Source organism: Amycolatopsis sp. NPDC114505 (assembly GCF_055633615.1).
The window spans coordinates 2,341,292-2,396,250 of the sequence record NZ_JBVKDV010000001.1; the positions used below are offsets into that span (position 1 = coordinate 2,341,292).

The 54,959-nt window shown below is 71.8% G+C and carries 56 protein-coding genes, 1 tRNA gene and 2 pseudogenes (2 of these 59 running past the window's edge); 37 read left to right on the plus strand and 22 right to left on the minus strand.

Annotated features, from left to right (window positions below; all coding sequences use genetic code 11):
• Positions 1-88: the beginning of an FAD-binding oxidoreductase gene (locus tag ACZ7OU_RS11725; protein ID WP_470255035.1), read on the minus strand. Its footprint begins 1,184 nt before the window's first position; 88 of the gene's 1,272 nt are visible here — the first part of the coding sequence; the start codon lies at positions 86-88; its stop codon lies off the left edge, out of view.
• Positions 89-158: 70 nt separating this feature from the next.
• Here ACZ7OU_RS11725 and ACZ7OU_RS11730 point away from each other — a divergent pair, with 70 nt between their 5' ends.
• The 3 genes from ACZ7OU_RS11730 (at position 159) to ACZ7OU_RS11740 (ending at position 3,252) form a co-directional block, all read left to right on the plus strand.
• Positions 159-1,037 carry a LysR family transcriptional regulator gene (locus ACZ7OU_RS11730; protein ID WP_470241989.1) on the plus strand — a complete coding sequence of 293 codons (879 nt, stop codon included), beginning with the start codon at positions 159-161 and terminating at the stop codon, positions 1,035-1,037.
• A 409-nt stretch (positions 1,038-1,446) separates the two neighbouring features.
• Positions 1,447-2,244: an oxygenase MpaB family protein gene (locus ACZ7OU_RS11735; protein ID WP_470255036.1), complete on the plus strand. Its 798-nt coding sequence runs from the start codon at positions 1,447-1,449 to the stop codon at positions 2,242-2,244.
• A gap of 48 nt (positions 2,245-2,292) precedes the next feature.
• A complete protein-coding gene (locus ACZ7OU_RS11740) occupies positions 2,293-3,252 on the plus strand; it encodes a DNA polymerase domain-containing protein (protein ID WP_470255037.1) in 960 nt (319 codons plus the stop codon).
• Between the two features lie 6 nt (positions 3,253-3,258).
• Here ACZ7OU_RS11740 and ACZ7OU_RS11745 read toward each other — a convergent pair whose 3' ends face one another.
• On the minus strand, positions 3,259-4,017 hold the full coding sequence (locus ACZ7OU_RS11745; protein WP_470255038.1) for a CDP-alcohol phosphatidyltransferase family protein: 759 nt from the start codon (positions 4,015-4,017) through the stop codon (positions 3,259-3,261).
• Between the two features lie 78 nt (positions 4,018-4,095).
• Between ACZ7OU_RS11745 and ACZ7OU_RS11750 the strand changes: the two genes are divergently transcribed.
• From ACZ7OU_RS11750 to ribA, 6 genes are read left to right on the plus strand one after another with little or no spacing between them, the layout of a single operon-like run.
• Positions 4,096-5,058 carry a zinc-dependent alcohol dehydrogenase gene (locus ACZ7OU_RS11750; protein ID WP_470255039.1) on the plus strand — a complete coding sequence of 321 codons (963 nt, stop codon included), beginning with the start codon at positions 4,096-4,098 and terminating at the stop codon, positions 5,056-5,058.
• 31 nt (positions 5,059-5,089) lie between these two features.
• Complete coding sequence (locus ACZ7OU_RS11755; RefSeq protein ID WP_470241984.1) at positions 5,090-5,488, plus strand: 6-pyruvoyl trahydropterin synthase family protein; 399 nt, start codon at positions 5,090-5,092, stop codon at positions 5,486-5,488.
• Positions 5,485-6,552, plus strand: coding sequence for a glycosyltransferase family 4 protein (locus tag ACZ7OU_RS11760; protein ID WP_470241983.1), 1,068 nt, complete (start codon positions 5,485-5,487; stop codon positions 6,550-6,552). Before ACZ7OU_RS11755 ends, ACZ7OU_RS11760 begins: the two co-directional genes overlap by 4 nt.
• Positions 6,549-7,424, plus strand: coding sequence for a methyltransferase domain-containing protein (locus ACZ7OU_RS11765; RefSeq protein WP_470255040.1), 876 nt, complete (start codon positions 6,549-6,551; stop codon positions 7,422-7,424). Before ACZ7OU_RS11760 ends, ACZ7OU_RS11765 begins: the two co-directional genes overlap by 4 nt.
• Complete coding sequence (locus ACZ7OU_RS11770) at positions 7,421-8,440, plus strand: lysylphosphatidylglycerol synthase transmembrane domain-containing protein (RefSeq protein ID WP_470241981.1); 1,020 nt, start codon at positions 7,421-7,423, stop codon at positions 8,438-8,440. The genes ACZ7OU_RS11765 and ACZ7OU_RS11770 overlap by 4 nt, the downstream gene beginning before the upstream one ends.
• A complete protein-coding gene (gene ribA, locus ACZ7OU_RS11775; RefSeq protein ID WP_470255041.1) occupies positions 8,437-9,090 on the plus strand; it encodes a GTP cyclohydrolase II in 654 nt (217 codons plus the stop codon). The genes ACZ7OU_RS11770 and ribA overlap by 4 nt, the downstream gene beginning before the upstream one ends.
• On the opposite strand, the gene ACZ7OU_RS11780 is transcribed toward ribA, so the two are convergent.
• Positions 9,076-9,774: a creatininase family protein gene (locus ACZ7OU_RS11780; protein ID WP_470255042.1), complete on the minus strand. Its 699-nt coding sequence runs from the start codon at positions 9,772-9,774 to the stop codon at positions 9,076-9,078. The two genes, ribA and ACZ7OU_RS11780, sit on opposite strands and share 15 nt — an antisense overlap.
• Positions 9,775-9,803: 29 nt before the next feature.
• Here ACZ7OU_RS11780 and ACZ7OU_RS11785 point away from each other — a divergent pair, with 29 nt between their 5' ends.
• From ACZ7OU_RS11785 to ACZ7OU_RS11795, 3 genes and pseudogenes are all read left to right on the plus strand, one after another.
• The gene (locus ACZ7OU_RS11785; protein WP_470255043.1) at positions 9,804-10,604 is read left to right on the plus strand and encodes an inositol monophosphatase family protein; all 801 of its coding nucleotides are present in this window, start codon (positions 9,804-9,806) and stop codon (positions 10,602-10,604) included.
• A gap of 139 nt (positions 10,605-10,743) precedes the next feature.
• Complete coding sequence (locus ACZ7OU_RS11790) at positions 10,744-12,228, plus strand: serine/threonine-protein kinase (RefSeq protein ID WP_470255044.1); 1,485 nt, start codon at positions 10,744-10,746, stop codon at positions 12,226-12,228.
• Positions 12,229-12,297: 69 nt separating this feature from the next.
• Positions 12,298-13,407: pseudogene (locus ACZ7OU_RS11795) on the plus strand (glycosyltransferase); the annotation flags it as partial.
• A gap of 69 nt (positions 13,408-13,476) precedes the next feature.
• On the opposite strand, the gene ACZ7OU_RS11800 reads toward ACZ7OU_RS11795, so the two are convergent.
• Positions 13,477-16,722: a GH92 family glycosyl hydrolase gene (locus tag ACZ7OU_RS11800; protein ID WP_470255045.1), complete on the minus strand. Its 3,246-nt coding sequence runs from the start codon at positions 16,720-16,722 to the stop codon at positions 13,477-13,479.
• 103 nt (positions 16,723-16,825) lie between these two features.
• A complete protein-coding gene (gene pdxR / locus ACZ7OU_RS11805) occupies positions 16,826-18,142 on the minus strand; it encodes a MocR-like pyridoxine biosynthesis transcription factor PdxR (protein ID WP_470255046.1) in 1,317 nt (438 codons plus the stop codon).
• 47 nt (positions 18,143-18,189) lie between these two features.
• On the opposite strand from pdxR, the gene ACZ7OU_RS11810 reads away from it, so the two are divergent.
• Positions 18,190-19,185, plus strand: a complete 996-nt coding sequence (locus ACZ7OU_RS11810; protein ID WP_470255047.1) for an aldo/keto reductase — start codon at positions 18,190-18,192, stop codon at positions 19,183-19,185.
• Here the strand turns inward: ACZ7OU_RS11810 and ACZ7OU_RS11815 are convergent, their stop codons facing one another.
• Positions 19,186-19,809, minus strand: a complete 624-nt coding sequence (locus ACZ7OU_RS11815; RefSeq protein ID WP_470241973.1) for a response regulator — start codon at positions 19,807-19,809, stop codon at positions 19,186-19,188.
• A complete protein-coding gene (locus ACZ7OU_RS11820; RefSeq protein WP_470255048.1) occupies positions 19,806-20,957 on the minus strand; it encodes a sensor histidine kinase in 1,152 nt (383 codons plus the stop codon). Before ACZ7OU_RS11820 ends, ACZ7OU_RS11815 begins: the two co-directional genes overlap by 4 nt.
• Before the next feature lie 103 nt (positions 20,958-21,060).
• On the opposite strand from ACZ7OU_RS11820, the gene ACZ7OU_RS11825 reads away from it, so the two are divergent.
• Positions 21,061-21,576: a GlcG/HbpS family heme-binding protein gene (locus tag ACZ7OU_RS11825; protein ID WP_470255049.1), complete on the plus strand. Its 516-nt coding sequence runs from the start codon at positions 21,061-21,063 to the stop codon at positions 21,574-21,576.
• A gap of 10 nt (positions 21,577-21,586) precedes the next feature.
• Positions 21,587-22,789: an amidohydrolase family protein gene (locus ACZ7OU_RS11830; RefSeq protein ID WP_470255050.1), complete on the plus strand. Its 1,203-nt coding sequence runs from the start codon at positions 21,587-21,589 to the stop codon at positions 22,787-22,789.
• Here the strand turns inward: ACZ7OU_RS11830 and ACZ7OU_RS11835 are convergent.
• Positions 22,779-23,609 (minus strand): LysR family transcriptional regulator, encoded by an 831-nt coding sequence (locus ACZ7OU_RS11835; protein WP_470255051.1) that lies wholly within the window; start codon positions 23,607-23,609, stop codon positions 22,779-22,781. The genes ACZ7OU_RS11830 and ACZ7OU_RS11835 overlap by 11 nt on opposite strands.
• Positions 23,610-23,692: 83 nt before the next feature.
• Here ACZ7OU_RS11835 and ACZ7OU_RS11840 point away from each other — a divergent pair, with 83 nt between their 5' ends.
• Positions 23,693-24,937 (plus strand): MFS transporter, encoded by a 1,245-nt coding sequence (locus ACZ7OU_RS11840; protein WP_470255052.1) that lies wholly within the window; start codon positions 23,693-23,695, stop codon positions 24,935-24,937.
• Positions 24,938-25,023: 86 nt separating this feature from the next.
• Positions 25,024-25,209, plus strand: a complete 186-nt coding sequence (locus ACZ7OU_RS11845) for a hypothetical protein (RefSeq protein ID WP_470241967.1) — start codon at positions 25,024-25,026, stop codon at positions 25,207-25,209.
• Between the two features lie 41 nt (positions 25,210-25,250).
• Here the strand turns inward: ACZ7OU_RS11845 and ACZ7OU_RS11850 are convergent, their stop codons facing one another.
• On the minus strand, positions 25,251-28,154 hold the full coding sequence (locus tag ACZ7OU_RS11850; protein WP_470255053.1) for an AfsR/SARP family transcriptional regulator: 2,904 nt from the start codon (positions 28,152-28,154) through the stop codon (positions 25,251-25,253).
• 160 nt (positions 28,155-28,314) lie between these two features.
• On the opposite strand from ACZ7OU_RS11850, the gene ACZ7OU_RS11855 reads away from it, so the two are divergent.
• From ACZ7OU_RS11855 to ACZ7OU_RS11870, 4 genes are all read left to right on the plus strand, one after another.
• Positions 28,315-28,914 carry a vWA domain-containing protein gene (locus ACZ7OU_RS11855; protein ID WP_470241965.1) on the plus strand — a complete coding sequence of 200 codons (600 nt, stop codon included), beginning with the start codon at positions 28,315-28,317 and terminating at the stop codon, positions 28,912-28,914.
• 41 nt (positions 28,915-28,955) lie between these two features.
• Positions 28,956-29,879, plus strand: a complete 924-nt coding sequence (locus ACZ7OU_RS11860) for a hypothetical protein (RefSeq protein ID WP_470255054.1) — start codon at positions 28,956-28,958, stop codon at positions 29,877-29,879.
• 24 nt (positions 29,880-29,903) lie between these two features.
• Complete coding sequence (locus ACZ7OU_RS11865) at positions 29,904-30,317, plus strand: hypothetical protein (protein WP_470255055.1); 414 nt, start codon at positions 29,904-29,906, stop codon at positions 30,315-30,317.
• 609 nt (positions 30,318-30,926) lie between these two features.
• On the plus strand, positions 30,927-31,229 hold the full coding sequence (locus tag ACZ7OU_RS11870) for a hypothetical protein (RefSeq protein WP_470255056.1): 303 nt from the start codon (positions 30,927-30,929) through the stop codon (positions 31,227-31,229).
• A 13-nt stretch (positions 31,230-31,242) separates the two neighbouring features.
• On the opposite strand, the gene ACZ7OU_RS11875 is transcribed toward ACZ7OU_RS11870, so the two are convergent.
• Positions 31,243-31,315 (minus strand) — tRNA-Arg (locus tag ACZ7OU_RS11875).
• Positions 31,316-31,578: 263 nt separating this feature from the next.
• On the opposite strand from ACZ7OU_RS11875, the gene ACZ7OU_RS11880 reads away from it, so the two are divergent.
• The 7 genes from ACZ7OU_RS11880 to ACZ7OU_RS11910 all read left to right on the plus strand — a co-directional run bounded on the left by ACZ7OU_RS11880 (position 31,579) and on the right by ACZ7OU_RS11910 (position 38,525).
• Positions 31,579-32,232, plus strand: a complete 654-nt coding sequence (locus tag ACZ7OU_RS11880) for a response regulator (RefSeq protein ID WP_013230063.1) — start codon at positions 31,579-31,581, stop codon at positions 32,230-32,232.
• Positions 32,233-32,841: a trimeric intracellular cation channel family protein gene (locus tag ACZ7OU_RS11885; RefSeq protein WP_470241957.1), complete on the plus strand. Its 609-nt coding sequence runs from the start codon at positions 32,233-32,235 to the stop codon at positions 32,839-32,841.
• 67 nt (positions 32,842-32,908) lie between these two features.
• A complete protein-coding gene (locus ACZ7OU_RS11890) occupies positions 32,909-33,601 on the plus strand; it encodes a response regulator transcription factor (protein WP_155540830.1) in 693 nt (230 codons plus the stop codon).
• Positions 33,598-35,007, plus strand: a complete 1,410-nt coding sequence (locus tag ACZ7OU_RS11895) for a sensor histidine kinase (RefSeq protein WP_470255057.1) — start codon at positions 33,598-33,600, stop codon at positions 35,005-35,007. Before ACZ7OU_RS11890 ends, ACZ7OU_RS11895 begins: the two co-directional genes overlap by 4 nt.
• A 144-nt stretch (positions 35,008-35,151) precedes the next feature.
• Positions 35,152-35,952 (plus strand): DeoR/GlpR family DNA-binding transcription regulator, encoded by an 801-nt coding sequence (locus ACZ7OU_RS11900; protein WP_364622263.1) that lies wholly within the window; start codon positions 35,152-35,154, stop codon positions 35,950-35,952.
• On the plus strand, positions 35,949-37,031 hold the full coding sequence (gene galT / locus ACZ7OU_RS11905; protein ID WP_470241955.1) for a galactose-1-phosphate uridylyltransferase: 1,083 nt from the start codon (positions 35,949-35,951) through the stop codon (positions 37,029-37,031). The genes ACZ7OU_RS11900 and galT overlap by 4 nt, the downstream gene beginning before the upstream one ends.
• A gap of 72 nt (positions 37,032-37,103) precedes the next feature.
• Positions 37,104-38,525, plus strand: a complete 1,422-nt coding sequence (locus tag ACZ7OU_RS11910; RefSeq protein WP_470255058.1) for a S1C family serine protease — start codon at positions 37,104-37,106, stop codon at positions 38,523-38,525.
• A gap of 140 nt (positions 38,526-38,665) precedes the next feature.
• On the opposite strand, the gene ACZ7OU_RS11915 is transcribed toward ACZ7OU_RS11910, so the two are convergent.
• From ACZ7OU_RS11915 to ACZ7OU_RS11935, 5 genes are read right to left on the minus strand one after another with little or no spacing between them, the layout of a single operon-like run.
• The gene (locus tag ACZ7OU_RS11915; RefSeq protein ID WP_470255059.1) at positions 38,666-39,187 is read right to left on the minus strand and encodes a hypothetical protein; all 522 of its coding nucleotides are present in this window, start codon (positions 39,185-39,187) and stop codon (positions 38,666-38,668) included.
• Entirely contained in the window at positions 39,184-40,302 is a 1,119-nt protein-coding gene (locus ACZ7OU_RS11920) for a molybdopterin-dependent oxidoreductase (protein ID WP_470255060.1), read from the minus strand. The genes ACZ7OU_RS11915 and ACZ7OU_RS11920 overlap by 4 nt, the downstream gene beginning before the upstream one ends.
• Positions 40,299-40,928, minus strand: coding sequence for a class I SAM-dependent methyltransferase (locus ACZ7OU_RS11925; RefSeq protein ID WP_470255061.1), 630 nt, complete (start codon positions 40,926-40,928; stop codon positions 40,299-40,301). Before ACZ7OU_RS11925 ends, ACZ7OU_RS11920 begins: the two co-directional genes overlap by 4 nt.
• Positions 40,925-41,608 (minus strand): TIGR04282 family arsenosugar biosynthesis glycosyltransferase, encoded by a 684-nt coding sequence (locus ACZ7OU_RS11930; RefSeq protein WP_470255062.1) that lies wholly within the window; start codon positions 41,606-41,608, stop codon positions 40,925-40,927. The genes ACZ7OU_RS11925 and ACZ7OU_RS11930 overlap by 4 nt, the downstream gene beginning before the upstream one ends.
• Complete coding sequence (locus ACZ7OU_RS11935) at positions 41,605-42,249, minus strand: glycosyltransferase family 2 protein (RefSeq protein WP_470255917.1); 645 nt, start codon at positions 42,247-42,249, stop codon at positions 41,605-41,607. Before ACZ7OU_RS11935 ends, ACZ7OU_RS11930 begins: the two co-directional genes overlap by 4 nt.
• A 160-nt stretch (positions 42,250-42,409) precedes the next feature.
• Between ACZ7OU_RS11935 and ACZ7OU_RS11940 the strand changes: the two genes are divergently transcribed.
• Genes ACZ7OU_RS11940 through ACZ7OU_RS11950 form a run of 3 tightly spaced genes read left to right on the plus strand, consistent with a single transcriptional unit; the run spans position 42,410 to position 45,580 of the window.
• Positions 42,410-43,822 (plus strand): hypothetical protein, encoded by a 1,413-nt coding sequence (locus tag ACZ7OU_RS11940; protein WP_470241949.1) that lies wholly within the window; start codon positions 42,410-42,412, stop codon positions 43,820-43,822.
• A gap of 10 nt (positions 43,823-43,832) precedes the next feature.
• Positions 43,833-44,534, plus strand: coding sequence for a response regulator transcription factor (locus tag ACZ7OU_RS11945; RefSeq protein ID WP_470255063.1), 702 nt, complete (start codon positions 43,833-43,835; stop codon positions 44,532-44,534).
• The gene (locus tag ACZ7OU_RS11950; RefSeq protein WP_470241947.1) at positions 44,531-45,580 is read left to right on the plus strand and encodes a sensor histidine kinase; all 1,050 of its coding nucleotides are present in this window, start codon (positions 44,531-44,533) and stop codon (positions 45,578-45,580) included. Before ACZ7OU_RS11945 ends, ACZ7OU_RS11950 begins: the two co-directional genes overlap by 4 nt.
• Before the next feature lie 144 nt (positions 45,581-45,724).
• Here ACZ7OU_RS11950 and ACZ7OU_RS11955 read toward each other — a convergent pair whose 3' ends face one another.
• From ACZ7OU_RS11955 to ACZ7OU_RS11965, 3 genes are all read right to left on the minus strand, one after another.
• Complete coding sequence (locus tag ACZ7OU_RS11955) at positions 45,725-46,003, minus strand: WYL domain-containing protein (RefSeq protein ID WP_470255918.1); 279 nt, start codon at positions 46,001-46,003, stop codon at positions 45,725-45,727.
• Between the two features lie 29 nt (positions 46,004-46,032).
• A complete protein-coding gene (locus tag ACZ7OU_RS11960; RefSeq protein WP_470255064.1) occupies positions 46,033-46,239 on the minus strand; it encodes a hypothetical protein in 207 nt (68 codons plus the stop codon).
• A 421-nt stretch (positions 46,240-46,660) separates the two neighbouring features.
• Positions 46,661-47,716 (minus strand): NAD-dependent epimerase/dehydratase family protein, encoded by a 1,056-nt coding sequence (locus ACZ7OU_RS11965; RefSeq protein WP_470255065.1) that lies wholly within the window; start codon positions 47,714-47,716, stop codon positions 46,661-46,663.
• A gap of 122 nt (positions 47,717-47,838) precedes the next feature.
• Here ACZ7OU_RS11965 and ACZ7OU_RS11970 point away from each other — a divergent pair, with 122 nt between their 5' ends.
• Both ACZ7OU_RS11970 and ACZ7OU_RS11975 read left to right on the plus strand, forming a co-directional pair.
• On the plus strand, positions 47,839-48,339 hold the full coding sequence (locus ACZ7OU_RS11970; protein ID WP_410610225.1) for a MogA/MoaB family molybdenum cofactor biosynthesis protein: 501 nt from the start codon (positions 47,839-47,841) through the stop codon (positions 48,337-48,339).
• A gap of 99 nt (positions 48,340-48,438) precedes the next feature.
• Positions 48,439-48,645, plus strand: a pseudogene (locus tag ACZ7OU_RS11975) (aldo/keto reductase); the annotation flags it as partial.
• A 503-nt stretch (positions 48,646-49,148) separates the two neighbouring features.
• Here ACZ7OU_RS11975 and mscL read toward each other — a convergent pair.
• The 4 genes from mscL to ACZ7OU_RS11995 all read right to left on the minus strand — a co-directional run bounded on the left by mscL (position 49,149) and on the right by ACZ7OU_RS11995 (position 51,346).
• Positions 49,149-49,562 carry a large-conductance mechanosensitive channel protein MscL gene (gene mscL, locus ACZ7OU_RS11980; protein WP_470241942.1) on the minus strand — a complete coding sequence of 138 codons (414 nt, stop codon included), beginning with the start codon at positions 49,560-49,562 and terminating at the stop codon, positions 49,149-49,151.
• Between the two features lie 35 nt (positions 49,563-49,597).
• Positions 49,598-50,227, minus strand: a complete 630-nt coding sequence (locus ACZ7OU_RS11985) for an SAF domain-containing protein (protein ID WP_470255066.1) — start codon at positions 50,225-50,227, stop codon at positions 49,598-49,600.
• A gap of 130 nt (positions 50,228-50,357) precedes the next feature.
• Entirely contained in the window at positions 50,358-50,669 is a 312-nt protein-coding gene (locus tag ACZ7OU_RS11990; RefSeq protein WP_470241940.1) for an FmdB family zinc ribbon protein, read from the minus strand.
• Positions 50,670-50,755: 86 nt separating this feature from the next.
• On the minus strand, positions 50,756-51,346 hold the full coding sequence (locus tag ACZ7OU_RS11995; protein ID WP_470255067.1) for a 5-formyltetrahydrofolate cyclo-ligase: 591 nt from the start codon (positions 51,344-51,346) through the stop codon (positions 50,756-50,758).
• 24 nt (positions 51,347-51,370) lie between these two features.
• On the opposite strand from ACZ7OU_RS11995, the gene ACZ7OU_RS12000 reads away from it, so the two are divergent.
• The 4 genes from ACZ7OU_RS12000 to sepX all read left to right on the plus strand — a co-directional run.
• A complete protein-coding gene (locus ACZ7OU_RS12000; RefSeq protein WP_470241938.1) occupies positions 51,371-52,276 on the plus strand; it encodes a UTP--glucose-1-phosphate uridylyltransferase in 906 nt (301 codons plus the stop codon).
• Complete coding sequence (gene glp, locus ACZ7OU_RS12005; protein ID WP_470241937.1) at positions 52,273-53,550, plus strand: molybdotransferase-like divisome protein Glp; 1,278 nt, start codon at positions 52,273-52,275, stop codon at positions 53,548-53,550. Before ACZ7OU_RS12000 ends, glp begins: the two co-directional genes overlap by 4 nt.
• Positions 53,550-54,218, plus strand: a complete 669-nt coding sequence (locus ACZ7OU_RS12010) for a GNAT family N-acetyltransferase (protein WP_470241936.1) — start codon at positions 53,550-53,552, stop codon at positions 54,216-54,218. The genes glp and ACZ7OU_RS12010 overlap by 1 nt, the downstream gene beginning before the upstream one ends.
• Positions 54,219-54,380: 162 nt before the next feature.
• On the plus strand, positions 54,381-54,959 hold the 5' portion of the coding sequence (gene sepX / locus ACZ7OU_RS12015) for a divisome protein SepX/GlpR (RefSeq protein ID WP_470241935.1). It continues 264 nt past the right edge of the window; the window shows 579 of its 843 coding nt (coding positions 1-579); its start codon is at positions 54,381-54,383; its stop codon lies beyond the right edge, outside the window.

Sequence of the window (54,959 nt, forward strand, 5' to 3'; positions counted from 1 at the left end):
CGACCACCGCGGGTCGGGTGGCCACGGACGTCTGGAAACCGGCGATCTCTTCGGCGTAACCGTCCTGGCCGGGTCGGAATGTCTGCATGTCTTCAGCTTCGAGCCGCGGTCGCCAGAAGTCCAAGATCTAAATTATCTCGTAGCTAGAATCAGTGCTTATGGAACTGCACCAGCTCGCGTACTTCGTCGCAGTCGCCGAGGAGGGCAACTTCACGCGGGCGGCGGAACGGCTGCACGTCGCCCAGCCTGGGGTGAGCGCGCAGGTCAAACGACTCGAGCGCGAGCTGGGGCAGGAGCTCCTCGACCGGTCGGGCCGCACGGTCCGGCTCACCGACGTCGGCGCCGCGGCGCTGCCCCACGCGCGTGCGGCTCTCGCCGCGGTGAAGGGCGTCCGCGAAGCCGTCGACGAGCTGGCCGGGCTGGTCCGCGGCCAGGTCGCGATCGGCGCGGTGACGTCGGCGGGCCCGGTGAAGCTGCCCGACCTGCTCGCCCGCTTCCACGAGCGCTACCCGGCGGTCGAGATCACGCTGTCCGAGGCGAACTCGGACACGATGCTGGCGGCCCTGCGCGAAGGCCGGCTCGACCTGGCGGTGGTCGGCCTGTCGACCGAGCCGCCGCCCGGCATCGCGACGCAGGTGCTGATCGACGAGCCGTTCGTGGCGGTGACTTCGGGGTTGCTGGCCGAGCACGCCGAGGTCGCGATCGCCGACCTGGCCGGGCCGCCGCTGATGGCGTTGCCGAAGGGGACGGGGCTGCGCACGGCGCTGGACGCCGCGTTCGCGCGCGAAGGGCTGACGCCGCGGATCGCGTTCGAGGCGGCCGACCCGAACGTCCTGGTGCAGCTCGCGAAGCGGGGGCTGGGGGTGGCGGTGGTGCCGGAGTCGCTGGCCCGCTACCACGAGGCGGAGCTGCGGGTCGTCACGATCGCGGGGCCGGGACTGCGCGGCGTGCTGGCGCTGGCGTGGCGCACCGACGGCCCGTTGAGCCCGGCCGCGCGGGCCCTGATCGCGTTCGCCCGGGCGAGCTACCGCTCTTGAGGTCGGGCGGCGGCACGCGGTGCTGGTGGTTGCGCGCGATTGCCGGGGCGGCAGGCCCGGCGCCGGCGGCGTCCGAGCGGGTGGGCTACCGCGCTCAAGGGTGGGCGGCGCACGCGATGCTGGTGGTTGCGTGCGATTGCCGGGGCAGCTGCCCCGGCGCCGGCGGCGTTCGCCCGGGCGAGCTACCGCTCTTGAGGTCGGGCGGCGGCACGCGGTGTTGGTGGTGGCGCGCGATCGCCGGGGCGGCAGGCCGACGCCCGCGGGTGAGCTACCGCGCTCGAGAGCGGTCGATCGGCGCTGCCTTGCGTGGTCGCCCGTTAGGGGCGGTGGGCGGCCCAGCGCTGACGATGTTCGCCCGGGCGAGCTACCGTTCTTGACACGTCGTCAACAGTGTCGTTCCCTGGAGGGCGTGACGGACACCGCGCTCCAGGACGCTGTCGTCGGTGCCGGGCTGCTCGCCGGCAGCGCGAACGTGATCATGCAGCTCTCCCGCGCCCCCGTCGGGTACGGCGTGCTCGAGAGCAAGGTCGACAGCGGGAACCTCTTCCGCCACCCGGCGAAGCGGACGCGGACCACGTTGACCTACCTCGCCGTCGCCACCATGGGGACCGAGGCCGAGCGCGCCGCCTACCGGCGTGGCGTGAACCGGGCCCACGCCCAGGTGCACTCGAACGCCGAAAGCCCCGTCGCCTACGACGCCTTCGACACCGATCTCCAGCTGTGGGTCGCCGCCTGCCTCTACAAGGGCTTCGAGGACGTCTACCTCGCGTTCGTCGGCGGCGAGCCGGCGGACTTCTACGGCGAGGCCGCGGCGCTCGGCACGACGTTGCAGGTCCACCCGGAGATGTGGCCCGCCGACCGCGCGGCCTTCGAGGAGTACTGGGCGGCCGGGCTCGCCGAGGTCAGCGTCGACGACACCGTCCGCCGCTACCTCACCGACATCGTCGACCTGCGGTTCCTGCACCCGGCGGTCGCCGCTCCGGGCCGGCGGTTCCACCGCTTCGTCACGACGGGCTTCCTCCCACAGCGCTTCCGCGACGAGATGCGCCTGCCGTGGACGGCCGCCGACCAGCGCCGGTTCGACGCGTTCCTCGCCGCGCTCGGCCGGGTGACCCGCGTGCTGCCGGCGGCGGTGCGGCGGTTCCCGTTCAACCTCTGCCTCTGGGACCTGCGCCGCCGCTTGCGCACCGGACGTCCGCTGGTCTGAGGCTCGCAGAGAGTTGACCGCTTCGCGCGCGGGCGCGAAGGTGGGCCGATGAGCAGCGACGAGGTCCGCCACGGCGTCAAGCTGAGCAGTCTCGACCAGGAGGTCTTCCCCGACGCGGGGGTGACCAAGCGGGAGTGGCTCGACTACCTCGAAGCCGTCGCCGACCGGATGCTCCCGGAGCTGCGCGACCGGCTGCTGACCGTGCTGCGGGTGCTGCGCGGGCAGGGCCCGTTCATGCAGAAGAACCTGCCGAAGTACACCCCGGACTGGGTCGAGCGGGTCTCGGTGTGGGCCGAGACGTCCAAGCGGGACGTCTCGTACGCGCTCTGCAACGACCTCCGCACGCTGATCTGGTTCGGCAACCAGCGGGCGATCGAGTTCCACACGTCGCTCCACCGCGGCGACCCGTCGCACGGGCCGACCCACCTGATCCTCGACCTGGACCCGCCCGCCGACGGGCCGTTCTCCCTCGCCATCGGGGCCGCTTCGCTGGTGCGCGAAGCGCTGCACAAGGACGGGCTCGACGGCGCGCTCAAGACGAGCGGCTCCAAGGGCGTCCACATCTTCGTGCCGCTGGCGCCGGGTCAGTCGATGGAGGACATCGCGGCGGCGACGCGGGCGATCGCGGCCCGCGCCGAGCGCATCGACCCCTCGCTGGGGACGACGGAGTTCGTGAAGGACCGCCGCGAGGGCAAGGTGTTCCTGGATTCGACCCGGGCGGGCGGCGCGACGGTGGTGTCGGTCTACAGCCCCCGCCACCGGCCGGGCGCGCCGGTGTCGTTCCCGGTCCGCTGGGCCGACCTGGACGGCGTCAAGCCGGGGGACTTCACAGTGCACACGGCGCCGGAGTTGCTGGGTGATGGCGAGGACGCTTGGACGGCGGAGATGCCCGAGCCGTTCGTGCTGCCCGAGGACCTGGTGGCGGAGGGGCACACCATCCCGATCGCCCGGGTGCTGGCGATGCACGAGGGCAAACGCCGGGCCAAGGCCGCCCGCGAGTCCGGCTGAGGGCCGTCAAGCCGCCTGGTTGTGGCCCCGCCAAGCCGGGCCGTGCGGGCGGCGCAGCGTCGCGCGGGTGATCTCCACGATCCGGCCCGGCTCCGCCGCCACGCGGTGGCGGGCCAGCCACACCGTGTCCCGGCCGAACGACCACACCAGCGCCACCAGCGCCGCCACGACCAGGCCGAACGTCACCGCGAACGGGAAGATCCCGGAAACCGCCACGACCAGCACCACGCCCTGCACCGCGGCCACCGTCTTGCGGGCCATGCTCGGGTACAGCGGCGCCGTCAGCCACGGCAGTGCCCACGACGCGGCCACGAACGCGTACCGCATCAGGCCGATCGCCAGCACCCACAGCCCCAGCGTGCGGGACACCTGGATGCAGAGCAGCAGGATCAGGAACGCGTCGACCTCCATGTCGAACCGCGCGCCGAACTCCGACGCCGTGCCCGTGCGGCGGGCGACCTGGCCGTCGAAACCGTCCATCGCCAGTGCCACCGCGACCAGCCCGACCAGCACCCAGAGCGGGTGACCGCCGTCGGCGATCAGCTCGGCCGCGCCGCCCACGAGGACCGCACGGGCGAACGTGATCCAGTCCGCGGGCCCGAACTTGCCGCGGCCGCTCTGCCGCAGGCCCCAGCCCGTCAGCAGTACCAGCGCGAGGCCGTACACGGTCCCGGTCGCCCAGGCGATCGGGGAGAGGAAGCCGGCCCCGGCGACGAGCGCCCACACCGGGACCGCCGAGCGTAGGAGAAGTCCGTTCTTGATCATCTTTTACTCCGCGAATCGGCACGGGTGCTCATAGGGTGGCGGCGACACCAGCCTCCGGTCGCCTGCAAGGGAGAACACGTGGAACAGGCTTTCTGGGTTCAAAGCCCCGGCGAAGGTGCCCTCCGTTCCGTGACCTTGCGCGAGCCGCGAGATGGCGAAGTGCGCGTCCGCACGCTCTTCTCCGGCGTCTCCCGCGGCACCGAAACCCTCGTCTTCCGCGGCGGCGTCCCGGCGAACCAGCACGACGTCATGCGGGCGCCGTTCCAGGAGGGCGAGTTCCCCGGGCCGGTGAAGTACGGCTACCTCAACGTCGGCGTCGTCGAGCACGGCCCGGCCGAGCTCAAGGGCAAGACCGTCTTCTGCCTCTACCCGCACCAGACCGCGTACGTCGTCCCCGCGAGCGCCGTCACGCCGGTGCCGGACGCCGTCCCGCCCGGCCGCGCGATCCTCGCCGGCACCGTCGAGACCGCGGTCAACGCCGTCTGGGACGCGAAGCCGAAGCTCGGCGACCGGATCGCGGTGATCGGCGCCGGCATGGTCGGCTGCAGCGTCGCGAAGCTGCTCCAGGGCTTCCCCGCCACCCGCGTGCAGCTGATCGACGTCGACCCTTCGCGGGCCGGGATCGCCGACGCCCTCGGGGTCGACTTCTCGACGCCGGAAGCCGCGAAAGACGGCTGCGACCTCGTCGTGCACGCGAGCGCGTCCGAGGCGGGCCTGGCCAAAGCGCTGGAGCTCCTCGCGCCGGAGGGCGAGGTCGTCGAGCTGTCCTGGTACGGCGACCGCCGGGTCAGCGTGCCGCTCGGCGAGAACTTCCACTCGCGCCGGCTGACCATCCGCAGCAGCCAGGTCGGGACGGTCGCGCGGCCCGACCGCGACTACGCCCAGCGGCTCGGCCTCGCCCTCGAGCTGCTCGCCGATCCGGCCTTCGAAGCGCTGGTCAGCGGCGAGTGCGTGTTTGAAGATCTTCCGTCCGTGCTACCCCGGCTGTCCGCGAATGAACTTTCCGCCCTCTGCCTCCGTGTCATGTATCAGCCGCAGTGACCACGTCCACCCGAACGCATCGGAGGTCTTGGTGTTCAGCATCACCGTCCGTGACCACGTGATGGTCGCCCACAGCTTCCGCGGAGAAGTCTTCGGACCCGCGCAACGCCTGCACGGCGCGACCTTCGTGGTGGATGCGACATTCCGCCGCGTCGAGCTCGACGAGGACAACATCGTCGTCGACATCGGCAAGGCCACGGAAGAGCTCGGGGCGGTGCTGAGCGACCTGAACTACCGCAACCTCGACGACGAGCCGGAGTTCAAGGGCATCAACACCTCGACCGAGTTCCTCGCGAAGGTCATCGCCGACCGCCTCGCCGACGCCGTCCACGCCGGACGCCTCGGCGAAGGCGCGCGCGGCCTCGAAGGCATCGCCGTCTCGTTGAAGGAATCGCACGTCGCCTGGGCGAGTTACGAGCGTGCGCTGTGAACACTCTTTACGTCGTTTTGCCCGGGGACGTCGACGACACGTCCGTCCCGAGCGGGGGCAACACCTACGACCGGCGGATGTGCGACCGGCTCACCGCGGCCGGCCTCGACGTCCACGAGATCGCCGTCGCCGGCTCCTGGCCGCGCCCCGACACCGAGGCCCGCGCGGTCCTCGGCCACCTGCTGTCCGCGCTGCCCACCGGGTCCGCGGTGCTGCTCGACGGCCTGGTCGCCTGCGGCGTGCCCGAGGTCGTCGTCCCGCAGGCGCGCCGGCTGTCGCTCTCGGTGCTGGTGCACCTGCCGCTGGCCGACGAGACCGGCCTGCCGCCCGCGCTGGCCGCCGAGCTCGACGCGCTCGAGCGCGAGACGCTGCGGGCCGCGAGCTCGGTCGTCGCGACCAGCGAGTGGGCCGCGCGCCGGCTGGTGAGCCACCACGGGCTCGCCCCGCACCGCGTGCACGCCGTGCCGCCGGGCGTCGACCCGGCGCCGCCGGCCATCGGCACCGACGGCATGTCGCGCCTGGTCTGCGTGGCCAACGTGACCCCGCGCAAGGGCCAGGGCGTGCTCGCCCAGGCCCTGGAAACCGTCGCCGACCTGCGCTGGACCTGCGAATGCGTCGGCGGGATCCGGCGCGAGACCAAGTACGTCGAGCGGCTGCGCGAGCACCGGCTCGGCGCCCGCTTCACCCTCACCGGCCCCCGGACCGGCGCGGCGCTGGACGCGACCTACCACTCCGCCGACCTGCTCGTGCTGCCCTCGCGCGGCGAGACGTTCGGCATGGTCGTCACCGAGGCCCTCGCCCGCGGCGTGCCGGTGCTGACCACCGACGTCGACGCGCTGCCCGACACCGTCGGCGTCGCGCCGGACGGCTCGGTCCCGGGGATGCTCGTGCCCGGCGACGACGTGGAGGCGCTCGGCGCGGCCCTGCGCCGCTGGCTCACCGAGCCGGAGCTGCGGACGCGCCTGCGCGCGTCGGCGAAGCTCCGCCGCGAGGCCCTGACCGGCTGGGACGACACCGCGCGCCGCATCGCCGACGTGCTGCAGCGGCAGGAGGCGGCGGCATGAGTGAGCCCGCGAGCGAATCGGTCAGTACTGTGCCTAGCGGCAGCGTAGCCGCGTTCGCCCCCGACTGGCTGTACCTGCGGGAACCCGCCGACGCCGCGGCCCGCGCCACCCGGCTCGTCGACACGCTGCGCGAGCACCTGCCGGAAGGCGACCTGGTCATCCGCGACCTCGGCTGCGGCACCGGCTCGCTCGGCCGCTGGCTGGCCGCGCGCCTGCCCGGCGCCCAGCGCTGGATCCTGCAAGACGAGGACGCGGAGCTGCTCACCCACGCCCGCACCGCCCTGCCGGCCACCGCGCTGGACGGCAGCCCCGTCGATGTCGTCACCGAGCAGCAGGACGTCACCGCGCTGCGCGCCGCCGACCTCGCCGGGACGTCGCTGGTCACCGCGTCCGCGCTGCTCGACCTGCTGACCGAAGCCGAGGTCACGGCGCTGGCCAGGGCGATCGTCGAAGCCGGCTGCGCGGCGCTGCTGATGCTCTCGGTCACCGGCCGGGTGGAGCTCTCGCCCGCCGACCCGCTCGACGCCGCCCTCTCCGCCGCGTTCAACGCCCACCAGCGCCGGCTCACCGGCGGGCGGCGGCTGCTCGGCCCCACCGCGGTGGACGTCGCGGCGACCGCGTTCGGCCGGCTCGGCGCCACCGTCGTCCGCGCCGAGAGCGCCTGGCGGCTCGGACCCGACCAGGCCGAACTGCAGCGGCAGTGGCTCGAGGGCTGGGTCGGCGCGGCCGTCGAGCAGCTGTGGGAGCTGCGCCCGGCCGCCGACGTCTACCTGCAGCGCCGGCTGGAAATGGCCGATGCCGGCGAGCTGCACGCGGTCATCCACCACGGCGACCTGCTGGTCCTGCCGCCGAGCCTGGAGGTGGCGGCGTGAAGCGCTTGTTCGCCTGGCTGCGCATCCTCGGCGCGTTGGCCATCCTCGGCGTCCTCGTCTGGCAGCTCGGCAGCGACGCCTTCCTCGACGGCCTCGGCCGGATCAGCACGCCCGGCGTGCTCGCCGCGCTGGTCATCGGCTTCGCGACGACGCTGTTCAGCGCGGGCCGCTGGCAGATCGTCGCCACTCGCCTCGGCCTGCGGCTTTCGCTGCGGACCGCGGTCTCCGACTACTACCGCGCGCTCTTCCTCAACGGCGTGCTGCCCGCGGGCGTCCTCGGCGACGTCCACCGCGCGGTGCAGCACGGCCGCGACTCCGGCGACGTGCCGCGCGGCGTGCGCGCCGTCGTCCTGGAGCGCACCGCCGGCCAGCTCGTCCTGATCGCGTCCGCGGTCGCCGTCGTGCTGGCCGCGCCGGAAGCCGTCCCGGGCGCGTTCCGCGAGGTCGTGACCATCGCCGGGATCGTCGTCGTGCTGGCCACCGTCGCCGCGCTGGTCGCCGGCCGGCTGTTCGGCGGACGCTGGATCCACAGCGAGTCGAAGGTCCGGCGCGGCTTCGCCGTCACCCTCGCCGACCTGCGGCTGGGCCTGTTCACCCGCGAGACCTGGCCCGGCGTGGGCTTCCTGTCGGTCGCGACGCTGGCCGGGCACCTGGCGCTGTTCGTCGTCGCCGCCCGCGTCGCCGGCGTGGACGCGCCGGTCGGGCAGCTCGTGCCGCTGATGATCCTCGCACTGCTCGCGATGGGTCTCCCGCTCAACGTCGGCGGCTTCGGCCCGCGCGAGGGCGTCTGCGCCCTGCTCTTCGGCGCGGCCGGTCTGGGGGCCGCCCAAGGTGTCACCGTCGCCGTCGTCTACGGCGTGCTCACGCTGGTCGCGAGCCTGCCCGGCGCCGGTGTCCTGCTCGTTCGGAGCGTCGCCGGGTTCCGCGTGACCCGCGCTCCGCACTCCGTTGCCGTACCCGCTCCGCGCACCGCGGCCGGCACCGGGATCGAATCGGAGATGGGAATCAAGTCATGACCGCAAGCGAAATCGTCGGGGATCTGCCGCACCGGCCCGTGGTCGAGCGGGTCGTCGAGACCCGGCTGCCGACCCGGCACGGGACCTTCCGCGCGGTCGGCTACCTCGACCGCGCCGGTACCGAGCAGGTCGCACTGGTCCACGGCGAGATCACCGAGCTCGGCACGCTGACCCGGGTGCACAGTGAGTGCCTCACCGGCGACGTCTTCGCCTCGACGCACTGCGAGTGCGGCGACCAGCTGGCGGCGGCGCTGGACCGGATCGTCGAAGAGGGTTCGGGCGTGCTGGTCTACGTCCAGGGCCACGAGGGCCGAGGGATCGGGCTGCTCGCGAAGCTCAAGGCGATGCGGCTGCAGGACGAGGGCCTCGACACGGTCGACGCGAACGTCGCGCTCGGCCTGCCGGTCGACGCCCGCGACTACCACGCGGCGGCGGGCATCCTGCAGGACCTGGGGGTCCGGTCGGTGCGGCTGCTGTCGAACAACCCGGAGAAGGTCGAACAGCTCACGCGCTACGGAATCCGGATCAGCGAGCAGGTTCCGCTGCTGGTTCCGCCGAATCCCGAGAGCCTGCGCTACCTCCGCACGAAGGCCGAGCGGATGTCGCACCTGCTCCCGCACCTGGACCAGGCGTTCTCAGCCGCCAAGTAGCGTCAGGACGCCGGCGAAGCGCTGGACCAGCGTGTCCAGCACCACGTGCCCCTTCGCCGCGCTCGCCAGCGAAGGACGGCCGACCACCCCCGACTCCGTGTACGGCCGCAGGCCCAGCGTCAGCAGGTGTTCCCGGTCGGTGACGTGGTCGGCGGTCTCGTGGCCGGGCCGCACCAGCTGCGGGTGTGCGTGCAGCAGGATCGACGTCTCCAGCTCGCCGGCGTGCATGTCGTCGTCCAGCGACGTCCGGAGGCCGGCCGCGGTGTGCGCCGCCTGCCAGTCCGCGACGCCCGGGAACAACGCCATCGCGCCGCGCGCTTCCTGGACCACATTGGACAGTACGTAGTTGCCGCCGTGCCCGTTGACCAGCACCAGCCGCTCGACACCGGACGCGCTGAGCGAGTCCGCGATGTCGGTGACGACGGCGTGCAGCGTGCGGGCCGAGATGCTCACCGTGCCGGCCCACGCCGCGTGCTCGTGGGAGCACGAGATGGTGATCGGCGGCAGGTGGAGCACGGGGTGGGCGTCCGCGATCGCTTTCGCGAGGGTCGCGGCGATGACCGTGTCGGTCGCCAGGGGCAGGTGCGCGCCGTGCTGTTCGAAGCTGCCGACCGGCAGCACCGCGACCGCCGCGCCCCGCTTCCGCACGTCGACGGTGGTGGCGAGCGGGAAGAGATCGGTCATGGGCACGTCCCTTCACTAGGTTGGAAGTCATGAGCGAGCATGCCGCACTACTCGACGTCGCGCGCGAAGCCGTGGCGAAGGCGACGGCGATCGTCCGGTCGCGCCCGACTTTTTCCGTTTCGGCGAAAGGTGATCGCGACCTGGTGACCGACGTCGACACGGCGGTCGAGGACGCGCTGCGGGAGTTCCTCACGGCCGAGACGCCGGAGATCGGCGTCCTCGGCGAGGAGCGCGGCCGCAGCGGCGACGGCGGCGGCTGGTGGTGGGCGCTCGACCCGATCGACGGCACCGCGAACTTCGCCCGCGGAATTCCGCTCTGCGGGATTTCCCTGGCCCTGGTCGACGGCGAGCACAGCACGGTCGCCGCGATCGCCCTGCCGTACCTCGGGGTCACCTACACCGCCTCGCGCGGCGAAGGTGCTTTCGCGAACGGAGAGCGCGTCGGTGCGTCCACCGCGACGGAGATTTCGGACGCCATGATCGCGGTGGGTGACTTCGCGATCGGCCGTCTGGCGGAAGAGAAGAACGCGGCGCGGCTGCGGCTGCTGTCGGACCTCGGCGCGCGGGCGCAGAAGATCCGGATGCTCGGCACCGCGGCGATCGACCTCGCGTGGGTGGCGGACGGAAAGCTCGACGCCGCACTGATCCTGTCCAACAACCCGTGGGACACCATGGCCGGCGTGCTGCTCGTGCGCGAGGCCGGCGGGGCCGTCGTGGACCGCGACGGCACCGAGCACACGGTCGGTTCTTCGTCGACGATCGCCGTCGGTGCCGGGCTGCGCAAGGAGATCGTGGACGCACTTGATCGGGCGCACGGGGTTGTTCGTTAGGATTTGCGGGTACACGGTGGGCAGCGCCACAGCGCGCGATTGCGCTGTCCGCCCGAGGTTTTCGGCTACGTTGGTACCGGCCGGCGGATGATCCTGGCATGCTGGCCGGATCTCGTCGGCACACTTTTGGGAATGGTGGATGCTCGTGGAAAGTCGCCGGATCCGTGATCGGTACCGGCTGCTGGAGCCGATCGGCGGCGGCGCGATGGGCACGGTGTGGCGGGCCCAGGACGAAATGCTCGGCCGCACCGTGGCGATCAAGGAACTCCTGCTGCCGCACGACCACGACGAGCACCGCACCGAAGAGGCGAAGAACCGCGCGATGCGCGAGGCGCGGATCGCCGCCCGGCTGCAGCATTCCCACGCGATCACGGTGTTCGCCGTCCTCGAGGAGGAGGACCGGCCGTGGTTGATCATGGAGTACCTGCCGTCGAAGAGTTTCGCCGTCCAGATCCAGGACGCGCCCGTGTCCGTCGACGACGCGATCCGCGTCGGTGCGCAGATCAGCTCGGCGCTGGCCGGCGCCCACCGCGTGGGCATCGTGCACCGCGACGTGAAGCCGGCCAACATCCTGGTTTCCGACGACGGCACGGCGAAGATCACCGACTTCGGCATCTCCCGCGCGATCGGTGACGTCAAGCTGACCGCCACCGGCGAGATCGCCGGCACGCCCGCGTACCTGGCGCCCGAGGTGGCCCGCGGCGAGGACGCGGACTTCGCCGCCGACGTCTTCTCCCTCGGCGCGACGCTGTACGCCGCCGTCGAGGGGCAGCCGCCGTACGGCACGGCGGACAACCCGATCGCCTTGCTCTACAAGGCGTCCAGCGGGGAGATCGAGCCGCCGGCCAAGGCGGAGCGGCTGACCCCGCTGCTGGAGCGGATGCTCGCGAGCGACCCGGCCGAGCGGCCGTCGATGGACGAGGTCGAGCAGGAGCTGCGGGCACTGCTGCCGGACGCCGAGCCGGGCGAGTCGGTCCTCGCGGCGACGGTGCCCGAGGCCGACGTCGCCGACGTGCCGGCCGCGGTGCCGACCGTCCCGGCCGCCGTCGCCGTGCCGCCGCCCGGTGAGGTCGCCGCCGTGTCGCCGGGTGCGCGCAAGGGCATGATCGCGGTCGGGGCGGGCGCGGCGCTGCTGTGCGTCGCGGTCGTCGTCGCGATCCTGCTGGTCGTGCGGCAGAAAGCGCCGGCGGACACCGCCGCCCCGCCGCCCGCGACGCAGTCGTCGTCCTCGGCGTCCGTGACACCTCCGTCATCGGCGTCACCTTCGCCGTCGCCTACCCCGACCCCGTCGACCACGGCGCCCTCCACTTCGACGCCGGTCTCGCCGGTGTCCTCGACGACGAGCGCCGCGGACGCGCTCTCGGCCTACTACCGGCTGTTGCCCGGCAACCTGCCGGCGGCGTGGAACCTCCTGACCGACCACTTCAAGGCCTCCCGGAGCCAGACGTACGAGACGTACAAGAACTTCTGGAGCCGGTACAAGTCGGTGACCGCGACCAACGTGAAGGAAGCCGGCCCCGGCAGGGTGACCGCGACCGTCCTCTACGACGGTGGCAAGGCCGAGACCGACACCTTCACGATGGTCCAGGTGAACGGCACTTGGATGATTGACTCGCAGGGCTGAACCGACTCGCGTCCGGCCACGTGTGACAGATGAGGCGTCACCGTCGTCGACCGCGCTGGAGGTAGCCGTGTCCAGTTCCACCGCTCTGCTCCGGCGCTCGCGATGAGGCCCGCGGACCCGATGGTGTTCATCCTCCCGGCCGCGCCGCCGGGGAGCGACACCTACGACAAGCGGATGTGCAAGAACCTGCCCGTCGTCGGCCAGCCCGTGCTGGAGCTGCCGATGACCGGCGACTGGCCCGAGCCCGACGCGACGTCCAGACGTCGCCTGGCCAGATCCCTGGCCGCGCTGCCCGACCGGACGGTGGTGTTGCTCGACGGCGTGATCGCCTCGGGCGTGCCCGAGATCGTCGTCCCGCACGCGCGCCGGCTGCGGCTGGCCGTGCTGGTGCACCAGGCACTGGCCGACGAGCCGGGCCTCGACCCGTCGCACGCGGCGGAGCTGGACGCGTGCGAGCGGGAAACCCTGCGGATGGCCGGCATGGTCGTGGCGACCAGCCCGTGGCTCGCTCGCCTGCTGATCGACCGCCACGACCTGGACCCGGGCCGCGTGTACGTGGCCAAGCCGGGCACCGACGCGGCCCCACTGGCAGCGGGCGCGGACGGCGTGTCCCGGCTGCTGTGCGTCGGCGACGTGACCCGCCGCAACGGCCAGGACCTGCTGGTCCAGGCCCTCGGCGAGGTCGACCACCTGGCGCTGTCCTGCGTGATGGCCGGCTCGCTGGAGGCGGACCGCGGGTACGTGGACGAGCTCGGCTGGTCGATCGAGCGCCTAGGCCTCGGCGGCCGCATCACACTGGCGGGCGACGCGGTGGACCTGGGGGACGCCTACAACGCGGCGGACCTGCTGGTGATCCCGGCCCGCGCGGCGACGTCGGGCATGTTCGTCGCCCAGGCACTGGCCCGCGGAATCCCGGTACTGGCCACCGAGGTCGGCGGAGTGTACGACGCACTGGGCGTCGATGCGGATGGTGAAATGCCGGGGCTGCTGGTGGCCCCGAACGACCCGTTCGCCCTGGCTGACGCGCTGCATCGCTGGTACGCGGACCCGGAGTTGCGCAGGTCTTTGAGGACGGCGGCGCTGGGTCGGGGGAGTGCGCTGGAGGAGTGGGAGGCCGCGGCCCGGCGGCTGACGCAGGCGTTGTCGAAGCTGGCTTCCGAGCCCCGCATCGTCGCCTGACCGATCCCGAAAGCGGTGAAGGCCCCCTTGCCTGCCGGTAAGGGGGCCTTCACGCTTTTCAACCGGGAATCACGCCAGGGTGAGCGCGTAGATCTCGACCCGCGGGTCGTTCGGCAGGCTCACCGACTGCAGCGTCTTCCCGCCATCCAGCGCAGCCGACACCCCGAACAACCGCACCGGCGGGCCGTCGACTCCGCTGCCCGCCTTGATGCGGTGTGGCATGTCGAGCACCACCGACGCACCCGACCCAGCCCAGTCCGCGAACGTCACGGCCAAGTCCGCGCTGGTGCCGTCCGTGTAGTGCGCGGTCAACGTCGTCGACACCGGCCCGTTGTGCGACGAACCCACAAGGCGAAGCGCCCCGTGCTGACCCGCCGGAAGCAGCAGCGACTGCCCACGGGCCTCCACGAAGTTCGCCGAAGTCCCCGACGCGTCCGGGGCCGCGTACGTCACGCCGTCCCAGGTCACCGGGCCCGCGGGCGGGAGCAGCGAGGCGTCGTAGCTCCAGCCGCCGCCGTCGAAGTTGCCCTCCGACGACGATGCCACCGTTGCCGTTCCGTCGTGGTTGTAGTCGCGGCCAAGGTCGACCGCGCACGACGTGCCGGACGAAGCGCACGCCGACGGCGTCCGGACCTCGACCGTCGCCGAGCGGGTCACGCTGTTCGCGCCCAGCCCGGACACCTTGACCTGCACCGGGTACGTCCCGAGCGCGGTCCCGGCCGGCACCGTCACCGTGATCGGCACCGTCTTCTGCGTCGGCAGCCGTCCCGACCAGATCAGCTGGAGCTGGTCCGCGCGCGCCTTCCACCCGGCCGGCGCCGTCACCGACACGGTCACCGGCTGCAGCACCGGGTTCTGCGCGAGGACGTCCAGGTCGAGGTGCACCTGCTGCGCCGCGCCCGCCGGGATCACGACGGACGACTGCCGCAGCGACGCGTCGACGTGCCGCCGCAGGTCACCGACGGCGTTGTTCACCGACGGCGGCTCCGCACTGGCGGACGTCCCCCACGAAGAGGGCTTCGAGCCGAGCTTGTGCGAAAGCGTCCCGCCGTGCGCCAGCGAAGACCAGTCCAGCGACGTCTGCCGGACGTCCCGTCCGTTCAACGACACGCTCTGGACGTACCGGTTCGCGTCGGAAGCACCCGGCGCGTTCACGGTCAGCGTGCCGCCCTGCGACCGGCCGTACTGTCCGATCCGGACGGTCGCCGACTCGAACTGCGGGCTCGACACCGCGAGGAAGTTCGCGCCGCTCATCGTCGGGTACAGCCCGAGCGAGGAGAAGACGTACCAGGCGGACATCGTGCCGAGGTCGTCGTTGCCGGTCATGCCGTCCGGGCCGGTGGTGAACAGCGTCATCGCCGCGCGGACGACGGTCGCGGTCTTCGCCGGCGCGCCGACCCAGTTGTACATGTAGGGCGCGAGCAGGTCGGGCTCGTTGTTGGGGTTGTACGTCGCCTTGCCGTAGTAGTCGTACGGGCTGGAGATCCAGTCGTTGCGCGCCGTCCCGGCGGGATCCGAAAGCAGCTTGTCGTAGGCGAAGAACGAGTCGAGCCGCTTCTGCGTCGCGGGCCTGCCGCCCATCAGCGAGACGAGTCCGGCCGGATCCTGCGGCACGAGCCACTGGTACTGGTAGGCGCCGCCTTCGTGGAACTGGTGGTCGGCGTCGACCGGGTTGTACGGCGTCAGCCAGGTGCCCTCGGTCGTGCGGGGCCGGAACGCCTGCGTCGAGGAGTCCCAGAGGTTCTTGTACCACTGGCCGCGGTCGGCGAACATCCGCGCGTCGGCCTGGTGGTTCAGTCCCTTCGCCATCAACGCCAGCGCCGCGTCTGCCGCCGAGTACTCCATGGTCGCGGACGCCGGGTGCTCGCAGTCGTTGTCGCCGCCCTTGGCCGCGCAGTCCTTGCCGAGCTCCAGGCCGCTCGGGATGTACCCGCGGTCGTTGTAGTAGTTGACGCCGGAACGCCCGTTGTACGGCGAATCGGCGGGCGGCGTGCTCGTCGCGTTCTTCTTGAGCAGCGCGTACGCCTCTTCTTCGTGCCCGGCGAGCAGGCCCTTCGACCACGCCTCGACGAGGAACGGCGTCACCGGGTCGCCGGTCATGATGTTGGTTTCGCTCTCGGCCAATGCCCACCTCGGCAGCCACCCGCCGTCACGGCCGATGGCGACCACCGACAGCGCGACGTCCCGCGCGACCTGCGGTTCGAGCATTTCGAGGAGCTGGTTCTGCGGGCGGTAGGTGTCCCAGAGCGAGAAGTTCTGGTACGGCGTGTAGCCGCTCGCGGTGTGCACCTTGCCGTCGAAGCCGGTGTACGCGCCGTCGGTGTCGCCGGCGAGGTTCGGGTGCAGCTGCGCGTGGTAGAGCGCGGTGTAGAACGCCGTCTGCCGGTCGGTGGTGCCGCCGCCGATCTTGATCGCGCCGAGCCGGTCGGCCCACTGCTGGTGCAGCGCGGTCTTCGTGGCGTCGAAGTCGAAGTCCTTGGTCTCCGCGGCGAGGTTCTTCCGCGCGCCGTCGAGCCCGGTGTAGGACAGGCCGACCTTGAGGACGACGTCGTGGTCGGTGGTCGCGTCGAAGCTGGCCCAGGCGCCGTTGCCACCGGTGCCCGCGGCGTCGCGGCTGTCGGGCGTGCGGGTCGAGCCGCGCCAGGTGCCGTAGGAGCTGAACGGCCGGTCGAAGGTGGCGGTGAAGTAGACGGTGTGCTCGTCGTGCCCGGCGCAGAACCCGCCGGCCTTGACCCGCCCTTCGAGCGTCCGGTCGCCGACGACGTGGATCTCGGAGTCCTTGACGGACTGGTTGGCCTGGCCGGTGTTGAACAGGACGTTCGCCTGGCCGGTCGAGGGGAACGTGTAGCGCTGCCAGCCGGTGCGCGCGGTCGCCGTCAGCTCCGCGTTCACGCCGTACTTCTGCAGGCCGACGCGGTAGTAGCCGGGCTCGGCGTGCTCGTCGTCGTGGCTGTAGGTGGACTTGTAGGCGTCTTTGTCAACGTTGTCGACGGCCCCGGTGGTCGGCATGATCGGCAGCTCGCCCATCACCCCGCAGCCGACGCCGGACAGGTGCGTCTGGCTGAAGCCGTAGATCGCGTTCTGCAGGTAGTCGTAGCCGCCCTGCCCGCCGGTGTCCGGGCTGACCTGCACCATTCCGAACGGCGCGCTCGCGCCGGGGAACGTGTTGCCGAAGTTCTGCGTGCCGACGAACGGGTTGACCAGGCTCGTCGGATCCGCGCTTTGCGGGGCGGCTGCCGCCACCGCCGGCGCAAGCCCCGTGACGACCACCCCCACGGCCACCGCGGCGGCCAGCCGTCTGCTCTGCGACCACATGGGCGCACCTCCCAGGAGATGACAACGTTGTCAGAAGCGGACCTTTGGTCAGGCCCTCGGTTCGGTCAGCAGCTTTCCACCTCGATGGGCGTTTGAGAAGACCTCAACCGGCCACTTCGCGCAGTAACCGGGCAGCGGTCTCGACAGCGTTGTCAGCCAGGTTGCCGTAGCCGAGGACGAGCGCGGGCTCGCCGGGAGCCGTCCGGTAGTCGTCGAGATCGGCCACCTTCACACCCCGCTCTCGCGCCTCCCGCACGACCGCTTTCGCGTCCCGGTCGAGGTGCAGGACGAGGTGCAGCCCGGCCGCCGCACCGGAGATCCGGTCCGGTCCGAGCGCGTCGACGAGCCGGTCGCGCCGGGCGCGGTACCGCAGCCGCGCGGCCCGCAGATGCCGGTCGTAGCCACCGCTCTCGACGAACTCGGCGAGCGCCAGCTGGTCGACCACGGGCGGCGCGTGCCCGGCGAGAGTCCACTGTGGAGGGAGTGCGACCCAGCCGAGCCCGAGCGCCGGGCCGAGCGTCTTGCTGACGGACCCGAAGAGCGCGACCCGCCCCGGATCGGTGCCCTGGACGGTGCCGACGGGCCGCCGGTCGTACCGGAACTCGGCGTCGTAGTCGTCCTCGAGGATCAGCCCGTCGACCTCCCGCGCCCAGCCGAGGAGTTCGGCGCGCCTTCGGGGAGAAAGGACGGTGCCGGTGGGGAACTGGTGCGCCGGCGTGACGAGCACGGCCCGCGTCCCGCGCGGGATCCGTCCGATGTCGATGCCTTCGCCGTCGACCGGCACCGGATCGATCGCCATCCCGGTCGCCGCGGCGGCGCGCCGCAACCGCGTCCAGCCGGGATCTTCGACGGCCAGCCGCGTGACGCCGTTCGCTCGCAGGGCGCGGCAGACGCGGGTCACGCCGTCGGTGACGCCGCCGCAGATCACGACGTCGTCGGTTTCGGCGCCGCGGACCCGCCGCAGGTAGCCGGCGAGGGTCCGGCGCAGCCGCGGGTGCCCGTCCCGGTCGGGGAGCCCGAAGTCGGCGTGCGGCACGGTGGCGAGCACCCCGCGCACGGCGTCCGCCCACCGCTGCCGCGGGAAGTGCCGCAGATCGGGCAGCCCGGGAGCGAGGTCGTACCGCGGCTGCGTCGGACGCACCGGCGGCTTCGCCGCGACAGCGTCACCGACCCGCCGCACTCGCGTCGCGGATCCGGTGTGCCCGTCGAGGTAGCCCTCGGCGACGAGCTGGGCGTAGGCCTGCGTGACGACCCACCGCGAGCACCCGAGGTCGGCGGCGAGCTGCCGGCTCGGCGGCACGGCGACGCCGTCTTCGAGCCCGCGGATCGCCCGGCGCAGGGCGCGCGCGAGCTGGTCGTGCTTCGGCCCCGGCCCGCTCAGCTCCAGCAGGACGCCCCAATTGGTCTGTGATCCGGCCACGTCATTGGACTGTAGTACCGGACCGATCCGGCCCTAGGTTCGTCAGCATGAAGAAGGTGGAACTGGGCCGGACCGGCCAGGAGGTCAGCCAGGTGTCGCTGGGCTGCATGACGATGGGCACGTCGACGGACGAGCCGGCGTCGGCCCGCATCCTGGACGCGTACCTCGACGCGGGCGGCGACTTCCTCGATACGGCGAACTGCTACGCGTGGTGGGCGGGCCCGTCGTTCGCCGGCGGCGAGAGCGAAACCCTCCTCGGGCGCCTCTTGAAGGGCCGCCGCGACCGCGTCTTCCTGGCGACCAAGGTGGCCGCGGGCATCAGGGACCTCCCCGCGGCCCGCACGGCTTCCCGCCCGGACGGCTCGACGGACTGGGAGGCGCGGGAGCGCACCTACGAAGGCGCGAGCGTGACGGTGATCCGGCGCGAGGTGGAGGAAAGCCTGCGGCGCCTGGGAACGGACCACATCGACCTGTACTACGTCCACGTCGACCTCCGCCGGGAACCGCTGGAGGAGACACTGTCCGCATTGGACGGTCTGGTCCGCGCCGGCAAGATCCGGTACACCGGCTGGAGCAACGTCCGGACCTGGCGCCTGGAGCGCATCCACGCCCTGGCCGCGGCCAACGGCTGGGCGTCCCCGGTGGCGGTCCAGGTCCAGCACTCCTACCTGCGCCCGGACGGCGCCGACGTCCCGTCGATCGCGGGCGGCGAGCTGCTGGACTGGCTGGCGTCGCACCCGGACGTCTCGCTGGCGGCGTATTCGTCGCTGCTGCGCGGAATCTACGACGACCCGGTCTACCGGGCGTCGACGCCGATTTGGCGTGCGTACGCGGGCCCGGAGTCGGAGGCGCGGCTGGCCGCGGTCGCGAAGGTGGCCGAGTCGCTGGGCGCGTCCGGCAACCAGGTGGCGCTCGCGTGGTTGCTCCACAAGGGAGTGATCCCGCTGATCGGACCGCGGACGTGGGAGCACTACGAGTCGATCGCCCCGGCGTTCACCCTGGAGCTGCCGGCGGAACACGTGTCCATATTGGACAACGCGTGATCAGTCGAGCAGCCGCTGTTCCTTCGCCACCGCGACGGCCCCGGCGCGGGTGTCCACGGCGAGCTTCCCGTAGATCCGGCCCAGGTGGGTCTTCACCGTCGCCTCGCTGATGAACAGCGCGCGGGCGATCTCCTTGTTGCCCAGGCCCTGCGCGAGCTGGCGGAGGATGTCGCGTTCACGGTCGGTCAGCGTCGGCCGCGGAGCGCGCAGCTGGGCCATCATCCGGTCGGCGACCGGCGGGGACACGGCGGTGCGCCCGGCCGCGGCCGCGTCGATCGCGGCGTACAGCTCGGTGGCGGACCCGGCTTTGAGGAGGTAGCCGGTGGCACCGGCGGCGATCGCGCGGCTGATGTCCGCGTCGGTGTCGTAGGTCGTCAGCACCAGGATCCGGGGCGCGCTGGGGGTGCTCCGGATCCGCCGCGTCGCTTCGATCCCGTCGATGCCGTCGCCGAGCTGGATGTCCATCAGGACGACGTCGGGGTGCAGGGCCGCGGCGGTCGCGACCGCTTCCTCCCCGCTCGCCGTCTCCCCGACGACCTCGATGCCGTCCGCGCCCGACAGCAGGGCACGCAGGCCCGCACGGACGACCGCGTGGTCGTCGCAGACCAAGACACGAATGCTCACTGGGCCTCCAAGGGGATCGCGGCGGAGATCACGGTGCCCTGGCCGGGCGCGGACTCCACGGTCAGCCTGCCTCCGAGCTGCTGGGCGCGGACCCGCATGGCCGGCAGGCCGTGACCGCGTTCGCCCTGGGGTGCCGACTCGACGAAGCCGCGGCCGTCGTCGGCGACGTCCAGCACGACCTGGTCGTCGAGGTAGGTGAGGGTGAGGACGACCCGGCCGGCGTCGGCGTGCTCGCGCGCGTTGGCCAGCGCGCCCTGGGCGATCCGGACCACAGTGGACTGGACGCGCTCCGGCAGCGGCCGCCCGGCGCCGTCGATGCGGACGTCGACCGGCAGCCCGGCCCGGCCGGCCACCGCGCGCAACGCCTCTTCGAGCGTCGCGTCGGCGAGGTCGGCGGGTGCGAGGTCCTGGACGAGCCGGCGTGCCTCCGAGAGGTTGCCCGCGCCGATGCGCTGTGCGGACCGCAGGTGTTCACGCGCCAGTTCCGGCTGCTCCCAGGCCTGGTCGGCGGCCTGCAGCAGCATCGCCTGGCTGGACAGGCCCTGCGCGAGGGCGTCGTGGAGCTCCCGGGACACGCGGTGCCGCTCGGCCAGCACGCCGGCGCGTCGCTCGGACTCGCGCAGCCGTTCGGCTTGGCGCCGCATGAAGGTGATGACCGCGGCGGTGACGGCCGCGATCGCGATCGGCACGATGGTCAGGTTCGGGTCGAAGCCGTCGGCCAGCCGGTTCTGCGAGACGACCACCAGCGCGGTGATCACGGCGACCAGCGCGAGGGCCTGCCCGGCCGGCAGCGTGCGCAGGCCGGTGACCAGCAGGGGGATGGCCGACCAGGCGAAGCTGGGGGCGAGCACCACCAGCACGACCCAGAGCGCCAGGACCACGGTCAGCCAGAGCAGGTACCGGCGCTCGACGAACAGGCCCGCGCCGTACGCGACGACCAGTGCGCCGGTGAACGCGATCACCCAGGGGGCCAGGGGGTTGCCGTCGTGACGCGTCAGGAAGCGGACCGCCGAGGCGAGCACCAGCAGCACGAACGCCGAGTGCATGACCGCGGCGAGCCACCGCGCGTCGGAGTCGGCCGTCATGCCGTCCATGCTCGCTCCCTTCGGTCCCGGCACCAGCGTCAGCCGGGCGGAACGGCCGCGCATCAGCCGATCGGATGACCCGGTGGTCGGCCGGGACGATGACCGGATCGTCCGTGCGGCGGGGTGAAGGTGGAGTCAACGCACTTCCGAACCCGAGGAGCAGACCATGATCTCGACCCGTACCCGGATCGCCGCCGCCGTCGCCGGACTCGCCGCGGTCGGCGCCACGACCGTCGGCGCCGTGTCCGCCACCGCGGCCCCGGCCGCGCCCAAGGACGTCATCCAGACGTCGCACCTGTCGATCGCCGCCGCTTCGAAGGCCGCCCAGGCCGCTTTGGACGCCGCGGGCAAGGCCGGTCAGCACGTGTCGGTCGCCGTCGTGGACCGCGACGGCAACACCATCCTGACCCTGCGAGGCGACGGCGCGGGCCCGCAGTCCTACAGCTCCGCCCAGGAGAAGGCGTTCACGGCGGTGTCGTGGAACGCCAAGACGTCCGAGCTGGTCGGCCGCCTGCAGCAGACCCCGACGCTGAAGGACATCGACGGCACGCTGTTCCTCGCCGGCGCCGTCCCGGTGACCGCGGGATCCTCCCCGATCGCCGCGGTCGGAGTCGCCGGCGCGCCGTCCGGTGCGCAGGACGAGGCGTTCGCGCAGGCCGGTGTGGACGCGCTGGGCAAGTAGCGTGTCCTCTGTGCTGATCAGTGATGTCCGCCCGTGGGGCGGTTCGCGAAGTGACGTCGAGCTGAGCGGCGACCGGATCGCGGCGGTCCGGCCGCACTCGCCGGGAGCGCCGGCTTCGATCGAAGGCCGCGGGCGGCTGCTGTTCCCGGCGTTCAGCGACGTCCACGTGCACCTCGACTCGACGCGCATCGGGCTGCCGTTCCGGCCGCACACCGGCGGCCCCGGCGTGGTGGCGATGATGACGAACGACCGCGACCACTGGCGGTCCGCGGAGGTCCCGCTGACCGAGCGGGTCGCCGGGACCCTCGAGCGGATGATCGCCCACGGCACCACCCGGGTCCGCAGCTACGCGCAGGTCGACGTCGACTGCCGGCTGGAGAAGCTCGACGCGGTGCTGGCCGCGCGCGAGAAGTTCGCCGACCAGGCCGAGGTGCACGTCATGGCGTTCGCACAGGCGGGCATCCTCCGGGAACCGGGCACTTTGGACGTCCTGGACGCGGCGATGCGCTCCGGCGCGACGGTGATCGGCGGCATTGATCCGTGCACTTTGGACAAGGATCCCAAGGGCCACCTGGACGCCGTGTTCGGCCTGGCGGAGAAGCACCAGGCGGAGATCGACATCCACCTGCACGAGCCGGGGCACCTCGGCCTGTTCTCGACGGACCTGGTGATCGAGCGCGTCCGCGCGCTGGACATGCGCGGCAAGGTGACGATGTCCCACGCGTACGACCTCGGCTCGATCTCCGAGTCGGTCAGTCGTCGGGTGATCGACGACTTCGCTTCGCTGGACATCGCGATGACCACGGTGGCGCCTTCTGCCGCCGGTCAACTGTCCCTTTTGGACTTGGTTGCTTCGGGTGTCCGCGTCGGACTCGGTGAGGACGGCCAGCGGGACTACTGGAGCCCGTACGGCAACTGCGACCTGCTCGACCGGACGTGGCAGCTGGCGTTCACGCGCGGGTTCCGCCGCGACGCGGACATCGAGCTGGCACTGGCGGTCGCGACGATGGGCGGCGCGTCGATCATGAGCCACGACGTCCCGCGCCTGACCGGCGTTTCCGATCGCCCCGGCCTGGCCGCCGGTGATCGAGCGGACCTGGTGCTGGTGGACGGCGAAACGCCGACGAGCGCGGTGATGGACCGCGGTCGCGATCGGACGGTCGTCCACAACGGAGTCGTGGTGGCGGACGGCTTGTCCGTGCTCAAGCGCTAGCGAGCAGCGCGGCGATGCTGGGTTTGTGTTCGTCGCGCCGCCGCCACGTCAGGGTGACGTCGGTGGTCTCGCCGGCGAGCGGAACGGCGACGGCGCCGGGGTGGTCGACCAGGGCGGGCACGATCCCGCAGCCCATCCCGGCGGCGACGCACCGCGCGAGGGCGGCGAGGCTGCCGACCTCGGTGTCGATGACGGGTCCGTCCAGCCGGTCCAGCATTTCCCGGAAGCCGCACCCCTTCGGCGTCGCCAGGAACCCGATCCCGCGAAGATCTCCGGGTACTGCTTTTTCCTTGCTCGCCAACGGGTGTCCGGGCGGGACGATGACGACGAGCGGCACCTCGCCGATCTTCCGGCTGGCGAAGGCGGGCTCGCCCGGCGCGTCGCCGAAGGTGAAGCAGACGTCCATTTCGGACTCCCGGACCCCGTGGTACAGCTCGCCGCGGCCGCCTTCCTTCAGCGCCAGCCTGACGTCCGGCCACCGCGTCCGGTAGTCGCTGAGGATGCCGGGAACCCAGTGCGCGCACAGGGTTTCGAGCGCGCCGATGGTCAGGTCGCCGTCGGGTTCGCCGCGTTCGTCGTCGACGGCGGCCTTGGCTTCTTCGACGAGTTCGAGCACCTGGTCGGCGTACCCGGACAGGCGTTTCCCGGCGGCGGTGAGCGTCCGGTTCGTCCGGTCGAAGAGCTTGGCGCCGAGCTCGGCTTCGAGGGCCTGGATCTGTTCGCTGACGCTGGACTGCGCGTAGTGCAGCTCGGCGGCGGCGTGGGTGAGGTTGAGCGTCCGCGCGACGACGCGGAAGGTGCGCAGGTGACGCAGTTCCATGAGGACCCCCATCGGCGTTCCCGATACCGGCCATCGTAACTGCCTGCTTCCGTCGATGTCACGGAGAGTCCAGGCTTCCGCTTGTGGCAAGACTCCTCGCAGGCCTTTCGCTGGGCTACTTCCTGGTCATGCTGGACACGACGATCGTGACGGTGGCGCTCCCCGCGTTGTCGCCGTCCTTGGCGGACCAGCAATGGATTTCGAACGGCTACACGCTGACGTTCGCGGCATTCCTCCTGACGGCCGGCGCGTGGTCGGACCGCTTCGGCGCGCGCCGGGTGTTCTTCACGGGCCTGACTTCGTTCGCTTTCTTGTCGGGCCTGTCGGCTTTCGCTTTCTCGCCGGCGGCGTTGATCGCCCTCCGCGCGCTGCTCGGAGTCGCGGGCGCGTTGCTGGTGCCGTCATCGCTGTCCCTGATCGCTTCGGCTCACCCGTCCGCGGCCGCCCGGGCGAAGGCGATGGGCGTGTGGGCGGCGGTGAGCGGAACGGGTCTGGTGGCGGGCCCGCTCCTGGGCGGCCTCCTGACGCAGGCGTTCGGCTGGCGCGCGATCTTCGTCGTGAACGTCCCGGTGGCGTTGGTGGCACTGGCGCTGTCCCGCTCGGCCCCCGCGACGCCACCCAAGCCGCGACGAGTCGACCTGCTCGGCCAGATCTCGGCCATAGTCGCTTTGTCGACATTGACGTACGCGCTGGTCGAGGGCGACTTTTGGCTGCTGCCGGTGCCGGTGATCGCGGCAGCGGCGTTCGTGGCATCCCAACGCCGTCCGGGCGCGATGCTGCCGGTTTCCCTGCTCTCCAGGAACCTCCTGGCCGGCGCGATCGTGAACTTCGCCTTGTCGGGCGTGCTGTTCGTGCTGTCGCTGTACTTCCAGGAGACGCGCGGCTATTCACCGTCATCGACGGGCCTGGCATTCCTGCCATTGACGATCCCGACGGCGTTCAATCCGATCTTCACGGGCCGTCTGGTGGCCCGAATCGGCCCGCGCATCCCGGCGATATCGGGTTTCGTCCTGATGTCGACGGGCACGCTCCTGCAGGCATTCACGTCCTGGTCGGTAATAGCGCTGGTGCTGCTGGGTTTCGGCGTATCCCTGGCGATCCCCTCGTTGCTGACGGCGGTGGTGGGATCGGCGCCACCGGAACTGGCCGGAGTCGCGGGCGGAGCACTGAACGCGTCCCGCCAGACGGGCGCGGTCCTGGGCGTGGCGATCTTGGGTGCGTTCCCGACCGCCACGGCTGCCCTGATCGTCGCGGCGATCGTCCTGCTCGCCGGCGCCTTTCTGTTTCCTGTTTCCTATTCTCGTAGGCAACAGGAAACGCCTTGTTGACCCGTTCCATGTGACGAATCCTGGTTGCAGGGCCCGGAAATCCTCCGGAATCCCTGAAAAACAACCATTTCCTTGGAGGATTCGTCATGTCCATGCCCAAGAAGCTGGCCAGAATCGGCGGGCCCGTGCTCGCGCTCTGCATCGTGGCGGCGGTGCCGCTGATCGGGTCCACCTCGGCGTTCGCCGACGGGGACGACGGTGGCACCCCGCCGCCGCCCACCACCTCCGGCCCGCCGCCCGCGGGCACCAACGGCAACCCCTGGCACGGTTGACGTGCACCGGGCCGGCCGTGCCCCGGCCGGCCCGGAATGCGTCACTTCGTGGCGCAGGCGCATTCCAGCGCGGCGCGTTCGTCGCGCACTGCACCGGCTTCGGGTAAGTCGAGAGCGTCGAATTCGGTCTCGGCGGCGTCCCAGTGCGTGACCGCATTGTCGTGCTCACCCAAGGCGTGCAGCGTCTCGGCGACACCGCGATGGGCGCGGGCCTGGTAAGCGCGGTTTCCGCTGCCGTCGGCCAGGTCCAAAGCCGCTTTGCACGCCGTCAAAGCGTCACGCTCCGCACCTCGGGCGAGCGCGGTCGCACCGCGGTCGAGGTAGAGCTGGGTGCGCAGGTCGGCGTCCGGCACGTTCGCCGCGACCTCACGAGCCTTGTCGTGGTACCGCACGGCTTGGGCGAACTGGCCCTGTTGCCGGTGCACGTTGCCGATGTTGTTCAGCGCGTACGCCTCGACGCAGTGGTCCCCGACCTCGGCGGCGTGACCGTGCGCCTCCGTGTAGCTGGCCAGCGCCTCCGGCAGCAGACCCAAATTTTCCTGCACGGAACCGAGGTTGTTCAGCGCGTGCGCCACGCCCTGGACGTGGCCGATCTCGCGCAGCATCCGCGCGGCCGCCGAGTGCTGGCCCAGCGCGACGTCGAGGTTGCCGTGCTGCTCGTTGAGGTAGCCGAGCATGCTCAGCGCGTGGGCCTCGCCCCGCCGGTCCGCGGTGTGCTCGTACTTCGCCAGCGCGACCTCGAGGTGGGCGATCGCCTGCTCGTGCTTCCCCAGTTCCATCGTGGGAATCGCGAGCGCGCACAGCGTCGCCGCCTCGCCCCGCGTGTCGCCGAGGCGACGCCATTTCGGCAGCGCCCGCGCGGCCAGCTCGAGCGCCTCCGCGAGCTGCCCGCGCCGGTCGTGCGCGGTGGCCAGCCGCAGCAGCACGTGCGCCTGGCCGTAGTCGTTGCCCGGATCGGCCGAGACGGTCTCCCACGCGAGGTCGAGGGTGCCGATCCAGTCCTCGAACTGGTTGGTCGTGTTGAAGTAGCGCCACAGCAGCACGGCCAGCCGCCAGGTGTGCTCGGGCAGGTCGTGCCGGGCGGCGTAGTGGATCGCGGCCACGAGGTTGTCGCGCTCGGCGGCGATCCACCGCAGCCCGGCGCCGGCGTCGGCGAAGTCCGGGGTGACCGCGCAGGACCGGTCGGACGCGGGCAGCTGCGCCCGGTCGAACGGGTACGCGGCGCCGACCGCGGCCGCCAGCGTGACGAGGTAGAAGTCGAGCAGCCGCACCAGCGCCCGCCCGGGCGCCGACTCGACGGCGGCGAACTCCTTGAGCGGGTCCAGCATCTGGTACCGCTCCGGCGCGGCCTCTTCCAGCAGGCTGACCTCGTGCAGGTCGTCGAGGAGCAGCCGGGCTTCGGTGACGTCGCACCCGGCCAGCGCGGCGCCGCCGATGACGTCGACGTCCGGCCCGGGCAGGCTGCCGAGCAGCCGGAACATGGCGCGCTGCGGCTCGCCGAGCTGCTGGTAGGACACCCGGACGGCGGCGGTGCCGTCGGCGTCGTCCGCGCCCCACGGCCCGTTCTCTTCGAGCAGGTGGAGCAGGTGCTCCAGCGGCCACCGCTCGTGCCGCCGGAACAGCGCGGCCGCCACCCGGATCGGCATCGGCAGGAACCCGCAGCGCTTGACGATCAGCGCGACCTCGGCCGCCCGGCCGCGCACCCGCGGCGGGTCGGTCAGGGCGTGGAACAGCTCGGCCGCTTCTTCCGGCGGCAGCGGCGAAAGCCGGATGTTCTCCCCGGTGTCCGCGTCGCCCATCCGCCGGCTGGTGACGACGGCGAGGCAGCCGTCGGCCTCGGGCAGCAGCGGCCGGATCTGCTCCGGCGACGCGGCGTTGTCCAGCACGACCAGCGTGCGGGTGCCCCAGAGCGTGGTCTGGTAGAGCGTGACCTTCCGGCCGACGGTGGCCGGGATCTGCTCGGCGGGCACGCCGAGCTCGACCAATAGCTCGGTGAGCGCGTCGCCGACGCTGGTCTCGGGGACGCCGGGGGTGAACCCGTTCAGCCGGGCGAGGAGCTGGCCGTCGGGGAAGCGGTCACGCAGGCGGTGCGCGGCTTCGACGGCGAGGCCGGTCTTGCCGACACCGGGCGCGCCGCTGACCCAGACGGCGGGGCGCCCGGCCGCGGCGGCCGTCTCGATGGTCGCGATCTCGGCGGCGCGGCCGGTGAACCCACCGGGCCGCGACGGCAGTGAGCTGGGCGGTTCGCCGTGCTCGGCCCGCGCGGCGAGGTTGCGCAGCACAGGACCCGGCTCCATGCGCAGTTCGTCGAGGGCGGCGCGAGTGCTGTTGAAGACGCGAAGCGCGCCGACCCGGTCGCCGCCGGCGAGCAGGGCACGCATGAGGAGCTGGGCGTGTTTCTGGCCGGCGGGATCGGACCGGACGAGCGGCCGCAGCCGGTCGCGCGCCGAGCGGTGGTCGCCGGTGTCGAGCTCCAGCTCGGCGAGGTCGCCGACGGCGTCGGCGTGGGTCTCCTCCGGGAACACGACCTCGGGACCGCCGACGCGGTCGATGTCGATGTCCTCGAGGAACCGCCCGCGCCACAGGCCGACGGCCTCCCGCAGCAGCTCGATCTTCTGCCGCGGGTCGTCGGTCCGGCCGGCCTCGGCCCGCAACCGGTCGAACGTGACGGTGTCGAGCTGGTCGTCGCCGATCCGCAGCAGGTAGCCGGTCGGGGTGGTTTCGATGCTCACCCCGCCGGCTTGGACGACGTCGCGCAGCCGCTTGATGTAGCCGCGGATCAAGGTGGGCTTGGCTTCGCGGTCGGCCCAGACGATCTCGGCGAGGCGTGCGCTCGACACCGGCTTGTTGGCGTTGAGGAGCAACACGACGAGAACGAACCGTTGCTGCTGGTCACCCAGCTGTACCGGTGCGCCGTCGTGCCACGCCTCCAGCGGGCCGAGCATCCGAAACTCCACACAGCCTCCCCGGCCGTCAGCTTGCGTTCCCCGGTTGGTGTCGCGCAATCGGCCGTTGGAGTTTCGGTAATCCGCATTTCTTGCACGTTCGATACACGCCGGGTTGCCAGACTCCGCCGGTCGTATCAGGGGTGAAGGAGAAACGGGTATGGGGTCCGACGTGTTGCCGTGTTACGTGGCGTGCGACATCTCGCTTTCGATGGCCGACCACATCGACGAGCTCAACCGGGGACTGCGCGAGTTCCGCGGGGCGGTCCACGCGGACGCGTCGGTCGCCGACCGGGTGCTCTGCAGCGTCATCGGCTTCGGGGAGGAGCCGAAGGTCATGCACGGGCTGTACCTGCCGGGCGAGGTCGCGGAGCTGCCGTCACCGGGACCGTGCGCGGGCACGAACTTCGGGCCGGTGTTCACGTGCCTGCGCTCGGTCATCGACATGGACATCCGGCTTTTGGAGACGCACCGGGTCCGCGTCCACCGGCCGTTGGTGTTCTTCCTGTCCGACGGCCAGCCGACGGACCCGGTGACCTGGCCATCGGCGTTTTCGTCGCTGTGCGACCCGGCCTGGCCCCGCCGCCCCCGGGTGGTGGCGTTCGGAGTGGGCGACGCGGACGAAGAGGCACTGGGCCGCATCGGAACGTTCCGCACGTACTTGAGCCGCGACGGCGTCCGCCTGGGGACGGCGCTGATCGCCTCGGTGATGCACGTTCTGTCCACTTCCGGTCCACCGCCCGGTCGCACGCTGTCCTAGAGGGGGTGCTGGCCATGGAAACGCACTGAAGGAGAACGACCGTGGAGCGTTCCGAGCTGGTCCAGGAGCTGAAGACGTTGCGCAAGGGCCGGGGCTTGGCGGGCCGGGTGGACGACCGGGTCGGGCCGCGTCTCCGTTCGGCGTGCTCGGTCTCGGCGGAGGACGGGATGGTGGCGATCCGGGAGAAGGTGTCGGACCGCCTGTCCGGGCTGGCGGCCGACCTCCCGGAGGACCTCAGGGTGGCGGCGCTGGCGGCCTTCGCGATCTGCGCGGAGGCCCGCCAGCCGCTGTACCAGGACCGGGTCCGTTGGGCAGCGAACCGTCTGGACCGTGACCCTCGAACGGTCCGGCGCCGCGTCGACGAGGCGATCGACCTGCTGGCGGAGCTGGCTTCGGCGTCGTCCTCGCCACCGGTTCCGTCGTCCGACGGCTGGCACACGGCATCGTTGTCGATCGCCGTGGTGCTGGACGAGCCACTGGTGCTCGAGCAACGCCGCATCATCGCCGACCACGACGGGCTCAGGTCCCTCGACCTGGCGGTGTCGCTCCCCGACGGACGCCCGTCGGCCACTGTCCTCTACGGAGGAACGTTGGTGGATCGAGGGATGGAGACGTCGTCCCGGTGGGGATACGGAGTGGAGCTGCCCCGCCCGCTGTCCCGGGGCGAGTCGTGCGAGGTGGCGATGGTGTTCCGCCCGCGGTCCCTGAGCCCGCACATGGTGTGCGTCCCCCGCAAGCCGTGCGAGTCGTTCGACTTGCGCGTCCGCTTCGGTGACGCTCCGCCTCCTTCGGAAGTCTGGGCGCTGGAGGGAGCGTTCCAGAGGGACGTATCGGACCCGGGCTACCACGGCCGGCGTATTGAGGTGGATGAGTCGGGGGAGGTCCACCTGCAGTTCCGAGGCCTCATGCCCGGCCTGGCGTACGGAGCGCGGTGGGCGGAGCAGTGCGATACTGCTCGCACTTGATCGACTACGCGGAGGAGTCGCCCGGTGGGGTTCTCGGTGGACACCGTTCAAGTCGGGCTGTACGGCGAACTCCTCAGAAACCACCACGACGACGCCAAGGGCGCGGAGGGTTTCGCTCAGGCCAACCTTCAGGTCGGCTCGCAGCCCGGGCTGATCGCCGAACTGGTCGGCAGCCACGAACAGGCCAAGGCCGAGATCGTCAAGGCACTGACCGGCCTCACAGCGGTATGTGAGGCGAGCAGCACCGAGCTGGACCGCACGTGGCGAATGTACGACCACGTCGACGCTGCTTCAGCCGACCGCCTGGATCGGACGTATCCCGACCCCGGGAGTCCACCGCGGATGCCGTCGATGCCCGGTCTGCCCGCGGACACCAGCGTGCAGACCGTCCGGCAGACCGCCTTTCCCGCGAAACCTGAAACCGCCGCAGGCCGCTGACTTCACCAACAACAGAAGGACGACGAGTTCACGAAATCACCGTCCCTCATCCAAGACATCTTCGACAGCATCTTCTGGGGCGCGATCGAGCTAGCGGCCGGCGGTGTTCTCGCCGAAACGGTGGTCGGCCCGGCAGTTCTCTGGAGCCTTGCCGCACTGGAGTGCAAAAACGTGTCCTCGACATCATCGGTTCGGGCGGCAACTTCGAAGCACACCCCCTCCCGGCCGGCTACGACCACCCCGGAGTTTGAGCGTGTCCCAGGAATTCTCCCCGGACCCGGTGAAGAACCGCGCCCGTCACGCACTCCTGACGAAGCTGGCGGCCAGCAAAACCAACCCGGCGGCGACCGAGCTGGCCCGCGAACTCCTGGCCGGCAACGTGACCCCGCGCGGAGTCTTGAGCTCGTCGTCGTACGCCGACATGCTCGCCGGGCGCATCCGGCTTCACCGAGTGGTACGGCAACCTGTCCGAGCCCGAGAAGGACGCGCAAGCCGAAGCAGGGCGGAACGCGTTGTCCCAGCTGGCATCCGACGACAAGTCCACTCCGCCCAGCCGAAGGCGGCAAGACTTCGTCGACGACGAGGATTTCTCCGAGGTGGACTGGCTCGATGGCTGACCCGCGAAACGAATCACCGTTGTTCGACACCGACGCCATCCTCCGCAAGGCGTATTTCGGCGCTTGGCTCCTGAGCCTCGTCTTCGCTGGTTTCGCCATTTGGGGCATCATCCGCTATCCCCATTGGTCATGGACGCTGCCCATCGTCGCGGCGGTGGTGGCACTGGCCGCGAACCATCGCCTGCGCAACGCGAATCGCCGCGGCGAAACCGTGCTACTCGCAGTGGTGACGCTGGTGTTCATCGTGGGTTCAGGAGTAATGCTCGGCGTCGCCCTACGCCTGGCCCGCGCTTGACGCGACCCGAAGGTGCCCCCGGCAGGATTCGAACCTGCGACACCCGCTTTAGGAGAGCGGTGCTCTATCCCCTGAGCTACGAGGGCCTTCTACTACCCCGGCCAGTTTAGCCTGCCGAACGGCCGTCCAGCACCTGGGGCGGTACGACCTCCGTCGTCACCCAGGTGAGTGGTTCTTGGTGTCGAAGCGAACGACAGATACACCCTGCCGGACGGCCCACCGCACCTGACCTGGACGGACCAGTGCCTCACCTGGTCGTGTCTGGTTTCGAACTGCTGAACAACAGTAGGTAACCTTCGTTAACGGGACGCGGGGAGCCGCCTCCTACTGGCTGTTGCGGAGGGCTTCGTTGATCAAGCTCATGTTCGCCGACGACGAGGAACTGGTGCGCTCGGGGTTGCGCGCGATGATGTCCGGGGCTCAGGACATCGAGATCGTGGGCGAGGCCTCCGATGGCAGATCCGCAGTGGAGGTTGCCCGGCGGTACCACCCCGATGTCGCCCTGCTCGACATCAAGATGCGGGCCCCCGATGACGGCATCCGGGCGCTGCGGGCCATCCTCGCGCTGCCCGATCCGCCCACCGTGGCCATGCTGACCACCTTCGACATCGACGAGTACGTCAGCCTCGCGCTGCGGCTCGGGGCCAACGGCTTCCTCCTCAAGGACATCGATCCCGCCGCTCTCCTGCGGGCGGTCAGGGACCTGAGCAGGGGCGGAGCCGTCCTGGACCCGGGGGTTGCCGCGCGGATGGTCCAGTCCCACCGGGACGAACAACGCGCTGCTCAGCCCGCCCGGAAGCTGCTCGCTTCCCTTTCCGAACGCGAGCGCGAGGTCGTCGCGCTCATCGGGCAGGGGTTGAGCAACGCCGAGATCGGCGGGCGCCTCCACCTGTCCGAAGCCACCGTCAAGGGGTACGTCTCCGCCGTGCTCTCCAAGATCGGGGCGGCCAACCGCGTGCAGGCCGCGCTGCTGGCCTACCGCGGTGGACTCCTCGACCAATAGATGCTGCTCACGGCGCTGGAGTTCCTCGGGCTCGTCGCCTTCGCGGCGTCCGGGGCGCTCGCCGCCGTGCGGGCTCGGCTGGACGTCTTCGGCGTGGTCGTCGTCGGGCTCACCACCGCGCTCGGTGGTGGCGTCATCCGGGACGTCCTGCTCGGCATCCACCCGCCCACGACGCTGCGGAACTGGCCCTACCTCGCCGTCTGCGCGGCGACCGCCCTCATCGTCTTCGCCTTCCACCCTCAGGTCGCGCGGCTGCGGCGGGGCGTGCTGCTCGCCGACGCGCTCGGGCTCGGTGTCTTCGCCACCGCCGGGACGACCATCGCGCTGAACGCCGGCGCCACCGTCTACGCCGCGTGCCTGATCGGCATGACGACCGGGATCGGCGGTGGCGCCGTCCGGGATCTCCTGCTCCGGGAAATCCCCCTGGTCCTGCGGAAAGAGATCTACGCCGTCGCCGCGCTGGCCGGTTCGGTGCTCGTCGTCGTCGGTCACGTTGTGCGACTGCCGGAAGGGCCGGTCACGGTCGTCGCGGCCGCCGGCGTCGTCGCGATCCGGATGATCGCGCTCTGGCGGCACTGGAACGCTCCGGTCGCGCGGGCACCGGAGTGAGGATTCTCTTTGTTAGTTCTGTGTGTGTTCTTAGGCGAGTCTCAGCACGCTGAGTAAAACTATCGCCATGCGCATCCTTGTGGTGGACGACGACCGCGCCGTCCGTGAGTCGCTCCGGCGGTCCCTGGAGTTCAACGGCTACCAGGTCCAGCTGGCCAGCGACGGTGCGCAAGCCCTGGAAGCGATCATCGCCGACCGTCCGGACGCGATGGTCCTCGACGTCATGATGCCCCGCCTCGACGGCCTCGAGGTGGCCCGCCGCCTCCGCAGCACCGGCGATGACCTGCCGATTCTCGTGCTCACCGCGCGCGACACCGTCTCCGACCGCGTGTCCGGGCTCGACGCCGGCGCCGACGACTACCTGCCGAAGCCGTTCGCGCTGGAAGAGCTGCTCGCCCGGCTGCGGGCGCTCTTGCGCCGCGCCACCCCGGACGCCCAGAACGGCCAGGCGTCGGAGATGCTGTCCTTCGCGGACCTGACGCTCGACCCGGGCACGCGCGAGGTCCGCCGCGACGGCCGCGAGATCAGCCTGACCCGGACCGAGTTCGCACTGCTGGAGCTGTTCCTTTCCTACCCGAAGCACGTCCTCACGCGGGGCCGGATACTGGAGGAAGTATGGGGTTACGACTTCCCGACGTCGGGCAACGCGCTGGAGGTCTACGTCGGCTACTTGCGCCGCAAGACGGAGGCCGAGGGGGAGCCGAGACTGATCCACACGGTGCGCGGAGTGGGGTACGTCCTGAGGGAAACCCCGCCGTGACCGAACCCGGCGATCCCCGCGGCACGCGCTGGGGGACGCGCCGGTTCTCGCTGCGCGGCCGGGTGACGCTGCTCGCCGCCGCCTGTGTCGCCGGCGCCGTCGCGCTGGTGTCGATCGGCGCGTACATGGTCGTGCGCAACAACCTCTACCAGCAGCTGGACGACGGCCTGATGGCGCGCGCCCAGGCGGCCGTGGCGTCGCCGCAGGTGCAGACCGAGCTGCGGCAGGTGCCCGGCGCGTTCCTGGCCAGCGCCGACCTGCAGATCGGGCAGCTCACCGCCGCGCCCGACGTCCAGCACGCCGTGATGACCTACCCGCTCTCGAGCTCGGCGCCGCCGTTCGGCCAGGACGAGCTGAACGTGGCGAACGGCGATTCGGTGGAGTCGATGCGGACGGACTTCCGCACCGACAGCCGCGTCGTCGCGTTGCCGACCGGGCACGGCGAGGCCATCGTGCTCGCGCAGTCGATGGGCCCGACGAAGCGCACGCTGAACGAGCTCGCGCTGGTGCTGTTCCTGATCGGTGGCGCCGGCATCCTGGTCGCCGCCGCGGCCGGGACGGCGGTCGCGCGCACCGGCCTGCGCCCGGTCGACCGGCTGACGTCGGCGGCCGAGCGCGTCGCCAAGACCGGCGACCTGCGGCCGATCCCGGTCAGCGGCGACGACGAGCTGGCACGCCTCACCACGACCTTCAACACCATGCTCGGCACGGTCGCGGACTCGCAGGAACGCCAGCGCCAGCTGGTCGCGGACGCGGGGCACGAGCTGCGGACGCCGTTGACGTCGCTGCGCACCAACCTCGAGCTGCTGCTCGCCGCGAGCAAGCCGGGCGCGCCGCCGCTGCCGGACGCGGACCGCGTCGACATCGTCGCGGACATCAGCGGCCAGCTCGACGAGCTGACGCAGCTCATCGGCGACCTCGTCGAGCTCGCGCGCCAGGACGAGCCGCGCGAACGCTTCGAGCGCGTCGAGCTGCTGGACGTCGTCGAGCGAGCGCTCGACCGGGCACGCCGGCGCGCGGGCGAGATCAACTTCGACGTCTCGCTGCAGCCGTGGGTGCTCACCGGGGACAACAGCTCGATCGAGCGGGCGATCCTGAACCTGCTGGACAACGCGGTGAAGTTCTCGCCGCCGGACGCGACGGTCTGGGTGCGGCTGTACCCGCTCGGCGACGGCACCGCCGTGGTCGAGGTGGCCGACGCCGGCCCGGGCATCGCCGAAGAGGACCTGCCCAAGGTGTTCGACCGCTTCTACCGCTCGTCGGAGGCGCGGACGCTGCCCGGTTCGGGCCTCGGCCTGGCGATCGTGAAGCACGCGGCCGAGCGGCACGGCGGCGCGGTGTACGCGGCGCGGGCGCCCGAGGGCGGCGCGCTGATGACGATCCGGCTGCCGGGGGCGCCCGGCTGATCCGTCGCGGTGTTGTTCGCCCACGCCGCCACGTCTGCTTCGTGACCTGGTCTTTCGAAGTTCACCCACGTCGCCCCTGCGGATCCTGTGTTGAATCGTGTAGGATTTTGTGTGGTTGGGGTGTGACGGGGACGGAGTTGAGCGGTGCTGGCGCGTCAGCGACAGGCGGTGATCCTGGAAGAGGCACGCCGGACCGGTGCGGTCCGGGTCAGTGATCTCGTGACCAGGCTGGGTGTCTCCGACATGACGGTGCGCCGCGACCTCGACGTCCTCGCCGGGCGCGGGCTCGTCGAGAAGGTCTACGGCGGCGCCACTTCGATCGTCGGCAAGAGCACCGACGAACCCGGCTTCGAGGCCAAGTCCGTGCGCCAGCGTGCGCAGAAGGAAGCCATCGCCGAGCTCGCCGCGACCCTCGTGCGGCCCGGCACCGCGATCGGCATCTCCGCCGGCACCACCACGTGGACGCTCGCCCGCGCGCTCGACGCCATCCCCGGCCTCACCATCGTGACCAACTCGATCCAGGTCGCCGACGTGCTCCGCGGGTCGACGCAGCCGGACCGCACCGTCGTGCTCACCGGCGGGGTGCGGACGCCGTCGGACGCGCTGGTCGGGCCGGTCGCCGTGCACAGCCTGCGGTCGCTGCACCTCGACGTCGTCTTCCTCGGCGTGCACGGGATGGCCGACGGGCCGGGCTTCACCACGCCGAACCTCACCGAGAGCGAGACCGACCGCGCGCTGGTCGAGGCCGGGCGCAAGCTCGTCGTGCTCGCCGACCACACCAAGTGGGGCACCGTCGGGATCTCCACGATCGCCGACCTGGACGAGGCCGACGTCGTCGTCACCGATGACGGGATTCCCGACGACGCCAAGGAAATACTCGCCGAAAGGGCAGCGGAACTCATGATCGCCGAAACGGCGGAGACGGTCGAGGCCGAAGAAGCGTGAAGCGGACCGTACGACACCTGGCCGACGGCCGGGAGATCATCTACTTCGACCAGCCCGGCGCGCCCGACCGCGTCGCCGAGGACACCCGCGACCTGCCGCCGGTTTCGGCCGCGTCGGAGATCCGGCTCGACCCGCTGACGAACGAGTGGGTCGCGATGGCCGCGCACCGGCAGACGCGGACGTACAAGCCGCCGGCGGACCTGTGCCCGCTGTGCCCGAGCAAGCCGGGCAAACCGAGCGAGATCCCCGAAAGCGACTACGACGTCGTCGTCTTCGAGAACCGCTTTCCGTCCTTCGCCGAGGATGTCATCGGCGAGCCGTCCACTGTGGATGGTTCCGGGCTCGTGCCGGTGCGCCCGGGCCGCGGACGCTGCGAGGTCGTCTGCTTCACCAGCGATCACGACGGCGCTTTCTCGCGGCTGACCGCGAAGCAGGTACGGGCCGTTGTGGACGCGTGGTCCGATCGCACCGCCGCGCTGTCCGAAGTGCCCGGCGTGGAGCAGGTTTTCCCGTTCGAGAACCGCGGCGAGGAAATCGGCGTCACGCTGTCGCACCCGCACGGGCAGATCTACGGCTACCCGTTCGTCACGCCGAAGACCGAGCGGATGCTCGACGTCGCCCGCGCGTACCAGGCGGAACACGGCCGCGCGGTGCTCGGCGACGTGCTGGCCGCGGAGCGGAAGTCCGGTGCGCGCGTCGTGGCGTCCGGCGAGCACTGGACGGCGTACGTGCCGCCGGCGGCACGCTGGCCCATCGAGGTGCACGTCGTGCCACACCGGCAGGTTCCGGACATCCCGGCGCTGACCGACGCCGAGCGTGACGACTTCGCCGACGTCTACCTGGACGTCCTGCGCCGGTGCGACGCCCTGTACGACCGCCCGCTGCCGTACATCGCGGCGTGGCACCAGGCGCCGGTGCGCCGCGACCGCGAGCTCGGCTGGCTCCACCTGGAACTGTTCTCCGTATTGCGCGCCAAGGACAAACTGAAGTACCTGGCGGGGTCGGAATCGGGCATGGCGGTGTGGGTCAACGACGCGACGCCGGAGCAGATCGCGGAAAAGCTCCGCGCGGCGGGCTGATCCGGCCATACTCATCTCCGATGCACAGGTTCGGCTCAGGAACCTCTCAGGACCATCGCGCAAGGTGAGGACATGACCGAGAACGACCCCAGCGCGCACGACCCCGCGGCGCCGCGGCACCCCGAGACCGGCCAGCAGGCCGCTCAGGGCGGTTGGGCGGGGAGCCCGTACGGTGACCAGGCCGCCACCCCCGAGTCCGGCGGCACGCCGCAGTACTCGGCGCCGGAGCCGTCCTACCACGCGGTGACCGGGGCCGATCCGTCCTATGCGACGCCGAATCCGTGGTCCGCCCAGGGGACCCCGTCGGGCCAGACCCAGCAGCAGAGCGTCTACCCGCCGCCGAACCCCTACGCGCAATCAGGCGTCTACGGCACGCCGCCGGCGCCCCCCGCGCAGCCGAAGCGCTCCGGCGGCAAGCTGCTCGCCGGCGTCGCGCTGGTGGCGCTGCTCGTCGGCGGCATCGCGGGCGGGGCGGTCGGGTACCTCACCAGCGGTTCGTCCAGCGGTCCGGCCGGCAACGCGCTCGACGCGCCGAAGCCGGCCCAGCAGACGGGCAACGCGCCCGCCGGGTCGGTCGAAGCGGTCGCGCAGAAGCTGTCGCCGAGCGTCGTCGAGCTGCAGGTGAGCGGGCAGCAGGGGGCCGGCGAGGGCTCCGGGTTCGTCATCAGCACCGACGGCTACATCCTGACCAACAACCACGTCGTCGAGGTCGCCGCGAACGGCGGCCAGATCCAGGCCGTGTTCCAGGACGGCAAGAAGGCCGCCGCCAAGGTCGTCGGCCGCGACCCGACCACCGACATCGCGGTGGTCAAGGTCGACGGCGTCAACAACCTCACCCCGGTCGAGATCGGCCGGTCCGACGACCTGAAGGTCGGCCAGTCGGTCGTCGCCATCGGTTCGCCGTTCGAGCTGGCCGGCACGGTCACCTCGGGCATCGTCAGCTCGCTGCACCGGCCGGTGCGCGCGGGCGGCGGGCAGGGCGGCCAGGAGACGGTGATGGACGCCGTCCAGACCGACGCGGCGATCAACCCGGGCAACTCGGGCGGTCCGCTGTCGAACATGGCCGGCCAGGTCATCGGCATCAACTCGGCGATCTACAGCCCGCAGTCGGCGTCCGGTGGCCAGGGCCAGGGCAGCTCCGAAAGCGGCAACGTCGGTATCGGGTTCGCGATCCCGATCGACCAGGCCCGCCGCACCGCGGACACGATCATCAAGACCGGCCAGGCCGTGCAGACCTACATCGGCGCGCAGGTCACGGACAACCCGCAGGGCGGCGCCAAGCTCGGTGCCATCACCGCGGGCAGCCCGGCGGAGAAGGCCGGCCTCAAGTCCGGCGACATCGTGACGAAGATCGACGACCGGAACATCGACACGTCCGACACGCTCGTCGCCGCGATCCGCACCCGCGCCCCGGACGAGAAGGCGACGTTCACCCTCTCCGACGGCCGCACGGTCGAGGTGACCCTCGGCGGACAGCCCGTCCCGGCCAACTGATCCCTCCCAGACGCTCGGCCGCCTTGGCGCGGCCGAGACCAGCAACGGCTCGACCCCCGTTTCTCGGGGCCGGACCCACAAAGGCCACGCGCGACCAGGCACTCGATGCCGGTCGCGCGTGGCCGCGTTTGCGGCCGGGTTCAGGTGCCGGGACCGTCGGCTGGCGTGTCTGGAGGGGCATCACGCGTGATTGAGGGGGCATCACGCGTGATTGGAGGGGCATCACGCGTGTCTGGACGGACGACACGCGTACCTGGGCGGACGACACGGGCCAGGGCGGTCAGGACGACCACCATCCAGACCGCGGCGAGGGTCAGGGCTAGGCCCAGGGCTGGGTTTCCGTCGTGGAGGCCGGGCATCGGCGGGTTTCCGTACGGGCGCCAGAGGAGCGGGAACGCCAGGATCAGCAGGACTCCCGTGATGACCGTGCCCGTGACAACCGGGACACGCCAGGGGGGACGGAGGGTGCGGGCCAGGATGATGCCGAGGATGGCTGTCAGCGGGGCCACGACGCCGTCGTTGATCAGCGGGCCGCCGACGATCCAGCCCACCGTGCCGAAGACGTCCGGACGCAGCGGGAACGCGTATTCGACGAACAGCACCACACCCCATGCCAGCGCCGCGAGGCCCGGCAGGGCGAGCAGAGCGCGAGCGGTCTTCACAGCGCCTCCAGCTTCGTGACCCACTTCGTCTGCAGCACCCCGGGGCGGTTCGGGGCGATGATCCGGCACGGGAAGCCGTGGTCGAGGTCGAGCACCTCGCCGTTCAGCTCCAGCGCGAGCAGCGTCAGCTCGTCGGCCGTGTGCTCGCCGGGCAGGACACTGACGCCGTAGAGCCCGGAACGCTCCGAAGAGGACACTCGCACGGCCGTACCCGGTGCCGCACCAACGGCTTTCAGCAGCACCGGCAACGAGATCCCGCGCCAGGTCGCCGACTGGCTCCAGCCCTCGACGCACGCGATCGGCAGTTCGGCCGTCGTCTGCGGCAGCGCGCGTAGCTCGTCGAGCGAGAACTTCGTCGTGCCGCGCGGGGTCACCACCGAGAGCCGCCAAGACGCCGGAAACGTGACGCCCGCGGCCGCCGCCGTCCGGTTCACCGGGAGGTTCTGCGTGCCCTTGCTCGTCTTCCAGGCGAGGCCGGAAATCCCGCGCAGGAACGGGACCGTCGCGCCGGCGGTGGCGACGACGGCGACGCCCGTCGCGAGCCCGGTGGTGCGCAGGAACCCGCGCCGGGACAGCCCGGCGGCCGACGGCTCCTCAGCGGGTGTGCCGCGGCTCAGCGCCCGGCGGATGACCGGCAGCTTCACGGCGACGTGCACCAGGATCGACCCGATCGCCAGCCACGCGACCGCGTAGTGCACCTGCGGGAAGTAGAAGCCCCACGGGTAGTTCTGCGCGACGTTCAGCAGCCCGGTCGTCAGCTCGAAGAACGCCGCGCCCGAGAGCACCAGGATCGAGAGGCGCTCCAGGGCGTGCGGCAGCGAGCGGACGAGCGGCCGGCCGAACAGCTTCGGGTAGACGCTCCACAGCTTCGCCAGCAGCAGCGGGATCGACGCCACGCCGGAGATCACGTGCAGCCCCTGCGTGACGCGGTAGAGCCCGGCCGGGCGGCTCGGCCAGAAGAACCACTCCGGTGGGTGCTGGATCAGGTGGCTGATCAGGCCGGTCACGAAGCACGTCGTGAACGTGACCGCCAGCGCCAGGCCGATCTTCGACGTCACGCGCTCGTCGTGCGCAGCCGCTTTGAAGGACTCTTCCTTGGGGATCGGCAGCTTCATGATCGCTCCAGCCGCGCGAACCAGCGGTGGCCGTGCCGGGTCGTCCAGCCGACGCGCAACCCGGCGCGCATCGCGACTTCGGCGATCGCGTCCACCCCGACCCACGCCCAGGTGAACCAGGCGCTGTCGGCGTGTCCCGGCTGCAGCCGGACGCGCTCGTGCCGCAGCCCGTGCCCGGGCGGCTCGAGCTCGACGAGGACGTCACCGTCGACGGCGATCAGCTGCGCCGCGCGCCGCAGCAGGACCACGGGGTCGCCGCCGATGCCGATGTTGCCGTCGGCGAGCAGGGCGTGCTGCCACCGTCCCTCGCCGGGCACGTGGTCGAAGACGTTGCGGTGCAACGCACTCCCGCCGCGACGGCGCGTCAGCCGGACGGCCGTGCGTGAGCTGTCGACGCCCAGCGCGACGACCCCGCGTCCGGCCAGGGCCGCCGTGAGCCGGCCCGGGCCGCAGCCGATGTCGAGGGTCGGGCCGGCGCAGGCGTCGAGCAGGACGTCGTCGCCGTCGGACGGCGCGCCCCACCGCTCGACCGGCAGCTCGACCCGTCCGCCGTCGGCCAGTTCGAGCCAGCAGTGGTGCCCGAGCAGACCGCGGTCGAATTCGTTGCCGATCAGTGCCGTCTTCATGCGACCGCCCGCCCGTGGACCGCCGCGACGGCGCGGGCGAACCGGCCGTCCGGGCACGCTGCCGCCACCGCCCGCGCGTCCGCCATGGTGTCCACATCGGACAGTCGGACGGCCTGGCGTGGCCGCAGCCCGCACGCGGTGAGCGCGCGCACCGTGCGTTCGCCGGTGTCGTCGCGCGACATCGGGACGCCCGCGAGGACCTGCGCGTGCCGCGGATCGGCGAGGCCCAGCGCCCACCAGCCGCCGTCCTCGGCCGGGCCGACCACGGAGTCGTGCCCACCGTGCACGACCGGTGCGGCCGTCGCGGCGAGGGAGTCCGGCGTGACCTGCGGGGTGTCCATGCCGATCTGCAGGATCGGGAGGCCCGTGTGCACCGCGGCGGCGTCCGCGTGGGCGTTCGCCAAGCGGGCGCCGAAATCCCATCCCCGCTGCGGGATCGTGGTGACGCGGCGCAGCGCCATCCCGATTTCGGTGGCCAGCGCGGCGGCGCCGAGGTCGCCGGTCATCGCGACGACGGGCGCGGCGCCGGGGACAGCGCACACGGCGTCGAGCGTGTCGAGCAGCGCGGCCGCGGCGATCTGCGCCGACTGGGCCGGGGTCGCCGGTGGGCAGAGCCGGGTCTTGGCGAGCCCGGGCACCGGCGCCTTGGCCACGACCAGCAGGACGAATCGGCCGGTCATCGCGCCAGCACCCGCCCGAAGTCGCGGACCGCGCGCAGCGTGCCCCGCACCGAGCCGGACACCTTCGACTTCGTTCCCTTGGCCCGTTCGCCGTAACGGACGTCGAACTCGCGCACCCGCCACCCGGCCCGCTGAGCCTTGATCAGCAGCTCGAGCGGGTAGCCGAACGCCCGGTCCGTGACGCCCAGACCGAGCAGCGCCCGCCGGTCCGCAGCCCGCAGCGGTGCGATGTCCCGCACCGGCAACCCGCGGCGACGCAGGAGCTGCGCCAGCACGACGTTCCCGGCGCGCGCGTGCCACGGCCACACGCCGGGCGCCGTCGGCACCCGTCGTCCGACGGCCAGGTCGGCGCCGCCTTCGACCGCGGTCACCAGCCGCGGCAGGTCGGTGAGGTCCAAGGACCCGTCGGCGTCGGCGAAGCACACGATGTCCGCGGTGGCGGCTTCCAGGCCGGTGTGCACGGCCGCGCCGTAGCCGCGACGCGGTTCGTGGACGACCTTCGCGCCGAGTGAGGCCGCCACTTCGGGCGAGCCGTCGGCCGAACCGTTGTCGACCACGATCGCGCGGTAGCCCGGGGGCAACCCGGCCAGCACTCCGGGCAGGGCGCCCGCTTCGTCGAGGCATGGGAGGACGACGTCCACTCCTGAGTCAGTCACGGCGCCGACCGTAAGTCCGTGGTGGACTGTGGAGAACCCTTGTGCTCCTTACTGAATCATGACGAGTGACGAGGTTCTTACCGGGTCGTTACGGCTGCCCCGCCCGGCCCGCGGAGCCGGTCCCGCGGACCTATGGTGGACGGCGATGAGCGAGCCGAACCCGGCAGCCCGGCTCGCCGAGCCGCCTGCCCGCGAAACCGAACCCCCGGCACCTGATCGACCCGGGCGCCGCGCCCACCGGGCCGATCTTCTGGCCGTCGCGGCGGCCGCGGTGCTCGTGGCCGCAGCCGCCGCGGTCGGCTCGTACTACAACCGGCCCCACTCCGGCGTCGTCATCTTCGTGTCGTCGCCGCCGTTGTTCGCCGACTGGCTGCCGCACGTCGGCCCCGGTTCGGTGTTCGCCGTCCTCATCGCCGTCGCGGTGGTGCTCCACGGCCCGGCACTGGTCGCCCGCCTGCCATGGCGCCGGGCACTCGTCGCCGGTTACCTGGCCTCGCTCGCCTGGATCTTCTCGCTGGCCATGGTCGACGGCTGGTCGCGCGGGTTCGCCGGGCACCTGACCATTCCGCAGGAGTACCTCCACGAGGTGCCCGGCATCACCGACATCCCGCGGATGCTGCGCGAGTTCTCCTCCCGCATCCTCGACTTCCAGCCGGACTCGTGGACGACGCACGTGTCCGGGCACCCACCGGGCGCGACGCTCGTCTTCGTCTGGCTGGACCGGCTCGGCCTGCACGGCGGCGCATGGGCCGCGACGGCCGTCGTGCTCGTCGGCAGCCTGGTCGCCGTGGCCGTACCCGCCACGGTCGCCCTGCTCGGCCGGGCCGACGCGGCCCGCGCGGTGCTGCCCTTCGCCGTCCTGACACCCGGCGCGGTGTGGATCGGTGTGTCGGCGGACGGTCTGTTCGCCGGGACGACCGCCACCGGACTGGCGCTGCTGGCGTTGTCCGCACGCGGGTTCACCGACGGCCGCCGGTACGCCGTCCCGGCCGGGCTGGCCGCCGGACTGCTGCTCGGCTTCGGGATCTTCCTTTCGTACGGCCTGGTGCTGCTCGGCCTGCTCGCGCTGGCGGTGGCGGTTCTCGGCCGGCAGTGGCGCGCCGCCGCCCTGGCCGTCGCGGCGGCGCTGGCCGTCGTCGGCGTCTTCGCGTGGGCGGGCTTCTGGTGGCTCGACGGCTACCACCTGGTCGTCGAGCGGTACTACCAGGGCGTGGCGCTCGTGCGGCCCTATTCGTACTGGGTCTGGGCCGATCTGGCGGCGGTCGTCGTCGCGCTCGGCCCCGCCGTGGTCGCCGCCCTCCGCCGGGGTTTCGCCGGAGCGGGTCGTGGCCTGCTGTCCGATCCGGTGCTGCTGCTCGGCGCCGCCGCCCTGCTCACCATCGTGTTCGCCGACGTCTCGGGCCTGTCGAAAGCCGAGACCGAACGAATCTGGCTACCGTTCGGGGTGTGGTTGCTGCCGCTGACGGCCCTGCTGCCGCGGCCCGGGCGCCGGTGGTGGCTCGCCGCCCAGGCGGCGACGGCGCTGGCGGTCAACCACCTGCTGCTGACCGGCTGGTGAGGGAGACGTGATGAACGATCAGGCCGGACGCGTGCTCGTGGTCGACGACGACGAGACGGTCCGAGACGTCGTGCGCCGCTACCTCGAGGTGGCCGGGTTCACCGTCGACCAGGCCGGCGACGGTGCCGAAGGGCTCGCCGAGTTCGCCGCCCACGAGCCGGACCTCGTCGTCCTCGACGTGATGATGCCGGGGATCAACGGCCTCGAGGTGTGCAAGCGGCTGCGCCAGGTCAGCCAGGTGCCGATCGTCATGCTCACCGCCCTCGGCGAGGAGGAGAACCGGATCGCCGGGCTCCAGCTCGGTGCCGACGACTACGTCACGAAACCCTTCAGCCCCAAGGAACTCGCCCTCCGCGTCGCCTCGGTGCTGCGCCGCGCGCGGATGCCGCGCCCGGAACCGGCCGCCGCCGAGCTGGTGGACGGCAACCTCCGCCTGCAGATGACCGCGCGCACCGCGACGCTCGCCGGCCACGAACTGCCGCTGACCTCACGGGAGTTCGACCTGCTGGCCTTCTTCCTCGCCCACCCCGGCGTCGCCTACTCGCGCGCCGACCTGCTCGAGAAGGTGTGGGGCTGGGACTTCGGCGACCAGTCGACCGTGACCGTCCACGTGCGACGGTTGCGCGAGAAGATCGAGCGCGACCCGGCCAAGCCGACCCGGGTTGCGACGGTGTGGGGTGTCGGCTACCGCTACGACCGGGAGCAGCCGTGATCGAACCCGGCGAGTCCTTCGCGGAGACGCTGACGCACCTCTGGCACATCCTGCCGCTGGCGCTGCTCTTCTCCCTGCCGATCGCGGCGCTGGGCGGGGGCGTGCTCTACGCCCTGCGCCGCGGGTCGCTGGCCACCACGCTCACCGTGCTGGTGCTGATCCCGGTGCTCTCGACCCTGGTCGGCGTCCTGGGCGTCAGCGGGTTCATGTTCACCCCGGCGCTGACCACGATGCTGCTGGTCTGCCTGCTCGTCGCGGTGGTCACCGTGCCGGCGGCGATCATCCTCGGCCGCGCCATCGCGCGCCGCAGCGTCTGGGAGCGGGAGGCGCGCAACCGCGAGCGCGCGGCCGAGGCGTCGCGGCGGGAGCTGGTCGCGTGGATCAGCCACGACCTGCGCAGCCCCCTGGCCGGCATCCAGGCGATGGCCGAGGCGCTGGCCGACGGAGTGGTGTCCGAACGCGACGAGGTCGCCGACTACGCCCAGCGGATCGGCGGCGAGACCCGGCGGCTGTCCGCGATGGTCGGCGACCTGTTCGAGCTCTCGCGCATCACCGCCGGCGCCCTCGAGCTCACGATGTCCGCAGTGCCGTTGCGCGACGTCGTCAGCGACGCCGTCGCCGCCCAGTCACCGGTCGCCGAGCGCAAACGCGTGCGGGTGCTCGCCAACGCGTCGACCTGGCCGGTCGTGACCGGGAGCGACCCGGAACTGGCCCGGATCGTGCGGAACCTGGTGTCCAACGCGATCCGGCACACCCCGCCCGACGGGACGGTCGCGGTCCAGATCGGCGTCGACGGCGACGAGGCCCTCCTCGCCGTCGACGACTCCTGCGGAGGCATCCCGGACGACGAGATCAGCCGGGTCTTCGACGTCGCTTTCCGCGGGACGCAGGCGCGGACGCCCGAGCGGGGCGGGACGACCAGCGGGGGTGGGCTCGGGCTGGCCATCGCCAAGGGGCTCGTGGAGGCGCACCGCGGGAAGATCGGTGTCCACAACCACGGGCCGGGGTGCCGGTTCGAGGTCCGGCTGCCGCTGGCGATGTCCTAGACGCCGTAGGTGCGACGACTTCGACGTCGCGCCGAGCTTGAGGAGGTCAGTCGCGTCGATGGACTCGATCTCGATCTCGGTCCAGCCCGCCGCATCCGGCCCGCCCGTCGTCTTCCGGGCGGCGACGGCCGCCAAGTCCAGCAGCTAGGGCCGGGGGAGCACGTCCACGTCGCGGATCCGCGAGATCCGGTAGGTGCGGAACCGTCCCTCGCCACGAGCCACGAGGTACCAGTTGCCCGCCTTCAGGACCAGGCCGTGCGGCTGCACGGTGCGCGTGATCTCGTGCGGCTCCGCCCAGCGCAGGTAGCGGATCTTCACGGCGTGCTGGTTCCAGGCGGCCGCCGCCGGGAGTCCGGTCAGGAACAGAACTTCGGCTTCGCTCGCCGTGAGCCCGGTCAGCCGGGTGCGGTAACCGTCGAGCAGCCGGTAGCCGCCGTCGTGCCCGGGCTCCCCTACACCGGCACGCCCGCCAGCCGGACCCGGCTGCCCGGCATCGGGCCGTCGCCGAGCTGTGGGCCGAGGACGGTGTGGAGTACACCGAAACCGCCGAACACCGGGGGCACGACGCTCTGCTCACCCGGATCACCGGCGCCCACGACCGGTTCGTGGCGACAGGAGCCTTCGTCTTCGCGGCGGCCGACGACGTCGTGGCCCGCCACGACGCGGTCACGTTCACCACCCACATGGTTCCCGCGGCGGGTGGCGTGCCGGTGTGGAGCGGCACCGTTCACCGGTGCGGAGGCGGGCACGCGGGCCGCCGTGGCCGGGTTCCTCGGCCGGCTGTCCGAAGGGGATCCGGACCGGATCGCCGCACTGTTCGCCGACGTCGTCGACTGGCAGCTCGACTGGCCCGCGGCCGGAAACCCCGCGGTCCCGTGGATCCGGCCGCGGTCGACGCGCGCCGACGTCGCCCACCACTTCCGTGCGCTGAACGACTTCCACGTCCCCGGGGAGCGGGGCGGGGTGACGGCCGTACCACGCCCGCTGCGTACTCCGCCTGACCGTCGACGGTGGGGTGATTTCTCGCTACCACGTCTACGAAGACAGCCTCACCGTCGCGCAGGCGTTCGCGGGCTGAGGTCAGACCGGGGCGCGCAGTTCCGCCGTCGCGAAGTCGGCGATTCCCTTTTCGAAGCCGACCTCCGCGGTGAAGCCCAGCAGTTCGCGGGCGCGGGCGGGGTCGGCGACCACGTGGCGGACGTCGGCCGGGCGGGCGCCGCCGGCCACCTGGGGCTTCGGGCCGGTGCAGGCGCGCGCCAGCTCCTCGGCCAGCTCGCCCACCGTGTGCGGGGTGCCGGAGCAGACGTTGAGCGGTGTGATGTCGCCCTCCGGGCCGGCTGTCCTGAGCGCCAGGACGTTTGCCCTGGCGACGTCGTGGACGTGCACGAAGTCGCGCTGCTGGCGGCCGTCTTCCAGGACCAGTGGTGCTTCGCCGCGCACCAGGGCCGAGCGGAACAGGGACGCCACCCCGGCGTACGGGGTGTTCTGCGGCATCCGCGGGCCGTAGACGTTGTGGTAGCGCATCGCCCACACGCTGCCGCCCGTCTGGCGGGCCCACGCGCCGGCCAGGTGCTCCTGCGCCAGCTTCGTCGCCGCATACGTGCTGCGGGGGTTCAGCGGTGCGTCCTCGGGCACCAGCCGCCAGCTCAGCTCGGTGTCGCAGGCCGGGCACCGCGGCTCGTAACGGCCGGCGTCCACATCGGACGCGCGGCGCGGGGAAGGCGGGACGACGCCGTGGTCCGGGCAGGCGTACCGGCCTTCGCCGTAGACGACCATCGACGACGCCAGGACGAGCTTCCGCACCCCGGCCGCGTGCATGCCGGCCAGCAGGACCGCCGTGCCGTAGTCGTTGTTCAGGGCGTACGACGGCGCGTCCGACGGGTCGACGCCGTGCCCGACCACCGCCGCCTGGTGGCAGACCGCGTCGACGCCGTCCAGCAGCTCGGCGACGATCTCGGTGTCGGTGACGTCGCCGCGCAGGAACCGGTGCCTGCCGGTGTACGCCGGCGGGGTGCGGGAGCCGTGGGCGGTGGGGAGGAGGTTGTCGAGCACGACGACCTCGTCACCCCCATCCGCCAGGAGATCGGCGATGTGAGACCCGATGAACCCGGCTCCGCCGGTGACCAGTACGCGCACACCGGTCACGCTAGGGGCCCGCGGACCGGCGTGCCCGGCCGCGCGCGGGCACGTCACGGAATCGTCAGAACTCACCCGGCACCTCCCGGCGCCGGGTGGTCGAAACCGACTACGGTGGCGGCATGGAACGGAGTGCACAACGGCTGGGCCGAGCCCTCGTGGTCATCGTGGACGATCGCGTGGCGCACGGCGAGCACGAAGACACCACTGGCCCGCTGGTGACCGAACTGCTCGAAGAGGCGGGTTTCATCGTCGACGGTGTCGTGGTCGTCGAGGCCGAGACCACGGGGATCCGCAATGCGCTCAACACCGCCGTGATCGGCGGCGCCGACCTGGTGATCACGGTCGGCGGCACCGGTGTGCTGCCGCGTGACCGCACGCCGGACGCCACCGCCGGTGTGCTCGACCGGCCGATCCCGGGCATCAGCGAGGCCATCCGGGCGTCCGGGCTGGCGGCCGGAGCCGTGGACGCCGGGATCTCGCGGGGCCTCGCCGGGGTGTCGGGGAGCACGCTGGTGGTCAACCTCGCCGGGTCGCGCTCCGCGGTGCGCGACGGCATGGCGACGCTGACCTCGCTCGTGCCGCACGTGATCGACGAGCTTTCGGGCCTCGAAGAGGTCTGAATTTCCTCGCGTGATCGGGGTGCCGCCGATACCGTCGCCCCGGTCATGGATTTCCGCATCGGTGGGCACCTCGAGGTGTGCCGGCTCGGCTTCGGGGCGATGCACCTGCCGACCGAACCCGGCTCGGCGCGCGAAGAGGCGATCGCGGTCGTCCGGCGGGCCGTCGAACTGGGCGTCACGCTGATCGACACCGCTCACCTCTACGGCGGCGGAGCCAACGAGGAGCTGCTCGCCTCGGCGCTGTACCCGTATCCGGCCGGGCTGGTGATCACCACCAAGGTGGGCGTCGCACGCACCGGGCCCGGTGGTGAGTGGCGGCTGGACGCCCGGCCGCGGATCTTGCGTGACCAGGTCGAGCAGGCCCGTCGCTGCCGTCGGCGGGGACGCGATCGCCGCCATCGCGGCCGAGCTGGGCGCCACCGCCGCTCAGGTCGCACTCGCCTGGCTGTTGGGGCACTCACCGGTGATCCTGCCGATTCCGGGGACCGGCCGGATCGCGCACCTCGAAGAGAACTTCGCCGCCGCCGGCCTCGGACTGTCGCCGGCTCAGCGGCGGCGCCTCGGCGAGGCCGGAACGCCGTGACCTTCGCTGTGGAGTTGTCAATGAACGCGTCGTGGGAGACTGGGGGCATGTCCGGTCAGCAGCGCGACCCCAAGGCCACCAGCGAGCAGCGCCGGCGGGTCGACGAGATCTTCGGGGACGTTCTGCCCGAGACCACCTCCGATGAGCGCGATCCCGACCGGCGCACCGGGCTCCCGGACGACTGGTACCGGGAGAACCGGCCGCCGCACCACGATCGCTGATCCGCTCAGTCGCGGCCGTTGTCGCGCTGGGACTGGGCGCGCAGCAGGTCGCGGATCTCGATGAGCAGCTCGACGTCGGTCGGCTCCGACGGGCCTGGCTCCTGGCCGCGCTTGCGCCGCTCCTGCAGGTGCTTCACCGGCAGCACGATCACGAAGTAGACCACCGCCGCGACCAGCACGAAGTTGATCGCCGCGTTGATCACGTCGCCGAAGTTCAGGAACGTGGCCTTGTTGTTCTCGAAGATCTGGTAGCCGAGGCCGTTCGCGGCGTCCGTGCCGCCGATCGTGCTGATCAGCGGCTTGATGAGGCCGTTGGTGAACGCCGTCACGATGGCCGTGAACGCCGAGCCGATGACCACCGCGACGGCGAGGTCCACGACGTTGCCGCGCATCAGGAAATCCTTGAAACCCTTGAACACTTGCTCTCCTCACGAACGGGGACGGCGGGGGTGGGCTAGCGGAGAGTAACCGTTACCGGACGCTCCAGTGAAATCGCCGCCACCGTCGTCGCGATCGCCTCCGGGAGCCGGAGCAGCACCAGCGGTCCCTTCGCCGCGGACGCGTCCCGCGGCCTGACCGCCACCACCGTCGCCCCGCCCGCCAGCACGGACGCGGGTACGCCCGGTTCCGGCGCCGCGACGACGTCGACGCGCCCGCCGGGCTCCAGCAACTCGGCGACGCCGGCGTCGGCCAGGCGCACCGGCACCGTCGCTGTCGTGGGATCACCCGAGCCGGGGATGGTCGTCGCCAGCCGGACGTCGGTCAGGGGTTCGCCGGCACGGACGGCACCCGCCAGCAGACGTCCGTCGACGCCGTCCAAAGCGGTCAACGCACCCGCCGGACGCGTGGAATCGGGAAGATCGGCCAGCCGGACGTCGAGAGCGCGCAGAGCCGTGCCGGAAGGGAGGTCGTGCGCTGCGACGACGGTCGGAGTCGTCGGTGCGCCCCGCGCGGAACCGGGGTGCGCGAAGAGCAGCGCGCCGGCCAGCAGCAGGCCGACGGCGAGCCAGCGGCGGATGAGCCGTGTCCGCCGGCCCCGCAGCCGGGTCAGATCAGGAGTGCGGAACCTCGCCGCGACGTCCACGGTGCCCCCTCGGTCGGATCGGGTGCGGCGGTGTGCCGCACAAGATCGACGTTAGGGAAGCCGGACCGGCCGCCGGAAGGGCCGGGTCCGGCATCTGTGGACAACCGGGGTGTTGTGGACAACCTCGCGGTCAGGAGGCGGCGGCGGTGGTTTTTGTCGTACCCGAGGAGGATGATGCCGAGCTCGTGTCGGACTTGGTCTCCGACTTCGACTCGGTCTTGGTCTCGGTCTTCGCCGGGGCCGCGGTGGTGCTCGACTTGCCCGCGTCGCGGGAGTCGGTGCGGTAGAACCCGCTGCCCTTGAAGACGACGCCGACCGAGCTGAAGACCTTCCGCAGCACGCCGGAGCACTGCGGGCACACGGTCAGGCTGGGGTCCGAGAACGACTGCACGGCTTCGAACCGGTGGTCGCATTCTTTGCAGGCGTACTGGTACGTAGGCACTGACGGCTCCTTTGCTGGCACTCATCCGACCAGAGTGCCAACCCAATTGTGCTTGAAAGCATTCCCCGAACGCAATTCCTCGTTGCTCACATCGGCAGCTCGAGCACGCCTCGACCCGGCGTCAAGGCCCCGCTCATGCGCACGTCGTGGGGTTCCCCGGGCAGCCGTTCGACCAGCTCCTCGTCCCGGACGACGGCCAGCAGCGTCACGCCGGCCGCGGCGAACACCAGCGAACGATCGTAGTGACCGGCGCCCCGGCCGAGCCGGACGCCCCGGCGGTCCACGGCCAGCGCGGGCACCAAGATCAGGTCCGCGGCCCCCACAGCCTCGGTACCCAGGCGTTTTCCGCCGGGCTCGCGGATGCCGCGGAAGCGGCTGGGCACCAGATCGGCCTCGCCTGTGTACTCGGCCCAGTCGAGCGGATCCACCCGCGACCGGATGACGGGCAGCAGCACCCGCGCGCCGCCGGCCGCCAGCGCGTCGACGAGCGCCGTCGTGCCCGGCTCGGTGCCGAACGGCAGGTACGCGGCCACCGTGCCGGATGTGACCTTCGACACCGCGCTGACCAGCGCCGACGCTTCCCGGGCGTGTGATTCGGCGGTCTGGTCCGCCCGCGCGCGCGTCAGCCGGTCACGCCACTCCGCCTTGCTCAGGTGCTCATTGCCCAGCGCGTGCATGACCTCACGTTAGGCTCTGCGCCCATGACGGGCGCAGCAACCACCCAGACGTTCAGAACCGCCATCGTGCCGGCCGCCGGCCTCGGGACGCGCTTCCTGCCGGCGACGAAAGCCGTGCCCAAAGAGCTGCTGCCGGTGGTCGACACCCCGGGGATCGAGCTGGTCGCGGCCGAAGCCGCCGCCGCGGGCGCGGAACGCCTGGTCATCGTGACCTCACCGGGCAAGGACGCCGTCGTCCGCTACTTCGAAGAGCAGCCCGAGCTGGAGAAGAACCTCGAGGCCAAGGGCAAGACCGAGCTACTGGAGAAGGTGCGGCGCGGGACGAGCCTGCTCGCCGTCGAGACCGCCATCCAGGAGCAGGCGCTCGGCCTCGGCCACGCCGTCGCGCAGGCCGAGCCGAACCTGAAACCGGACGACGAGGCCGTCGCCGTGCTCCTCCCGGACGACCTCGTGCTCCCCACCGGCGTGCTCGAGCGGATGGGCGCGGTGCGGGCGCAGTTCGGCGGCAGTGTGCTCTGCGCGTTCGACATCCCGAAGGCCGAGATCTCGCCGTACGGCGTCTTCGACGTCTCCGACACCGACGACGAAGACGTCAAGCGCGTGCACGGGATGGTCGAGAAGCCGAAGCCGGAGGACGCGCCGTCGACGTACGCCGCGGCCGGACGCTACCTGCTCGATCGGGCGATCTTCGACGCGCTGAAGCGGATCACGCCGGGCAGCGGTGGTGAGCTGCAGCTGACCGACGCCGTCGCGCTGCTGATCTCCGAGGGACACCCGGTCCACGTCGTCGTGCACCGCGGCGGACGCCACGACCTGGGGAATCCGGGTGGTTTCCTGCGCGCCGCGGTCGATTTCGCGCTTGAAACGCCCGAGTACGGTCCATCTTTACGGGCGTGGCTGACGGAACGGATCGGGACAGATCGCCCATGACGGAATCCCTCGACGCGGCACGGCCCGAAGTGGCCGGGGACGAGACCGAGCTGCGCTCGGTCGACGCGCAGATCTCGATGACCTTGGAAGCCGCCGTCCGGCCCCAGCCGGTGCGCGTGGCGATCTCCGAGGCCCAGGGGCTGCTCTGCGCCGAGGAGGTGGTCGCCGAGCACGCGCTGCCCGGGTTCGACCAGGCCGCGGTCGACGGTTACGCGGTGCGCAGCGTGGACGTTCGCGCCGCGGGCGAGGAGCCGGTGCAGCTGCCGGTCGTCGGCGAGATCGCCGCGGGCTCACGTCAGCCGCGGCGCCTGCAGCCCGGCCAGGCCGTGCGGGTCGACACCGGCGCGCCGCTGCCGACGCTGGCCGACGCCGTCGTGCCGCTCGCCTACACCGACGGGCACCAGGCCAGGGTCACCGTGCACCGCTCGGTGCCGTCCGCGGGCTACGTGCGCCGGGCCGGCGAAGACGTCCAGATCGGCGACGTCGCGGTGCGCCGCGGCGACACGATCGGCTCGGCGCAGGTCGGCCTGCTGGCCGCGGTCGGCCGGGCCAAGGTCCTCGTCTTCCCGCGGCCGCGGGTCTCGATCGTGTCGGTCGGCGACGAACTGGTCGACATCGACCGGACGCCGTCGGTCGGGCAGGTCTACGACGTCAACTCCTACGCGCTCGCCGCGGCCGCCCGGGACGCGGGCGCCGAGGTCAGCCGGGTCGGCATCGTGCCGAGCGAGCCGAAACGGCTGCGGGAGATCGTCGAAGGCCGGCTGCTGATGTCGGAGATCGTCGTGGTCGCGGGCGGCGCCGGGGGCGCCACCGGTGACGAGGTCCACGCCGCGCTCTCGGACCTGGGCCGGATCGACATGACGCGGGTCGCGATGCACCCGGGTTCGGTGCAGGGGTTCGGCAGGCTCGGCCCCGACTCGGTGCCGACGTTCCTCATCCCCGGCAACCCGATGAGCGCGCTGGTCGTGTTCGAGGTGCTGGTCCGGCCGCTGATCCGGGCGGCGCGCGGGACGCGCAACCCGCACCGGCGGATCGTCGGGGCACGGCTGCTGTCGCCGATCACGTCGACCGAAGGCCGGCGCGGCTTCCTCCGCGGCCAGCTCCTGCGCGACGAGGCCAACGGCGAGTACCTGGTCCAGCCGCTCGGCCAGTCCGGGGCGCACCTGCTCGCGTCGCTGGCCGAGGCGAACTGCCTGATCAACGTGCCGGAGGAGCTGACCGAGGTCCCCGCCGGCGAGCAGGTCCAAGTCACCTTCCTGGCGCAACGGGCCTGATGAACTCCGTGTCGGGGGTGTCCTACCCGGTGGAAAGCCGGCACCCGGGCTGGCCGGCCCGGCTCGGTCCGCTGCGGGTGCCCGCCGGCGAGGTCGCGATCCGGCCGGTGCGGCTGCGCGACGCCGGCGAGTGGAGCCGGATCCGGCTCCGGGACCGGGCGCACCTCGAGATGTGGGAGCCGACCGGCGTCGGCCCGTGGCCCGAACGCAACGCTTTCTGGTCGTGGCCGTCGCAGTGGGCGGCGTTGCGCTCGCTCGCACGACGTGGTCAGTGCCTGCCGTTCACGATCACCCTGGACGGCCGGCTCGCGGGCCAGATCACCGTCGGTAACGTCATCCGGGCGTCGCTGCGGTCCGCCTGGATCGGCTACTGGGTGTCGTCCGACGTGGTCCGCGGCGGGGTCGCGACGGCCGCCGTCGCCCTGGTCACCGACCACGCCTTCGGCCCGGCCGGGCTGCACCGGCTGGAGGCCACCGTGCGCCCGGAAAACAGCGCCAGCCTGCGGGTTCTCACCAAGGCGGGCTACCGGCAGGAGGGCCTGTTCGAGCGCTACCTCGACGTCGCGGGCGCCTGGCGCGACCACTACTGCTTCGCCGTCACGCGCGAGGAGACCGGGGCCGGGCTGGTGTCGCGGCTGGTCGCGGCGGGCCGCGCCGGTTACGCCTGAGGGTCATTACCCACCCGGGTCCGTGAGCGCGTTACCACATGCTGTGAGATTCACCTAATCCGGTGAGGCATTTCCGTGATCCAACCCGGCGAGCCTCCGTCCGATCTGTTACTCCTGTGACTAGCGTGATTTCAGGTGAAGGATCGGGGGAGGTGACGGGAGATGCCCAGTTCCGTGATCATCGTCGCGCTCGCCGCGGCATGGCTCGTCGTTCTCGTGCCCATGGTCGCGCGTCGGCGGCAGCAGGTGGCCCGCACCGCCGACTCCGCGATGGCGGCCAGGGTCGTACGCAGTGGACGCAACGAAGACCGGGAGGAATTCGCCATGTCCGAGGAGCCCGTCAAGTCCCGGTTTTCGGTCGAGGACGACCTCGCGGAACTGGAGGCCGACCTCGAACTCGAGGACGACTACGAGGAGCCGGAGCCCGAGCCGCTCCCGCAGCCGTCCCGCGCCGAGCGGGCCGAACGCGAGCGCGCGGGCTACCGCCCCGGTCGCGGCGGCTTCGACCCCGAAGCGGCGGAGATCGCGGCGCGCGCGAAGTACGGCTTCCGGCAGCGCATCGTCGTCATCCTGCTGACGGTCGCGGTGATCACGGCCGCAGTCGCCGGTTTCGTCATGCCGCTGGTCTGGTGGGGCCACGCGGCGATCGACGTCGTGCTCGTCGGCTACCTCGTGTACCTGCGCCGCCAGGTGCGGATCGAGGAGGAGATCCGGCAGCGTCGCCTCGCCCGTTTCAACAGC

Coding starts and splice junctions, on each gene's coding strand:
- ACZ7OU_RS11995 (WP_470255067.1), bottom strand. CDS start 51,346: ATGCACGCGCTGGGCAATGAGCACCTGAGCAAGGCGGAGTGGCGTGAC.
- ACZ7OU_RS11785 (WP_470255043.1), top strand. CDS start 9,804: ATGAGCGAGCATGCCGCACTACTCGACGTCGCGCGCGAAGCCGTGGCG.
- ACZ7OU_RS11850 (WP_470255053.1), bottom strand. CDS start 28,154: ATGCTCGGCCCGCTGGAGGCGTGGCACGACGGCGCACCGGTACAGCTG.
- glp (WP_470241937.1), top strand. CDS start 52,273: ATGACGGAATCCCTCGACGCGGCACGGCCCGAAGTGGCCGGGGACGAG.
- ACZ7OU_RS11930 (WP_470255062.1), bottom strand. CDS start 41,608: ATGACCGGCCGATTCGTCCTGCTGGTCGTGGCCAAGGCGCCGGTGCCC.
- ACZ7OU_RS11730 (WP_470241989.1), top strand. CDS start 159: ATGGAACTGCACCAGCTCGCGTACTTCGTCGCAGTCGCCGAGGAGGGC.
- ACZ7OU_RS11765 (WP_470255040.1), top strand. CDS start 6,549: ATGAGTGAGCCCGCGAGCGAATCGGTCAGTACTGTGCCTAGCGGCAGC.
- ACZ7OU_RS11970 (WP_410610225.1), top strand. CDS start 47,839: ATGGAACGGAGTGCACAACGGCTGGGCCGAGCCCTCGTGGTCATCGTG.
- ACZ7OU_RS12000 (WP_470241938.1), top strand. CDS start 51,371: ATGACGGGCGCAGCAACCACCCAGACGTTCAGAACCGCCATCGTGCCG.
- ACZ7OU_RS11855 (WP_470241965.1), top strand. CDS start 28,315: ATGGGGTCCGACGTGTTGCCGTGTTACGTGGCGTGCGACATCTCGCTT.
- ACZ7OU_RS11885 (WP_470241957.1), top strand. CDS start 32,233: ATGCTGCTCACGGCGCTGGAGTTCCTCGGGCTCGTCGCCTTCGCGGCG.
- ACZ7OU_RS11790 (WP_470255044.1), top strand. CDS start 10,744: ATGCTCGTGGAAAGTCGCCGGATCCGTGATCGGTACCGGCTGCTGGAG.
- ACZ7OU_RS11940 (WP_470241949.1), top strand. CDS start 42,410: ATGAGCGAGCCGAACCCGGCAGCCCGGCTCGCCGAGCCGCCTGCCCGC.
- ACZ7OU_RS11835 (WP_470255051.1), bottom strand. CDS start 23,609: ATGGAACTGCGTCACCTGCGCACCTTCCGCGTCGTCGCGCGGACGCTC.
- ACZ7OU_RS11820 (WP_470255048.1), bottom strand. CDS start 20,957: ATGCGCGGCCGTTCCGCCCGGCTGACGCTGGTGCCGGGACCGAAGGGA.
- ACZ7OU_RS11745 (WP_470255038.1), bottom strand. CDS start 4,017: ATGATCAAGAACGGACTTCTCCTACGCTCGGCGGTCCCGGTGTGGGCG.
- ACZ7OU_RS11825 (WP_470255049.1), top strand. CDS start 21,061: ATGATCTCGACCCGTACCCGGATCGCCGCCGCCGTCGCCGGACTCGCC.
- ACZ7OU_RS11925 (WP_470255061.1), bottom strand. CDS start 40,928: ATGAAGACGGCACTGATCGGCAACGAATTCGACCGCGGTCTGCTCGGG.
- ACZ7OU_RS11800 (WP_470255045.1), bottom strand. CDS start 16,722: ATGTGGTCGCAGAGCAGACGGCTGGCCGCCGCGGTGGCCGTGGGGGTG.
- ACZ7OU_RS11910 (WP_470255058.1), top strand. CDS start 37,104: ATGACCGAGAACGACCCCAGCGCGCACGACCCCGCGGCGCCGCGGCAC.
- ACZ7OU_RS11890 (WP_155540830.1), top strand. CDS start 32,909: ATGCGCATCCTTGTGGTGGACGACGACCGCGCCGTCCGTGAGTCGCTC.
- ACZ7OU_RS11945 (WP_470255063.1), top strand. CDS start 43,833: ATGAACGATCAGGCCGGACGCGTGCTCGTGGTCGACGACGACGAGACG.
- ACZ7OU_RS11920 (WP_470255060.1), bottom strand. CDS start 40,302: ATGAAGCTGCCGATCCCCAAGGAAGAGTCCTTCAAAGCGGCTGCGCAC.
- ACZ7OU_RS11810 (WP_470255047.1), top strand. CDS start 18,190: ATGAAGAAGGTGGAACTGGGCCGGACCGGCCAGGAGGTCAGCCAGGTG.
- ACZ7OU_RS11870 (WP_470255056.1), top strand. CDS start 30,927: ATGGCTGACCCGCGAAACGAATCACCGTTGTTCGACACCGACGCCATC.
- ACZ7OU_RS11740 (WP_470255037.1), top strand. CDS start 2,293: ATGAGCAGCGACGAGGTCCGCCACGGCGTCAAGCTGAGCAGTCTCGAC.
- ACZ7OU_RS11845 (WP_470241967.1), top strand. CDS start 25,024: ATGTCCATGCCCAAGAAGCTGGCCAGAATCGGCGGGCCCGTGCTCGCG.
- ribA (WP_470255041.1), top strand. CDS start 8,437: ATGACCGCAAGCGAAATCGTCGGGGATCTGCCGCACCGGCCCGTGGTC.
- ACZ7OU_RS11780 (WP_470255042.1), bottom strand. CDS start 9,774: ATGACCGATCTCTTCCCGCTCGCCACCACCGTCGACGTGCGGAAGCGG.
- ACZ7OU_RS12010 (WP_470241936.1), top strand. CDS start 53,550: ATGAACTCCGTGTCGGGGGTGTCCTACCCGGTGGAAAGCCGGCACCCG.